38 protein-coding genes are annotated in these 57,671 nt (G+C 39.1%); 31 read left to right on the forward strand and 7 right to left on the reverse strand.

What is annotated here, in order from left to right:
* Both QX565_RS12370 and QX565_RS12375 read right to left on the reverse strand, forming a co-directional pair.
* Positions 1 to 821 (reverse strand): GGGtGRT protein (locus QX565_RS12370; RefSeq protein ID WP_289292898.1); only part of this gene is annotated, 821 nt, incomplete at its 3' end.
* 16 nt (positions 822 to 837) lie between these two features.
* A complete protein-coding gene (locus QX565_RS12375; protein ID WP_289292899.1) occupies positions 838 to 1,530 on the reverse strand; it encodes an iron-sulfur cluster assembly scaffold protein in 693 nt (230 codons plus the stop codon).
* A 223-nt stretch (positions 1,531 to 1,753) separates the two neighbouring features.
* Here QX565_RS12375 and QX565_RS12380 point away from each other — a divergent pair, with 223 nt between their 5' ends.
* Positions 1,754 to 2,158, forward strand: coding sequence for an HsmA family protein (locus tag QX565_RS12380; RefSeq protein ID WP_289292900.1), 405 nt, complete (start codon positions 1,754 to 1,756; stop codon positions 2,156 to 2,158).
* Positions 2,159 to 2,553: 395 nt separating this feature from the next.
* On the opposite strand, the gene QX565_RS12385 is transcribed toward QX565_RS12380, so the two are convergent.
* Positions 2,554 to 4,284, reverse strand: coding sequence for a pectate lyase (locus QX565_RS12385; RefSeq protein ID WP_289292901.1), 1,731 nt, complete (start codon positions 4,282 to 4,284; stop codon positions 2,554 to 2,556).
* A 408-nt stretch (positions 4,285 to 4,692) separates the two neighbouring features.
* Here QX565_RS12385 and QX565_RS12390 point away from each other — a divergent pair, with 408 nt between their 5' ends.
* The 6 genes from QX565_RS12390 (at position 4,693) to QX565_RS12415 (ending at position 10,524) form a co-directional block, all read left to right on the forward strand.
* Entirely contained in the window at positions 4,693 to 5,193 is a 501-nt protein-coding gene (locus QX565_RS12390; protein WP_289292902.1) for a DMP19 family protein, read from the forward strand.
* Positions 5,194 to 5,274: 81 nt separating this feature from the next.
* Positions 5,275 to 6,081, forward strand: a complete 807-nt coding sequence (locus QX565_RS12395; protein WP_289292903.1) for a hypothetical protein — start codon at positions 5,275 to 5,277, stop codon at positions 6,079 to 6,081.
* A 32-nt stretch (positions 6,082 to 6,113) separates the two neighbouring features.
* A complete protein-coding gene (locus QX565_RS12400; protein ID WP_289292904.1) occupies positions 6,114 to 6,659 on the forward strand; it encodes a Yip1 family protein in 546 nt (181 codons plus the stop codon).
* Between the two features lie 7 nt (positions 6,660 to 6,666).
* Positions 6,667 to 7,119, forward strand: coding sequence for an SsrA-binding protein (smpB, locus tag QX565_RS12405; protein WP_002561821.1), 453 nt, complete (start codon positions 6,667 to 6,669; stop codon positions 7,117 to 7,119).
* Between the two features lie 34 nt (positions 7,120 to 7,153).
* On the forward strand, positions 7,154 to 9,913 hold the full coding sequence (gene metH / locus QX565_RS12410; RefSeq protein ID WP_289292905.1) for a methionine synthase: 2,760 nt from the start codon (positions 7,154 to 7,156) through the stop codon (positions 9,911 to 9,913).
* Between the two features lie 38 nt (positions 9,914 to 9,951).
* Positions 9,952 to 10,524, forward strand: a complete 573-nt coding sequence (locus tag QX565_RS12415) for a nitroreductase family protein (protein WP_414429692.1) — start codon at positions 9,952 to 9,954, stop codon at positions 10,522 to 10,524.
* Positions 10,525 to 10,593: 69 nt separating this feature from the next.
* Here QX565_RS12415 and QX565_RS12420 read toward each other — a convergent pair whose 3' ends face one another.
* On the reverse strand, positions 10,594 to 11,991 hold the full coding sequence (locus QX565_RS12420; RefSeq protein WP_289292907.1) for an MltF family protein: 1,398 nt from the start codon (positions 11,989 to 11,991) through the stop codon (positions 10,594 to 10,596).
* Positions 11,992 to 11,993: 2 nt separating this feature from the next.
* Positions 11,994 to 12,602 carry a uridine kinase gene (gene udk, locus QX565_RS12425; RefSeq protein ID WP_289292908.1) on the reverse strand — a complete coding sequence of 203 codons (609 nt, stop codon included), beginning with the start codon at positions 12,600 to 12,602 and terminating at the stop codon, positions 11,994 to 11,996.
* 108 nt (positions 12,603 to 12,710) lie between these two features.
* Between udk and QX565_RS12430 the strand changes: the two genes are divergently transcribed.
* The 24 genes from QX565_RS12430 to QX565_RS12545 all read left to right on the forward strand — a co-directional run bounded on the left by QX565_RS12430 (position 12,711) and on the right by QX565_RS12545 (position 53,963).
* Positions 12,711 to 13,007 (forward strand): Dabb family protein, encoded by a 297-nt coding sequence (locus QX565_RS12430; RefSeq protein ID WP_221648859.1) that lies wholly within the window; start codon positions 12,711 to 12,713, stop codon positions 13,005 to 13,007.
* 55 nt (positions 13,008 to 13,062) lie between these two features.
* Positions 13,063 to 15,075, forward strand: coding sequence for a protein-disulfide reductase DsbD family protein (locus QX565_RS12435; protein ID WP_289292909.1), 2,013 nt, complete (start codon positions 13,063 to 13,065; stop codon positions 15,073 to 15,075).
* 293 nt (positions 15,076 to 15,368) lie between these two features.
* Complete coding sequence (locus QX565_RS12440; protein ID WP_002561814.1) at positions 15,369 to 15,971, forward strand: RNA polymerase sigma factor; 603 nt, start codon at positions 15,369 to 15,371, stop codon at positions 15,969 to 15,971.
* Positions 15,972 to 16,160: 189 nt separating this feature from the next.
* Entirely contained in the window at positions 16,161 to 17,333 is a 1,173-nt protein-coding gene (locus tag QX565_RS12445) for a FecR family protein (RefSeq protein ID WP_289292910.1), read from the forward strand.
* Positions 17,334 to 17,464: 131 nt separating this feature from the next.
* On the forward strand, positions 17,465 to 20,977 hold the full coding sequence (locus tag QX565_RS12450) for a SusC/RagA family TonB-linked outer membrane protein (RefSeq protein WP_289292911.1): 3,513 nt from the start codon (positions 17,465 to 17,467) through the stop codon (positions 20,975 to 20,977).
* Positions 20,978 to 21,005: 28 nt separating this feature from the next.
* The gene (locus QX565_RS12455; protein WP_221648857.1) at positions 21,006 to 23,012 is read left to right on the forward strand and encodes a RagB/SusD family nutrient uptake outer membrane protein; all 2,007 of its coding nucleotides are present in this window, start codon (positions 21,006 to 21,008) and stop codon (positions 23,010 to 23,012) included.
* Between the two features lie 109 nt (positions 23,013 to 23,121).
* On the forward strand, positions 23,122 to 24,384 hold the full coding sequence (locus QX565_RS12460) for a polysaccharide pyruvyl transferase family protein (protein WP_221648856.1): 1,263 nt from the start codon (positions 23,122 to 23,124) through the stop codon (positions 24,382 to 24,384).
* A gap of 61 nt (positions 24,385 to 24,445) precedes the next feature.
* The gene (locus QX565_RS12465) at positions 24,446 to 27,544 is read left to right on the forward strand and encodes an FAD-dependent oxidoreductase (protein ID WP_289292912.1); all 3,099 of its coding nucleotides are present in this window, start codon (positions 24,446 to 24,448) and stop codon (positions 27,542 to 27,544) included.
* Between the two features lie 19 nt (positions 27,545 to 27,563).
* On the forward strand, positions 27,564 to 29,576 hold the full coding sequence (locus QX565_RS12470; protein ID WP_263664067.1) for a retaining alpha-galactosidase: 2,013 nt from the start codon (positions 27,564 to 27,566) through the stop codon (positions 29,574 to 29,576).
* Between the two features lie 8 nt (positions 29,577 to 29,584).
* A complete protein-coding gene (locus QX565_RS12475) occupies positions 29,585 to 30,406 on the forward strand; it encodes a LamG-like jellyroll fold domain-containing protein (protein WP_195449802.1) in 822 nt (273 codons plus the stop codon).
* A gap of 5 nt (positions 30,407 to 30,411) precedes the next feature.
* Positions 30,412 to 32,619: a glycoside hydrolase family 3 C-terminal domain-containing protein gene (locus QX565_RS12480; RefSeq protein ID WP_289292913.1), complete on the forward strand. Its 2,208-nt coding sequence runs from the start codon at positions 30,412 to 30,414 to the stop codon at positions 32,617 to 32,619.
* Positions 32,616 to 33,944: a trehalase family glycosidase gene (locus QX565_RS12485; RefSeq protein WP_289292914.1), complete on the forward strand. Its 1,329-nt coding sequence runs from the start codon at positions 32,616 to 32,618 to the stop codon at positions 33,942 to 33,944. Before QX565_RS12480 ends, QX565_RS12485 begins: the two co-directional genes overlap by 4 nt.
* Positions 33,945 to 34,036: 92 nt before the next feature.
* Complete coding sequence (locus tag QX565_RS12490) at positions 34,037 to 36,331, forward strand: glycoside hydrolase family 3 N-terminal domain-containing protein (RefSeq protein WP_221648851.1); 2,295 nt, start codon at positions 34,037 to 34,039, stop codon at positions 36,329 to 36,331.
* A gap of 22 nt (positions 36,332 to 36,353) precedes the next feature.
* On the forward strand, positions 36,354 to 37,466 hold the full coding sequence (locus QX565_RS12495; protein WP_221648850.1) for a glycoside hydrolase family 88/105 protein: 1,113 nt from the start codon (positions 36,354 to 36,356) through the stop codon (positions 37,464 to 37,466).
* A 79-nt stretch (positions 37,467 to 37,545) separates the two neighbouring features.
* Positions 37,546 to 38,235 carry a polysaccharide lyase family 7 protein gene (locus tag QX565_RS12500; protein ID WP_289292915.1) on the forward strand — a complete coding sequence of 230 codons (690 nt, stop codon included), beginning with the start codon at positions 37,546 to 37,548 and terminating at the stop codon, positions 38,233 to 38,235.
* Between the two features lie 30 nt (positions 38,236 to 38,265).
* Positions 38,266 to 41,073 carry a glycosyl hydrolase 115 family protein gene (locus QX565_RS12505; protein ID WP_289292916.1) on the forward strand — a complete coding sequence of 936 codons (2,808 nt, stop codon included), beginning with the start codon at positions 38,266 to 38,268 and terminating at the stop codon, positions 41,071 to 41,073.
* 31 nt (positions 41,074 to 41,104) lie between these two features.
* Positions 41,105 to 42,280, forward strand: coding sequence for a glycoside hydrolase family 5 protein (locus QX565_RS12510; protein ID WP_289292917.1), 1,176 nt, complete (start codon positions 41,105 to 41,107; stop codon positions 42,278 to 42,280).
* A gap of 449 nt (positions 42,281 to 42,729) precedes the next feature.
* Positions 42,730 to 43,911: a leucine-rich repeat domain-containing protein gene (locus QX565_RS12515; RefSeq protein ID WP_221648846.1), complete on the forward strand. Its 1,182-nt coding sequence runs from the start codon at positions 42,730 to 42,732 to the stop codon at positions 43,909 to 43,911.
* Between the two features lie 109 nt (positions 43,912 to 44,020).
* Positions 44,021 to 46,180: a cellulase family glycosylhydrolase gene (locus QX565_RS12520; RefSeq protein WP_289292918.1), complete on the forward strand. Its 2,160-nt coding sequence runs from the start codon at positions 44,021 to 44,023 to the stop codon at positions 46,178 to 46,180.
* Between the two features lie 7 nt (positions 46,181 to 46,187).
* The gene (locus QX565_RS12525) at positions 46,188 to 47,918 is read left to right on the forward strand and encodes a hypothetical protein (protein WP_289292919.1); all 1,731 of its coding nucleotides are present in this window, start codon (positions 46,188 to 46,190) and stop codon (positions 47,916 to 47,918) included.
* 18 nt (positions 47,919 to 47,936) lie between these two features.
* Positions 47,937 to 49,124, forward strand: a complete 1,188-nt coding sequence (locus tag QX565_RS12530; protein WP_289292920.1) for a glycoside hydrolase family 88 protein — start codon at positions 47,937 to 47,939, stop codon at positions 49,122 to 49,124.
* A 31-nt stretch (positions 49,125 to 49,155) separates the two neighbouring features.
* Positions 49,156 to 50,355, forward strand: coding sequence for an alginate lyase family protein (locus QX565_RS12535; RefSeq protein ID WP_289292921.1), 1,200 nt, complete (start codon positions 49,156 to 49,158; stop codon positions 50,353 to 50,355).
* The gene (locus QX565_RS12540) at positions 50,342 to 52,165 is read left to right on the forward strand and encodes an FAD-dependent oxidoreductase (protein ID WP_221648841.1); all 1,824 of its coding nucleotides are present in this window, start codon (positions 50,342 to 50,344) and stop codon (positions 52,163 to 52,165) included. Before QX565_RS12535 ends, QX565_RS12540 begins: the two co-directional genes overlap by 14 nt.
* Before the next feature lie 43 nt (positions 52,166 to 52,208).
* A complete protein-coding gene (locus QX565_RS12545; RefSeq protein WP_289292922.1) occupies positions 52,209 to 53,963 on the forward strand; it encodes a DUF4886 domain-containing protein in 1,755 nt (584 codons plus the stop codon).
* A gap of 118 nt (positions 53,964 to 54,081) precedes the next feature.
* Here QX565_RS12545 and QX565_RS12550 read toward each other — a convergent pair whose 3' ends face one another.
* Together QX565_RS12550 and QX565_RS12555 are read right to left on the reverse strand one after the other, a co-directional pair.
* Positions 54,082 to 56,208, reverse strand: a complete 2,127-nt coding sequence (locus QX565_RS12550; RefSeq protein ID WP_221648839.1) for a S8 family peptidase — start codon at positions 56,206 to 56,208, stop codon at positions 54,082 to 54,084.
* An 89-nt stretch (positions 56,209 to 56,297) separates the two neighbouring features.
* Positions 56,298 to 57,620, reverse strand: coding sequence for a T9SS type A sorting domain-containing protein (locus tag QX565_RS12555; protein WP_221648838.1), 1,323 nt, complete (start codon positions 57,618 to 57,620; stop codon positions 56,298 to 56,300).
* Between the last annotated feature and the right edge of the window lie 51 nt (positions 57,621 to 57,671).

The raw sequence follows: 57,671 nt of genomic DNA on the forward strand, positions 1-57,671 counted from the left end.
CCTGCTGCCATGTTGTCCGGGTGAAGGGTACGTCCGGTACCGCCGCCGGAAGCCACGGAGAAGTACTTCTTGCCGGCCTCATTGCGCTCCTTCTTGTAGGTACCTGCCACCGGATGCTGGAAACGGGTGGGGTTGGTGGAGTTACCGGTGATGGATACGTCCACGTTCTCCTTCCACATAATGGCAACGCCTTCCGGAACACTGTTAGCGCCGTAGCAGTTAACCTTGGCACGAAGTCCCTCAGAGTAGGACTTACGGGAAACTTCCTTTACCGTATTCGTATAAGGATCATACTCCGTCTCCACAAAAGTAAATCCGTTAATTCTGGATATAACCTGTGCCGCATCTTTTCCAAGACCGTTCAGGATAACCCTCAAAGGTTTCTGGCGTACTTTGTTTGCTTTCTCCGCAATACCGATTGCGCCCTCTGCTGCCGCAAAGGATTCATGTCCTGCCAGAAAACAGAAGCACTCGGTTTCTTCTTCCAAAAGCATCTTACCCAAATTACCATGTCCAAGACCTACCTTACGGGTATCCGCAACGGAACCGGGGATACAGAACGCCTGAAGACCTTCGCCGATTGCAGCAGCCGCATCCGCCGCTTTCCTGCAGCCTTTCTTGATTGCGATTGCAGCGCCTACCGTATATGCCCAACATGCATTCTCAAAGCAGATGGGCTGGATGCCCTTAATCTGGTCGTAAACGTTAAGACCCGCATCCTTCGTGATTTTCTCCGCTTCTTCGATTGAAGATATTCCGTAACTGCCCAACACGGAATTAATTTTATCAATTCTTCTTTCATATGATTCAAATAATGCCATCTTTTAAGTCCTCCTATTATTCTTCTCTCGGATCGATAATCTTAACAGCATCTGCCACGCGGCCGTACTGACCTTTTGCTTTTTCCCATGCCGTGTTCGGATCGTCGCCCTTTTTGATGAAATCCGTCATTTTGCCGAGGCTTACGAACTGGTAACCGATAATCTGGTCATCCGCATCCAATGCGATACCCGTAACATATCCTTCAGCCATTTCAAGATAACGGGGACCCTTCTTCAAAGTACCGTACATGGTACCAACCTGGCTCCTAAGCCCTTTTCCGAGGTCTTCCAAACCTGCGCCGACCGGAAGCCCGTCTTCGGAGAATGCACTTTGGCTTCTTCCGTATACGATCTGTAAAAATAATTCCCTCATGGCAGTATTGATGGCATCGCATACAAGGTCCGTATTCAATGCTTCCATGACCGTCCTTCCCGGTAAAATTTCAGCCGCCATGGCTGCGGAATGGGTCATGCCGGAGCATCCGATGGTTTCCACCAGCGCTTCCTGGATGATGCCTTCCTTCACGTTCAACGTGAGCTTGCAGGCACCCTGCTGGGGAGCACACCAACCTACACCGTGTGTCAGACCTGAAATATCAACAATTTCTTTTGATTTTACCCATTTTCCTTCTTCGGGTATGGGAGCCGGTCCGTGGTTAGGACCCTTCTTTACAACACACATGTGTTCCACTTCGTGTGAATAAGTCATAATTAGCTCTTTTTTAAGTGATATAATTAAAAATACGTAGTCACGATTCTCAAATCGCACGCAAAGGTACTCGTTTTATTGGTTTTTGCAAATCGGCTTTTATTACTTTTTTATGAAAAGAATGAAATAGAAGAGACGGGGTTCGTATATTGTAATGTGGAGATTACATTTTAATATCTGAACTATTCCTCCCAGAGTTTGTTGTTTTTTGAAAAATGTAATTATGGAACTTAATCAGATAGATATACACTATTTAATAGCAGCTATTTCTGTTATAACAGCTGCTTTGGTTTTCTACACGATAGGAGTGTGGGGAGAACATGTGCAGGGGAAACTTAAATTCTGGCACATATTGTTTTTTCTCTTCGGGCTGGTAGCAGATACCGTGGGGACGGGATTGATGAAGAGTATTGCTCATATGACTCATTTACATGATGAGATACATACTGTGACAGGTGTTATTGCCATTCTGTTGATGCTGATACACGCTATGTGGGCTATCTGGACTTATACAAAGGGATCTGCTGCGGCGAAGGCTCATTTCAACAGGTTCAGTATTTTTGTATGGTGTATCTGGTTGATTCCTTATTTTATTGGAATGTACTTAGGTATGTCGCTACATCATTAAGCTAAAGTGTATTCTTTTTCGGATGACGGATAGTTGTCAAAAAAGTAATTATCTGTTGTCGGATGGAATAAAGAAGAACGATGATCTATCGTCTGTTTCTGTGTAACACGTTGATTCTTAGTTTACAAACTATACTATTCTTTGAGTGTAAAAGTACGTATTTAATAGGATGTTAAATGCGTACTTTATGTATATAAACTATCATATTTTTAGGATATAAAAGTACGTATTCTTGTTTGATAAAGATAGGAATGGGGATTCTTGTGTTAATAGTGTTAAGGGATTTACGATTGGACGATTTACTATTTACGATTGAAATTACTTTATTTGTAATTAAGAGTAACTCTTCAATCGTAAATAGTAAATCGTCCAATCGTAAATCCCTTAGTCCCTCATTAAAGGACTTTAAAACTCTTTGTTTGCCTGTTATCAGTTACTCTGATAATAGCAGGCTGAAGGAGAGTGAACTCTTGTAGTGTACTGTTACTTGTCTGTGAACTTTGAAACCGTCCCATCAAGTCATAAATCTCGATGACACTTTTTCCTTCTAATCCTGAAATTACAATCTTATTGCCTTCTTTATGGAGAGACAGGCCGGGAAGGTCTGTCGCTTTTTCTATTCCTGTTGGTGTTCCTGTTAGCCCGAAGTCATCTTTGCTTGGCGACGATTCGGCATTTTCATATCCGGCTTTCATGAGTTCGTCTACCAGGCTGTTGATATATAGTTCCAGATAACAGTATCCGGTTTCAGGATCAATATCTTTGTAGGTCTTTCCTTGTGGAAGATATTTCGCTGCCCAATCATCGGGAATTCCGTCATTATTACTGTCCACAGGCTTAGTTGTCGAATGATATGTGATGTAACCTTCACTATTAGTTTGTGAATCAATGAGTCCGTTACTACTCCCATTAGAACCTTCGAAAGTATAATTTCCATTTCTGACATCAGAGATAACACGAGCGTCTATTACATCACGTTTCAGGCTTGCCCCCACGTAGTCCAGTACTTTTTCATAGGCTGCGATTGCAGTATGGGTAGTGGTAGAAGCTGTTTCAAACTCTACGGGACTTTTGATATTTTCGATGTTTCCTTCGGGCAATGCACCATTATTGGTGTTCGGGTGAATGCCTACCCAATTGTCTGCATTTGTCTTGGCAATATTTGTTTTTGATTTACTGCTTAGCTTAGAACAGCTATCATCGAAATAGTTTCCTGATACATAGAATACTCCCCATACACCGGGCGCATTGGTTTGTGTCCCGTCGTCGGCATTCGGTGAAAAGATGCGGTAAGTAATGTTGTCTTTTGTTGCTGTCGAAGCACCTGGTTTGTAGTAGTTGTTAATGAAATTATAATTTCCTCCTTCTCCGGCATATCCACCATTTGTCGGTCCCCAGTTATAGAACACGTTATTACGCAAATCTACTATTTCATCATCCGGTCTTCCTGTATAGCGGCTACCGCAAAGCCGGGGTGTGCGACTCTTATGGTGCGCCAGCAGGTTGTGATGGAAGGTGGCACCTTCACCACCCCAAATGCCACCGTATCCATGTGAACCCTTACCGTGTACCGAATTAGTGAGGCTCTCGCTTAAAATGCACCATTGCATGGTGAAATTTTTGTTTCCGTAGAAAGAAGAACATTCGTCGGTACTCCAACTCATAGTACAATGGTCTATGATTACATTACTCTGATTGCGTCCCCACATCGCATCATCTTCTGTTTTTTTCTCATCGCCCATTCGGCAACGAATGAAGCGGATGATAACATTGCTGGCTTTTACTACTACGGAATAGTTTTTGATACAAATACCATCTCCGGGAGCTGTTTGTCCGGCAATGGTTATATTATTATTTTTTATTTCGAGCGTACTTTCCAGAGCGATAGTTCCTGATACATCAAAAACAATAATACGGTTACTACTTTTAAGTCCTTCCCGGAGTGATCCTGCTCCGCTATCATTCAGATTGGTAACACGATAAACTGTTCCTCCTCGTCCACCTGTGGTGGTATACCGGGCAAATCCTTCTGCTCCCGGAAAAGCAGGTGTGTTTTGTGCATGGAGTCCACAGCCGGCTACCGTTGCCATAACTAATATGGAAAATAGAGTAATGATTCGTTTCATAACTGATTAATACTTTTGTTTTCTGCAAAAATCGGCATTATTTCTTTTTTGTATGTGGATATATTATTCTTCTATGTGTAAGTTTTGGCTTTTGTAAGCAAAAAGCCAATATATGTAATGCACCGTAACAATATATGTGGCAGAGTATTACATATATTGATGTGCGCCATTACATCTGCATCCTATTACCGATAACTTGAATATTCTTATAATAAAATCCCCGTGTAATTAATAGAGGGTAGGGTACCCTACCCTCTATTAATTACACGGGGATTTTTCTTTTAAAAAAAGAAGAAAATACGCCTGTGCGCGTATATAATAATGTGAATATAAAATTTATGGACAAAAAAAGGTATTTCATTGATAAAGTTCGTAACTTTGCAACATTATATAAACAGGAACACATTTATGATAGAAGTAACAGATGCTGCTCTGCAAAAAGCTGCGGGTGAAGGGATGGATGAGTTTATCCAGGTATTTACTGATAAATATAAAGAAGTGATAGGCGGTGAACTGACTGCCGAAACGATGGCTTTGCTTACAGGTGAACAACATTCGCTGTTGGCCTATCAGATTTTTCGTGATGAGATTATGTCAGGAGGTTTTTGCCAATTGATACAGAATGGTTATGGGGGATATATTTTTGATAATCCTTTTGCCAAAGTGATGCGTCTGTGGGGGGCTGAAGAATTTTCCAAATTGATTTACCGGGCGAAAAAGGTATATGATGCTCATCGTGCTGATCTTGAAAAAGAGCGAACCGAAGATGAATTCATGGCAATGTATGAGCAATATGAAGCTTTTGACGAACTGGAAGAAGAATATTTTGAAATGGAAGAACAGGTAACTGCAACAGTAGCAGGGTATTTGGATGATCATTTGGAGTTATTTGCAAAAATAATAAAGTAGTCGGTGCAGTATTTTTTAAGTATCTGCATTTACTTATTGTGAATTGGAATTTATATCTTTGCAAACTCTAATAATAGATTTATGAAACAAGTGAAATTTTTGATGTTAGCCCTGGTTATATTGATGGGCGTTGGATTTACTTCATGTATGAATGGAGATGATGATACTACAGTGAGACAAGATGCTTTTGTTAAAGTATATACCTCCACTTTTGGAAGTACTTATTTTGTGGACGCTAATGGATTTAAGTATTATCCGTCAGCAACTTCTATGGCTACAATGAAAAGTACCTATGGCTTTGATCCGAGTTCGGGCGACATGGCTTATATTATATATCAGTATGATTCGGCTACACAGACGGTTACAGAAAATACAGAGTCTTTGAAGGATTTGCAGTTGATGTATGCAATGGGATTGGATGCCACTGTAGAATCTGTATCAGAAGAAGGAGCTTCTAACGATTCGATAGCAAAGGCTCCTATCAGAAGTTTAGATGGGACAATTGGTTCTTCTTATAAATATGAACCTTTTATGTTTGACGAAAGCACGCTACTGCTTCAGATAGATTATTTTATGGGAGTGGATGGTCTATTATCTCACTATTTTACACTCGTTCATTATCCTAATGAACAAGTTGAAGAGAATACCATAAAATTGTATTTGCGTCATAACAACGGAAAGGATACTTCTCTGAACTATACAAGTGTAAATTTCTCAGGTCAATATCCATTTGTATTCTATAAGGCATTCAATCTGAGAAAATTCAATATCAATACAGATACAAAAATTATTATTGAGACACAGGTGAATAATACTAATATAGACCTGGAAGATAAAGATAATACGAAAACTAAAACATACACAGTACAAATTAAGGCTAAAGAATAAATTTGGATTACAAAGAGTTATTTAAAATAGCAATGTCATTAATTTCCTCTCCGGCCAAGGCCTGGGAGGAAATTCGTTTGGAAGAGGATAGGCGAAAAGTCTTTGTGGCTTTTGTCTATCCTATGATTGGTTTATGTGGTCTCGCTGTCTTTATTGGTTCTTTATTGGCCAATGGATGGGGAGGTCCGCAAAGTTTTCAGATAGCCATGACGCAATGCTGTGCTGTGGCTGTGGCCTTGTTCGGTGGTTACTTTTTGGCGGCTTATGCCATCAACCAACTGAGGGTACAGATGTTTGGGATGTCAGATGATATCTCTCTGACTCAGCAGTTTGCAGGATACGCACTGGTTGTCACTTTCCTGCTGAAAATAATTACCGGACTGTTGCCTGACTTTAGCATCATCGGCTGGTTGTTGCAGTTCTATATCGTTTATGTGGTGTGGGAAGGTGCGCCGATTGTGATGCAGGTTGAAGAAAAGAACCGGTTACGATTCACCATTTTGTCGTCTTTGTTGTTAATACTATGTCCGGCAGTGATTCAATTTGTGTTCAATAAACTAACAGCAATATTAAATTAAGAAAATAATGAAACTGGCTCCTGTAAATATAAAGAATAAACGTGCTACATTTGACTATGAGTTACTGGATACTTATACTGCGGGTATTGTGCTCACCGGAACGGAGATAAAGTCTATTCGCTTAGGAAAGGCAAGTCTGGTAGATACGTTTTGTTACTTTGCAAAAGGTGAGTTGTGGGTAAAGAATATGCACATTGCCGAATATTTCTATGGCTCGTACAATAATCATGCAGCCCGTAGAGACAGGAAGCTGTTACTCAATAAGAAGGAGTTGAAGAAGCTGGAACGGGGAACGAAGGAAACAGGATTTACCATTGTGCCCGTTCGTATGTTCGTCAACGAAAAAGGATTAGCTAAAGTTGTTGTGGCTTTGGCTAAAGGTAAAAAGCAATATGACAAGCGCGAGTCTTTGAAGGAAAAAGATGATCGTCGTGATATGGACCGGATGTTTAAGAGATAATAATGTGCCGATGTGCTAATATGCCAATGCACCAATGAAAAAGATGACTATTCCACAATTAATATCCCAGCGTATCCTTATATTGGATGGGGCGATGGGAACTATGATTCAGCAATACAACTTAAAGGAAGAAGATTTCCGTGGCGAACGTTTTGCACACATTCCCGGACAACTGAAAGGGAACAATGATTTGTTGTGCCTGACCCGTCCGGATGTAATTCAGGATATTCACCGTAAATATCTGGAGGCAGGTGCCGATATCATCGAAACCAATACTTTTAGTTCGACTACGGTTTCTATGGCCGATTATCACGTAGAAGACTATGTACGTGAGATCAACCTTGCTGCTGTGAAACTGGCACGTGAAGTGGCGGATGAATATACAGCAAAGAATCCGCAAAAACCTCGTTTTGTGGCAGGTTCGGTAGGCCCTACCAATAAGACCTGCTCTATGAGCCCTGATGTGAATAATCCGGCCTTTCGTGCATTAAGCTATGATGGATTGGCTACCGCTTATCAGCAGCAAATGGAAGCTATGCTCGAAGGAGGAGTGGATGCCATTCTGATTGAAACAATCTTTGATACCCTGAATGCCAAGGCGGCCATTTATGCAGCAGAGCAGGCGATGAAAAAGACAGGTATTGAAGTTCCCATTATGCTATCTGTTACTGTTTCTGATACGGGTGGACGTACACTTTCGGGGCAGACATTGGATGCTTTCCTGGCTTCTGTGCAACACGCCAATATACTTTCGGTGGGACTGAATTGCTCGTTTGGTGCCAAGCAATTAAAGCCATTTCTTGAGCAGCTTGCCAACCGTGCACCTTATTACATCAGCGCTTATCCGAATGCCGGGCTTCCTAATAGTCTGGGTAAATATGATCAGACCCCGGCCGATATGGCTCATGAAGTAAAAGAATACATCCATGAAGGATTGATAAATATCATTGGTGGCTGTTGTGGTACTACTGACGCCTATATTGCAGAATATCCGGCCTTAATAGAAGGAGCAAAGCCTCATGTACCTGCTCCTAAGCCTGATTGTCTTTGGCTTTCGGGACTGGAATTGCTGGAGGTGAAACCGGAAATCAATTTCGTAAATATCGGTGAGCGTTGCAATGTAGCCGGTTCGCGTAAGTTCTTGCGGCTTATTAATGAGAAGAAATATGATGAAGCACTTTCCATAGCCCGCCAGCAGGTAGAAGATGGTGCGTTGATCATTGATGTAAATATGGATGATGGGTTGTTGGATGCATGTCAGGAGATGACAACTTTCCTCAATCTGATAGCTTCGGAGCCTGATATAGCTCGTGTGCCTGTAATGATTGACTCTTCTAAGTGGGAGGTCATTGAAGCCGGGCTGAAATGCCTGCAAGGTAAATCGGTAGTGAATTCTATCTCTTTAAAAGAAGGAGAAGAGAAATTCTTAGAGCATGCCCGCATTATTAAACAATATGGTGCTGCTACTGTGGTAATGGCTTTCGACGAAAAAGGACAGGCAGACACTGCTGCCCGTAAAATAGAAGTCTGTGAGCGGGCTTACCGTTTGTTGGTTGATAAGATAGGATTCAATCCGCATGATATTATTTTTGACCCGAATGTTCTTGCTGTAGCTACGGGTATCGAAGAGCACAATAATTACGCTGTCGACTTTATCAATGCAACCGGCTGGATTCGTAAAAATCTTCCCGGTGCACATGTGAGTGGTGGTATTAGTAATCTTTCATTCTCTTTCCGGGGGAACAACTACATCCGTGAAGCAATGCATGCTGTTTTTCTTTATCATGCTATTCAGCAAGGGATGGATATGGGAATTGTCAATCCGGCTACTTCCGTTCTTTATACGGATATTCCGGCCGATGTGCTCGAAAAGATAGAGGATGTTGTTCTGAATCGTCGTCCTGATGCTGCCGAACGTCTGATCGAACTTGCCGAAGCGTTGAAGGCCGAAAAGAATGGTGAACTTTCAACTTCTAACTCTCAGCTTTCAACCCATTTAGCCTGGAGAGAGGGGACTGTGCAGGAACGTTTGCAGTATGCATTAGTGAAAGGTATTGGTGACTTTCTGGAAGAAGACTTGGCGGAAGCACTGCCACTGTATGATAAGGCAGTGGATGTGATTGAGGGGCCATTGATGGAGGGCATGAATCATGTTGGTGAACTGTTTGGTGCCGGAAAGATGTTTTTACCTCAGGTAGTAAAAACGGCTCGTACCATGAAGAAAGCTGTGGCTGTTTTGCAGCCTGTTATAGAATCGGAAAAACAGGAAGGAGCGCCTCCGGCCGGAAAAGTATTATTGGCTACTGTAAAAGGGGACGTACATGATATTGGAAAAAATATTGTTGCCGTAGTGATGGCTTGCAACGGATATGACATTGTAGATTTAGGGGTGATGGTACCTGCTGAAACGATTGTGCAGCGAGCTATTGAGGAGAAAGTAGATATGATTGGCTTGAGTGGGCTGATTACTCCTTCTTTGGAAGAAATGGTTCATGTAGCTATGGAACTTGAGAAAGTGGGTCTGGACATTCCTTTGTTGATAGGTGGTGCAACGACTTCCAAAATGCATACTGCTTTGAAGATTGCTCCTGTTTATCATGCTCCGGTGGTTCATCTGAAAGATGCCTCGTTGAATGCCGGTGTAGCAGCGCGTTTACTTAATCCGAAAGCAAAAGAGGAACTTGTTGGGGAGTTGGCAAAAGAATATCAGGAATTGCGTGAGAAGAGTGGCATGATGCGTCGAGAAACAGTATCGCTTGAAGAAGCACAAAAAAATAAATTAAATCTGTTTTAATTGATATGAGTATGAGAAAGATTTCCGCTTTGTTATTGATGGCAGCTGTTTTACTGACTATCATTGCCTCCTGTTCTTCTGCTCCGCAAGGTCCAGCATCCGCTTCCGGTAATGCGGCTTTGGACAATATTTTTGCCCGCAAAAGTGTACGCACCTATCTGAATAAGGGGGTAGAAGAAGAAAAGATAGACTTGATGCTGCGTGCCGGTATGGCTGCTCCTTCGGGGAAAGATCAGCGTCCGTGGGAGTTTATTGTAGTAACCGAACGGGCTTCTCTCGATTCTATGGCTGCTGCTTTGCCTTATGCTAAAATGCTAACAGAGGCTCGTTATGCCATTGTTGTATGTGGCGATTCCACCCGTTCTTCTTACTGGTATCTGGATTGTTCAGCTGCTACGCAAAACATACTTTTGGCTGCTGAGAGTCTGGGGCTTGGTGCTGTCTGGACTGCTGCTTATCCCTATGAAGACCGTATGCAGGTAGTCCGTAAGTATACTGCTCTGCCCGAAAATATCTTACCACTGTGTGTTATTCCTTTCGGATATCCTGCTACTCAGCAGCAACCGAAACAGAAATATGATGAGAATAAAATACATTATGAGAAGTGGTAAATAGTGATTAGTGATTAGCGATGAGTGATAAGTGATTAGCAAGCTGCGCAGCCCACTAATCACTCATCACTAATCACTACTTTTTATTTTCTTCTTATACGATTCATACCTCGACATGATATCCTTCACAAAGTTATATGTTTCTATTCCACGGAAGTAACCGTTTTTACAAACGGGGTCGGTAAAGTATTCTTCATTACTTTTCAGCAGGATGTAGTTTTCTACATTATTGTCCCATACATTTTTATTTTTTCCATACTTATCAGCCAATGCAATGGCATCATATATATGTCCTAATCCGGCATTGTAGGATGCAAGAATGAACTTAATACGTTCCTGTTTATCGGGAATCATTCTAAGACTCCTGTCGGTGCTTGCTATATATTTCACAGCTGCTTTAATGCTTTCTTCCGGATTTTGTTCTTTGCCGGGAGGCAATCCCATCGCACGTGCTGTTTGAGGCATGAGCTGCATCAAGCCTTTGGCTCCTGCCCATGATACGGCTGTTGTATCAAAGTTAGATTCTGTATAGGCCAGTGATGCCAGTAAACGCCAGTCCCAATCTATCTCTTTGGCATACTTTTTAAATAGTTTATCATAATGAGAAATTTTTCCTTCACGTAATGAGAGGATAGGAGAGTGAGGAACTGCTTTACTGATTTCGAAGTATCGCTTCATACTGGCACTATAAGCCGGTGAAGTCATATTATCTTCGTGCCATTTGTCTGCGGCAGCAGCCAGTTGAGGACAGTCTTTCCGTACAGCCCATGAGGCCCGCTGATCAAAACTGATAGAGAGTTTGATATTCAGATTCGGATAATAAGTTGTGTTTAACTTTGCCAAATCGTTATCTGCCACTGTATAGGGGATTTTTCCTTGTGCTACTTGTGTGATGAGATCTTCGGTTGTGATGCTGTCGCCTGTTACCTTGTGAATCTGTATACCACCTCCCAGTTCACTGTTCAGATTGACGAGCCTGTCGTAGTATTTACCGGGTTTTACATATACATCTTTGCCGACAAGCTCCGTTACATCGGTTATTGGTTTTGTTTTACCATTGTTTCGCTGCACAATTACCTGATGCGTAATCACTTCTTCTCCACAATAAATCAGGCTATCTTTCAATTCTTTGGTTATAGGAAGATTGTATGCAATAAGATCACCCTCACCGGCGAGAAGCTTTTCAATTAATTCAGGTACATTTCGTGCTACTTCAATGCGTAACTTTACACCCAGGCTTTTGGCAAATTGTTCGCTCAACTCATATTGGAACCCCATTTCCTGTCCGCGGTAAATAAAATAGGTTGTTGAGCTGTATAATGTCAGTACAACCAGTTCACCGCTGTCTTTAATCTGTGCCAAATCATATGCTCCCACTTTCTCTGTCGGGTGGTGTCTGTGTCTACAGGCCAATACAGAAAAGAGGATGATGAAGAAGACAGGCAGTATAGAGCGCCGGACTGTCATTCTTATTTCAAATGTTTCTTAATATACATTGTCAGGATATCAATTGCCACATTATTATTACCTCCTTCGGGTACAATAAGATCGGCATATCTTTTGCAAGGTTCGATAAACTGCTGATGCATTGGTTTTAATATGCGCGTATAACGTTCCATAACAGCTTCAGCAGTACGTCCGCGTTCCACTACATCCCGTTGTATTACACGTATCAGACGTTCATCCGGGTCGGCATCTACAAAAATTTTAAGATCCATCATGTTACGTAGTTTTTTATCGCAAAGGGCAAGAATCCCTTCAATAATAACCACTTCACGCGGTTCAATATGTATGGTTTCAGATTGGCGGGTACAAGTAAGATAGGAATAAGTGGGCTGTTCTATGCTTTTACCTTCTTTCAACATAGAAACATGTTTTGAGAGCAGGTTCCATTCAAATGCATCCGGATGGTCAAAGTTGATATTCTGCCGTTCTTCAACAGGTACATGACTACTGTCTTTGTAATATGAATCCTGTGGAAGTAATACAACTTCACCGGCGGGTAGACTCTCAACAATTTTCCTTACGACGGTGGTCTTTCCCGAACCCGTTCCGCCTGCTATTCCTATTATTAACATCTGTTCATAGTGTATATTTAAAACAAATAGAGTAATTTTGCATTGATAAAGATAATGCAGCTTCTTCGGCTGACAAATATATAAACAATAAATTAAAATAGCAACGTTATGGTGAAACACATTGTATTATTTAAGTTAAAGGATGAAGTACCGGAAGCCGAGAAACTCATTGTGATGAATAAATTTAAAGAGGCGATAGAAGCTCTTCCTGCCGTAATTCCTGTTATTCGTAAAATCGAAGTGGGATTAAATACCAATCCGGGTGAGACGTGGCATATTGCGTTGTATAGTGAATTTGATAATCTGGACGACGTGAAGTTCTATGCTACTCATCCTCTTCATGTAGCTGCCGGCAAAATTATAGCTGAGGCAAAAGAGAGCCGTGCCTGTGTGGACTACGAGTAAGTAAGTGAACCAGAGCGTTTACATAACTGTTATAATTTAAAATACTGAATAGAGAATGAGAAAATTATGTTCTTTTTTGTTGCTGATGTTTGTTGTCTTGGCGGCTCATGCACAGATTCAAGATCCTGTAAAGTTTAAGACAGAATTAAAGGCATTGTCGGATACTGAAGGTGAAATAATATTTACTGCCGCCATTGATCCGGGATGGCATGTATATTCTACTAACTTAGGTGATGGCGGGCCTATTTCGGCAACATTCAATGTCGATAAAAAGAATGGTTTGGAATTGGTTGGCAAGCTGAAGCCGGTAGGAAATGAAATCTCAACATTTGATAAACTTTTTCAAATGAAAGTGCGTTATTTTGAGAATACTGCACAGTTTGTTCAGAAGATAAAGTTTATTGCCGGTACATATACTATTGAAGGATATCTGGAATATGGGGCATGTGATGACGAAAGTTGTTTACCACCGACACAGGTTCCGTTTAATCTATCAGGGAAAACTACCTTAAAGGCTACAGAAACGGTAGGAGACTCTAAAGCTGAGCTTCAAAAAGACGCAGAAGTTGAATCAGAAACAGTTACTACATCTGCAGACACTACTGCAATTGTAAAACCTGCTGTTTCTGCTGACATCCTTTGGAAGCCGGTTATTGATGATTTGCATGCTTATGGAGAAGAACATTCTCAGGAAGATATGTCATGGATTTATATTTTTATTACCGGATTCCTGGGAGGACTACTTGCACTGTTTACACCTTGCGTTTGGCCTATTATCCCCATGACTGTAAGTTTCTTCCTGAAACGTAGTAAAGATAGAAAGAAAGGTATCCGTGACGCTTGGACATATGGTGCTTCTATCGTTGTGATTTACGTTACATTGGGACTTGCTATTACGGCTATCTTTGGTGCAAGTGCATTGAATGCTTTGTCTACCAATGCTGTCTTTAATATTCTTTTCTGCTTGATGCTGATTGTATTTGCAGCTTCTTTCTTTGGTGCATTTGAGATTACGCTTCCTTCAAAGTGGAGCAATGCAGTGGATAGTAAGGCAGAAGCTACAGGAGGACTGATTAGTATCTTTTTGATGGCTTTCACTCTGTCACTGGTATCTTTCTCTTGTACAGGCCCTATTATTGGATTCTTATTAGTACAGGTATCTACTACAGGTAGTGTGGTAGCTCCTGCCATCGGTATGCTTGGTTTTGCCATTGCTTTGGCACTTCCGTTTACTTTGTTTGCTCTTTTCCCTTCCTGGTTGAAGTCTATGCCGAAGTCTGGTGGTTGGATGAATGTGATAAAAGTAACACTTGGTTTTCTCGAATTGGCTTTTGCTTTGAAGTTTTTATCTGTTGCCGATCTGGCTTACGGATGGAGAATTCTTGATCGTGAAACATTCCTGGCTTTATGGATTGTGATATTTGCATTGCTTGGTTTCTACTTGTTGGGTAAAATTAAATTTCCTCACGATGATGATGATACTAAAATAGGCGTATCCCGTTTCTTTATGGCGCTCGTATCACTTGCATTTGCAGTTTATATGGTACCCGGTTTATGGGGAGCACCGTTGAAAGCCGTTAGTGCATTTGCTCCACCTATGAAAACGCAGGATTTCAATCTGTATACAAATGAGGTACATGCTAAATTTGATGATTATGATTTGGGGATGGAGTATGCCAGATTGCACAATAAGCCGGTCATGCTTGATTTTACGGGTTATGGTTGTGTTAACTGCCGTAAAATGGAGCTTGCTGTGTGGACTGATCCGACAGTAAGTAAAATCATCAATGATGACTATGTATTGATCACTCTATATGTAGACAACAAGACTCCGCTTTCTGAACCGGTGAAGATTATGGAGAATGGCACTGAACGAACTTTGCGTACTGTAGGTGATAAATGGAGTTATCTGCAACGTGTGAAGTTTGGTGCCAATGCCCAACCCTTCTATGTGTTGATAGATAATGAAGGAAAACCTTTGAATAAGTCTTATGCTTATAATGAAGATATTCCTAAATACATCGAATTCCTGAGAACAGGGCTTGAAAACTATCGGAAGGAAAAATAATATGCTGATTATTCGATATGCCAATTGAATAATTTATTAATAGTGGAATCAGTGATTTCCTCTGATTCCTTATTAGATAAGATCAGATAAATGAATATGATGGTAATTTTTTCCATCTAAATTTTAGCTCTTTTTGAAAGTCATAAATTAGAATAGTGAGTAAATTTACTATTCTAATATATTGACTTTCAATTCACTTAAAAGAGATGAATGAGATAGCTGAATAATAATGTTTTAACTTATTAAATCAGCAGATGATTTACGATTACTGATTAGCATTAACAATATAAAGAATGTCAACCTTTGAATCTTATAATGAATTGGACTTATGGAAATTATTTCTTGAAGGGGATAAGGAAGCCTTTTCTGTCTTCTATCGTCACAATTATAGGAAACTCTATTCTTATGGTATAAGTTTAGGTATGGACAGTGAATTAATAGATGATATTATACAAGAATTATTTGTTAAACTTTATACTCGCCCTCAATTAATAAAAGATTTTTCTACTATTCAGGCATTTCTTTATGCAGCTGTGAGAAATGCCTTTGTTAATCATGAAAAACAAAGGAAAAAGTATTTGTATCTGGATGAATTTGAAAACTTTGAACTACCTTATTTTGTTGAAAACACCCAAATTGAAGATGAGGAAGAATTAAAGGCTTTAAAGGAAAAGATACATAGAATAATTAATAGTTTAACTCCTCGACAAAAAGAAATCATTTATTTACGATTTTTACATCAAAAAGAATATGAAGAAATAGCCCGGATTATGGATATGTCTGAACAGGCCGCGCGTAATCTGACATATAGAGCTATGGAAAAGATCAGGAAAGAAAATAATGATTTCTTCGTATTACTATTCATGATCGCTTTGTTCTCGGACTATCATTTCTAATGAGAAAATAATCTTTTCTAAAAAACAATATTATTTTTTATGTATTAAGTTTATTTGCTGATAATAAGGTGATTAAATGATATATTTGTGCCTGTAGAAGATATTTTTGTAGTATAGCTATAAAAAATGTCTTGTGTAGTGATTACAAAATAAAGATAGAATTGTACTACTAATAGAAATAAAGATAGAATGGAAAATAGAAACAACATAGAGTTTTGGATTTTTGATGAGAAACTTATCAATATTGCTAAGGAAAATGATCAAGAAGCCCTGAAGTGGATGATGGACCTTCATCCTGAGCAATGTGAAGTCATTGAAAATGCATTTCTTTTATTGCAGAATATAAAGGTTGAAGAAACTGTTGTTTCTGATTTGCAAGTTGAACGTAGCCTTAAAGGTTTTTGGGATCGGATTGATCGTAGAAAAAACAGAAGAAGGTTATATTGGATTTCAACGGCATGTGCAGCCTGTATATCTGTTATATTGGTAGTATCGTCATTATTATTAATGGGAAAAGATTATGTTGATAATAAAGAAGAGGTATTGGCTTTACTTGACTCAATACAAAGTACATCCAGTGAAATTCTTATTATTTCGGGTGGTTTAAGAACTGCTATTCCCAATAATGAAGTCATAAATCAGACGGCACAAGGGGATTTTGTTGTGGGAACTGAGAAGAAAATGAAATTCTCTGATTTGCAGGGAGAGATGATTCAGTTGGTTGTGCCGGTGGGCAAACGTACTGCTATCAGATTTAATGATGGTACGGTTGTCTGGCTTAATGCCGGTAGTAAGTTGTTGTATCCGAAGACCTTTTTAGAAGACAGACGTGATATATATATAGAAGGAGAGACATATCTGGAAGTAGAAAAAGATCAATCCCGCCCATTTTTTGTACATACGAAAGATTTTGATGTTTCTGTTTTAGGAACGAAGTTTAATGTGAGTGCATATAAAGAGGATATTCAAAAGTCTGTGGTATTAGTAGAAGGTAGTGTTGAAGTGGGATCGGATAATAACAAGTATAAATTGATTCCCAAGGAGGGCTTCTTTTATGCAAGGAATTCTTCGGTTGTCAAAAAGGTTGATACCTACGCTTATACCTGCTGGAAAGATGGTATTATGCAAATTCAGAATGAACCGTTGGAGCATATCTTTACCCGTTTAGAGAAATACTATGGAGTGAAAATTATATTTGATAGTTCCGTATCGAAAAAGAAATATATTGGAAATCTTAATCTTTACGATTCTATTAGTGAAGTATTACATAATTTGTCACATTCAACGCCCTTTACATTTGAATATAGTAAAGAAACAAATGTTGTGAAGGTTTATCAGAAAAAGAAACGCTATAGCAAATAAATAACATCTAATTAATTTTTTATTATTATGAGAAACTATCGTCTACCACCTTAGTATAGGGGATCGTATGCTTCTTTGGAAGCTTTTTTAGAGCTGTGATTTGAATTTATAAAATAAAAGCATAGATAACTATGAGGACACAAGTAAGTATTTATAAATGTAATTCCATTAAAAAATATATTGGATTTCAATTGCTCTGTTTCGTAATTAGTATTATAGGAAACACATTGAATGCGCAAAACACTCTTTCTCAAACTAATATTTCGCTGCAAGTACGTGATATTACTATTAAAGAATTATTTTCTACCATAGAAAAACATACAAATTATGTAATTCTGTACGAGGAAGATGTTCCTGTGAAAGAAAGAATATCTGTATTTGCTGAGAATAAAAGTGTAGAAAGTATTTTGAATGAAGTTTTAACTCCCCGTGGTATTAAATATTATTTGAACGGGAAGCAGATTATCGTTACGGTAGATAAGACTAAACAACAATTCAGGCAAAGTAATGCTAAGAAATCCTGGGTTAGTGGTACGGTTGTTGATATTGCCGGTGAAGCTATGATTGGGGTGACCATTGCTGTACAGGGTACTCAAACCGGTACAGTAACTGATGCAGATGGTAAATATAGAATTGAAGCCCAGCCGGGTGATATACTTGTATTTTCATTTGTCGGCATGAAAAAACAGGAAGTAACTTTTAACGGTAAAAAACAGGTTATTGATATAGTAATGGATGAGGAAACCAATTTGATGGATGAGGTTGTAGTTGTTGGTTTCGGAACTCAGAAAAAGGTGAATCTAACAGGTGCCGTAGGAGTAATAGAATCTAAATCATTGGAGGCTCGTCCGGTTGGAAATGCAGTACAGGCTTTGCAGGGGTTACTTCCGGGACTTAATATTACGACCTCTAATAATGGTGCCGAATTAAATGCTACTCCTTCTATTAATATACGTGGAACGGCAACTATTGGTTCGACATCGAGTGGTAGTCCATTGGTGCTTATTGATGGTATGGAAGGTAGTCTTTCGAATATCAATCCGCAGGATATTGATAATATTTCAGTGTTGAAGGATGCGGCTGCTTCATCAATTTATGGTTCCAGAGCGCCATTTGGTGTAATTCTGGTAACTACTAAATCCGGAAAGAAAGGTAAGTCTACTGTGAATTATAGCAATAACTTTCGTTTTAAAACTCCTGTAATGTTACCAAAGATGGCTAATTCATGGGATTATATTAATTATTTCAATGATGCCAATTTTAATAATGCCGGTGCTTATCTTTATGATGATACTCAGGTACAAAATGTTTGGGATTATATGCACGGTACATTGAATGATGGAGGCATTCAACCGAATAGTAATGGAAAGTGGGATACCGGTACAGCTTATGCCAATGTGGATTGGTTGAGAGAGTATTATAAGGATTGGTCACCATCTCAGGAGCATAATCTGAGTGTAAGTGGTGGAACAGATAAGCTGACATATTATGTGTCGGCTAATTATCAGACTCAAGATGGATTTTTGCGTTATGGCACTGATAATCAGAAACGATTTGCAACAACGGGTAAGATTTCATCTCAGGTAACAGATTTTATTAAGATGGATTATACGACCCGTTTTTCACGTACTGATTATGGGCGTCCGAGTCAGATGTCCAGTAATTTCTATAATGAAGTACTCCGACGTTCGGTTCCGTTGATTCCGGTAACTGATCCGAATGGATATCGATTGGCAGATGTGACATATACAGAGCATTTAGAGAATGGAGGTAGAAGACAGGAGCAGAATGATGATTTATATCAGCAATTGAAACTGACGATTACTCCGGTTAAGAATTGGAATATAATGGCGGAAATGAATGCACGTATTACTAATGACTGGCAACATGAAGTTTGGAATCTGGTGTACGGGCATTATGCGACAGAGCCTTTGAAGACTTATGTATCCAATCTGAGCCAGAAGAAGAGTCGTGTATATGAGTATGCATATCGTGCTACTCACTTGACCCCTAATTTTTATTCTAATTATAATATTGCGTTAGGAGAGCATAATCTGGCGGCAATGGTAGGATTTCAGTTAGAGTCTTATAAAAATCGCATGCTTAGCGGACAACGCAATGATTTAATATCCGATGATATTCCGGTTTTAGATCAAACTACTGATGTTGAGAATGCTACATTGAAGGGTAACTATAATGAATGGTGCACAGTAGGCTTCTTTGGTCGTATTAATTATGATTATAAAGAGCGTTATCTACTGGAAGTAAACGTGCGTAGAGATGGTAGTTCGCGTTATCGTCGTGACAAACGCTGGATAACTTCTCCATCTGCTTCTTTAGGTTGGAATATAGCGCGAGAAGAGTTTATGAAGGGTACGGCTGATTATATTCAACTGTTGAAGTTGAGAGCTTCTTATGGTGTTTTGGCCAATCAGAATGCTAAAAGTTATTACCCTACTTACCTCACAATGACAACTGCCGCAGGAAAGGGAGATTGGTTAATTGACGGTTTACGTCCTAATACAGCGGCTGCTCCAGGATTAATATCTACTTCTTTAACTTGGGAAAAGATTAAAACGTTGAATTTTGGTCTTGACTGGGGAGTACTAAATAACCGTTTGACGGGTTCTTTTGATATCTACAGCCGTACAACAAAAGATATGATGGGACCTGGAGTAGACTTACCCGGAACATTGGGAACAAGTGCCCCTGCAACCAATAACACAGATTTAGTAACTAAAGGTTGGGAATTGCAGATTGGCTGGAAAGATCGCATTAATGAGTTTCAGTATGGAGTGTCATTCAATTTATCAGACAGTAGAACGAAAATATTGAAATATCCGAATCTGACAGGTTCATTGAGTACTTATTATGAAGGACAAATTCTGGGAGATATTTTTGGATATGAAACGATTGGAATAGCAAAAACTGATGAGGAGATGGAAGCACATTTAGCTTCATTACCCAATGGTGGACAAAATGCCTTAGGCAGTAAGTGGGCTGCCGGTGATATTATGTATGCCGATACTAACGGTGACGGAAAGGTAAGTAATGGCTCAAATACAATTTATGATATGGGTGATTTGAGGAAAATAGGGAATAGTACTCCGCGTTTCCGTACAGGCATTAGTTTGGATGCCTCCTGGAGAGGTTTTGCAATTTCAATGTTTTGGCAAGGAGTATTAAAACGGGATTACTATCCGGACGCAAAGGTAGGTTCTGCATCTACTGATCTGAATTTTGTATTTTGGGGAGCAACGTCAGGTGGAAAATCCTGGTCTGTCGTTTTTGATGAGCATATGAATTATTTCCGTGATGAAGATAGTCGTTTGGGAGCTAATTATGACGCGTATTATCCACGGCCTTTGTGGGCTAATAAGAATAAATCCACTCAGACACGTTATTTGCAGAATGCTTCGTATATGCGTTTGAAAAACTTGCAACTATCCTATACTTTTCCTGCAAAATGGATGAGACGGGCATATATACAAAATCTGCGTTTATTTGTCTCTGGTGAGAATCTGCTTACATTTACTAAACTGTCTAAGACTATGGATCCTGAAACTGCCGGCATTGGTCTTAAGGGTGGTATGGTATATCCGTTGTCAAAGACCTATTCATTTGGCTTAAGTGTGACCTTTTAATAGAATATAAACCAGAAAATTTACAAATATGAAAAATATATATAGTTCTATTGCAAAGATAATAGCAGTCAATACTTTATTGTTTGCTATGGTTGGATGTGATGATTTCCTGGATGTAACTCCTCCATCTACTATATCTCCCGAGAAATATTTATGGGAAGAATCGCATCTTGCTGCATATACGATTAAATACTATACAAATCTGGATAGCTATACAGGTAATCCTGCTGATTCTCCTTATTGGAGTGATATATGTACGGACAATGCCGTAGGACGTAATGGGGATAACAAATTTATGCCGGGACAGATTAAAGTCGGTTCAACAGGAGGTTCATGGAGTTTCACAGATATCAGACCTTTGAATTTTTATTTGGAGACGGTTGTTCCTCGTTATGAGAAAGGAGAGTTGAAAGGAGATCCGACCAATGTTAAGCATTATATAGGTGAGGGATATTTTTTAAGAGCTTATGAATATTTTAAAAAGTTGAAAGCTTTAGGAGATTTTCCTATAATAACGACTACTTTGCCGGATGATTTGGAAACATTGACAGAAGCTTCCAAACGTAGACCACGTAATGAAGTAGCCAGGTTTATTCTGAGCGATTTGGATAAGGCGATTGATATGATGAAGAATACAGCTCCGCAAGGAGGTCGTACACGTTTGAATAAAAATGCGGCTCTGATAATGAAATCCAGAGTAGCACTATTTGAAGGTACTTGGCTGAAACATCATAAAGGAACGGCACATGTGCCTCTGGGACCTAATTGGCCCGGTAGCCAAAAAGAGTATTTGAAAGATTATCAATACCCAAGTGGCAGTATTGATGCGGAAATAGATTTTTTTCTGGAAGCAGCGATGGATGCAGCTCAACAAGTAGCTGATAAAGTAACATTGACTGTCAACAATAAGACAATCAGAGAGTCTGCTTCTCAAGCTGTTAATCCTTACTATGATTTATTTGCAAGTAAAAATCCTGCAGCATATCCGGAAGCTGTAATGTACCGGACTTATTCCATTGATTTGGCAACTCCGGTGAAACATGGATACAATGGTGGAGTTTATTATGGTTATTCTGTAGGATATACCCAGCAGTTTGCCGATGTCTTTTTAATGGAGAATGGTCTTCCGTACTATGCTACTGGCAGTAATTATAAAGGCGACGACTACATAGCCGATACTAAAGTAAATCGTGACTGGCGTTGGCGTTTGTTTATGAAGGCTCCGGGAGAGGTACGTGTATTGGAGAATATGTTGGTTGAACATGATGAGTTTCCAAGTCCTGCCGAGATTTATAGTAAAGATTATACGAAATCTACAACGACCGGTTATCTGTTGGGAAAAGGACAATCTCACGATTTCAATATGGTGTCCAGTGATATAACAGCTTTCGTTGTATTCCGTGCTGTTGAGGCTTATTTGAACTATATGGAAGCCTGTTACGAGAAGACTGGAAGGATTGATGCTAAAGCGGAGAAATATTGGAAAGATATTCGTAGACGTGCGGGAGTTGATGTGAATTATCAGAATACCATTGACCATACTAATATGGATATTGAAGCTCAGAATGATTGGGGAGCTTATTCCCATGGAGTTCTTGTGGATAAGACATTGTATAATATTCGTCGGGAGAGGCGTTGTGAATTTATAGGAGAAGGACGTCGTTATGAAGATTTAATCCGTTGGAGAGCATTAGACCAATTAAATCAGAACCCTTGTCTTCTGAAAGGTTGTAAAGTATGGGGACCGATGCAATCGCTATATACATCAAAACAATTATTGCATGATCAGGCTGCTGATAGTAAGAATATTATGTCGTCTCCAAGTTTGAGTGATTACTTAATACCATTGTCTGTTACTAAAACCAATAATTTATTCTTTGACGGTTTACGTTATTGTAGTGCTCATTATCTGGATCCGATTGCAAGAAAGCACTTCTTGTTGACATCACCGGATTCTCAAACGGCAGCAAACTCGGTTATTTATCAAAACCCGGGATGGTCTTTAGAGGCCGGAGAAGGGCCGTTAGACCTGTAATCTCTTTTTTTAAATTAAGATAGGGCATCAGGCCCTATCTTATCTGATTTTATTTGCCAAACGGGAGGATACCTGTTATTGGTATCCCCCAATATATCCATATTTGAAGATGAATTACTTAAAACGAATATTAATATTTCTATTTGTTGGATTGAGTTGTATCACCCTGAATGCAAAAAAAAGTGATCCTAAGACGATATTGGTTGTCTCGGGATGGCAGGATGTGAATATAGGTGATATTGCTCATACTCCGGGACTACTACATATATTGGAAACCTATCTCCCGGACGCAAATATCATTGTTTGGGAAAAGAATGTTGGTAAAGAGGTGGAAGAATTCTTATATAAAAACTTTCCTAAAATAAGGATTGTACATGGGACTGTTGATAAGAATGCACAAGTGGATGCTCAGGAAGTTCTTAAAGCATTTCAAATGGCAGATTTAATGATACATAGTTCGGGACCTTATGTTGTGGGGCAGTATCATTTGGAAGCCTGGGTGAAATATACGAATGGAAAACCTTTTGGCATTTTCGGAACAACTATTCCCAAGGTAGATAACCGTTTAAAGAATCTTTTGGAACAGGCTGATTTTATTTATACCCGTGAGACGGCTTCCATAGATGTATTAAAGCAGGCGGGTATCACAGGTACTCATATCGGGTTTGTACCGGATGCTACATTTTTCTTTAATCTGCATGATAAGAAAAAAGGAAATGCTTTTTTGAAAGCAAATGGTCTGGAAAAGGGCAAATTTATCTGTGCCGTACCACGTTTACGCCGTACACCTTATTACCGGATAAAAAACAGGCATCTGTGGAGTGAAGCCAAAATATGCGAAGTGGAAGCATATAATAATAAATATAAAGAAGAAGATCATTCAAAATTGAGAGAAGCCATTATCAGTTGGGTACGTGAGACGAAAAATAAAGTGTTGGTTTGCCCTGAAATGACTTATCAGGTTGATTTTATGGATGAATTGCTGATTGATTCTCTACCTGCTGATGTAAAACCATATGTTGTGAAAAGAGGATATTGGTTACCGGATGAGGCTGCTTCTGTCTATGCTGCATCTTTTGCGGTATTAAGTTTTGAATGTCATTCTCCTATAATAGCGGCTGCCAACGGGATACCCTTCTTTTATTTAAGGCAACCGGATGATACCATTAAAGGACAAATGTATTATGATTTAGGATATTCGGATTGGATATTTGAAATAGAAGAGACAACCGGAACTCAAATAGCCAATCGATTGACTGAAATGGAAACCCATTATCCCGATGCAAAAAGAAAAGTTATAACCAGCCAGCAAGAGATCTCGGATATATATAAGAAAGCATGTGTACCGATTAGCAATCTATTGTATCAGTGAATAATAACACAAAACACATCTATATATAAATTGGTAATTTGAAGAATAAAAAATAAGGGGAATGAAAAGACGGGAATTTTTAAATATTGGTTTGTTGACTTTGGGCGGTGTATTGGTAGGGCGGAATTTTGCTTTTGCCGATGCACTTACTGAAACTCAGGAGGTATTTCGGAGAGCCGATCCTGTGTCATCATATGATATGATAATAAATGGAGCAGGTTTATGTGGCTTTTTTATTGCTTTGGAAGCTGTAAAAAAAGGGTTGAAAGTATTAATTGTAGATAAACGTACTTCTCCGGGATTTGATATTGCAGCCAAAAGAAAACTTTGGTTATCAGCTGAAGGGCTTGAAGAGTGGGATAAGAGTCTGCTTGATCTTTTTTTTCCGACAGATGAACAGGAAGAGAGTTTGAATAATACTTTGGAATCTCCGCGCAAGAGTCGTTCCGGAAACGAACTTCTTTTGTTTGCCGGTAGTATAAAGAAAGGCATGCTTCGTTCTTTACTGGTTAACCAGGTGGATGTATTACTAATGAATGATGTATGTGGTATATTAACGAATGACAGGAGTGAGACTTCCGGAGTGGTGGTTGCTTCCAAACATGGAGTTTTTTCTATTCCATGCAGGAGTTTTGTTGATGCTACTGATGGGGTTTTGTTTACCCGGGAATTATTTGCTCAGAAATACCAGATACGTGAGGCCGGATTTGTTCTCGAAATGGATTCTGTTCACAAAAACTCACTTGGCAAACTACATTTATCAGGGCTTAATCTGCTAAATGATACTGTAAGTGTACATGCAGGTAAAAAGGACAAAGATCAATATTTCGTAGAATATCGGTTTGCTACAGAAGATAATGATTTAAGTCATATTGAACAACGGGCCCGCCTACTCTCGGCAATGGTAAGTAAGCAAATCCGGGAAGCGGACCCGGCTTTTTCTAAAGCACGGACGCGATATGCCGCATTAGAATGTTCTTTAAATATTGAAGGGGAAATAGATTCTCGAAAGATAGGGATAAAGAACTACTACTATATGGAAAATTCATCGGAATTTTATACCTGTAAGACAGTTTGTGATATAAAGGAACAGGCAAAATCTTTGGTAGGAAAAATAGAGCAATCACCTGACATGAATTCTGTCTCTCAGGTTTATTATATTGGAGGGAAAGCCGACTGCAATGTAGTATCCGAATGCTATAAAGAAAATGGATTTATGACTCCGTTATCTCCCTTTCCGATAGATATTCTGAAGTTGGATAAACACAAAACAGCATTATTGGTGGCAGGAGCCGGAACGGCAGGTGCAATGGCTGCTCTTTCAGCCTCTCAAAAACAGATTCAGACAGTTGTAGTTGAATATTTTAATGAACTTGGGGGAACCAAAACAGTAGCAGGGGTAAATGGTTATTACAGGGGATATCAGGAACATAAGTTTATAAAAGAGTTAGAGCAAAAAATTAAGACTGTAGCTGCTGATACAAATTTAGTGACAACTTTACCGCGGAGTTATTACTATTTGCAATCGCTTTTGGAACATAAATGTAAAGTCATCAATGGTGCCATATTATGTGCGGCAGAAGTTGATAAGACTAAACTTAAAAGCGTTACAGTTTGCCAGAATGGCAGGCTATATAAGATTTTGGCCGAGTTGACTATTGATGCAACAGGTGATGGAGACGTTGCTTATTTTGCAGGAGAAAATTATAGTGTAGGAGATTCGCGGATGGGAATTACTCAGAATTATAGTCATTGGGACATTCCTTTTAAACCTAAAATAAAGGATTATAACCGTGATTATGATATTATTAATAACTGTGAGATACTGGAGACTCAACGTGGTTTGTATTTATCTCATTATGAATCTCATTTTTATGATTTTTATCCTATGTTGGCTATCCGTGAGTCACGTAGAATAAATGCCGTGTACAATCTTAGTACCAGAGATATTATTTCCGATGCATGTTATGAAGATACGATTGCACAGGCAAGGAGTGATTATGATCCTCATTATTTTTCAAATTCAGAGTCATCACGTTGTGGTTTTATGTTGCCTCATTTTGATAATATGTCCATGGTGAATATTCCTTATAGATCGATTGTACCACGGAAAATAGATGGATTGTTACTTTCCGGAAAATCAATCGGACAGTCATATAAGGCTTTACAATTTACGCGTATGTCTGCTGATATAACTGTATTGGGATATGTGACTGGCATGCTTGCTGCTCAGATTTTAAAAAAGAAATGTAATGCGCGTGAACTTGATATAACTCCTGTACAAAAAGAATTAATAGCAAGCTCTTATTTACCAGCCGATGCAACAGTTGCTAGAAAAGTCGATTTACAGGATATAGTGGATAAACTGAGTACGGGAGACGAAACGGTTTTATTTAAATGTTGCATGCAGGAAAAAAAACTGATTCTTCCTCTTTTGCAAGCCACTTTCGAAAAGAGACCGGGAGTATTTCTGGCAAAGGCATTGGCATGGTTTGGTGACACGTCGGGAAGTTACTATATTATTGATGAATTGAAGACACTCTATAAACAGGAACAGCAAGAAGGACATGCTTCGAGTTATTTTGAAAAATATGATGATAAGTTACTTTATTGGCAAATTAATAAAGACATAGCTTTGTTGGGAATGATGCCTGCCACAGAGGATGGCAGTAAGACGATAAACTATATACTGGAAGAAACTAAGTCAGGAGGAGAAATGGTTGTATCCGATGATGCTTATACCAAGGGGCGTATCGATTTGCAATTAATCCCATATTATAACCGGATTGTGAATCTGTGTTTCTATCTGGAACGTAACCCGGATGTTAAGTTTATCGAGAATCTCGAGAAGCTGATGGATGATCCTAATATTAGAGGATATAAAACAAGCGAATACAATCAGACACGCTGGCGAATATACGGAGCCAATTTGGAACTTTTATTAGCTGCTGCTGCTATCCGTTGCGGTTCAACGAAAGGAACCGAATGTCTAATTAGCTATTTGGAAGATATCCATTCAAACTTCCGGTACTTTTCAAGAAATGAACTGTGTAATGTTTACGGAAAAGATGGTGGGTATGATAGGGCTGTATGGCGTAAGTTAGTCAAGGATAAAAAGTCGTTCAAGGTATCACCCTTAAAGAAATCAATTGAAGTATAATAGACAAACTAATAAAAACATGAAACGAATTATATGGGTGTTTTTTTTCACCTTGGTGGCTTTTCAGCTTTCGGCAAAGAAATTCTATCATATAGAATCATCGGATAAGATGATCTCTCTGAAAGTGTATATTACTGATAAGGTAGAATATACAGTTTCTCATGGCGAAGATACCGTTTTAGAGAAATCACCTGTGTCTATGTCATTGACAGATGGAACCGTTTTTGGGGTGAATCCTGTTCTTAGGAAAGCCGAGATTAAGACGGTCAAAGAATACATAGACGCTCCGATTTATAAAAAGAAGGTCGTTGCGGATATTTACAATGGATTGCTCCTTAAATTCAAAGGAGATTATGCTCTGGAATTCCGGGTATATGATGATGGAGTAGCTTATCGGTTCATTTCTGAAAAGAAAGTGTCTTTTTGTGTACAAAATGAACAGGCTGTTTTTAATTTTCCGAAACAATCCAGGGCGTATGTGGCTTATGTCAGAGAGAATGGATACCATGCTGATAACAGAGGGAATAAAGGAACTTTTGAGGAGCAGTTTTTTAAGTCATTTGTGAATACGTACTCTTATATGAATTTATCAGACTGGAATCCGAAACGTCTTGCTTTTATGCCTTTATTGGTAGAACTGGGGCATGGAAAGAAGGTTTGCCTGACTGAAGCTGACTTATTGAACTATCCGGGCATGTATCTTAATAATTCAGGAGATTCTGATACTTTGGAAGGCGTTTTTGCTCCTTATCCCCGTACTGTGAAACAAGGGGGAGTTGAGAATATGCAGGAAGTTGTATTGACACGTGAAAACTATATAGCAAAGTGTGAAGGACACACGAATTTTCCGTGGCGTACTCTGATTGTTTCTGCAGAAGATGCTGAATTGGCAAATAGTGATATGGTATATCGTCTTTCAACGCCTAATCAGTTGGGAGATCTTTCTTGGATAAAGCCTGGTAAGGCTGCATGGGAGTGGTGGAATAGTTGTAGTCTTTATGGAGTAGATTTTATTGCTGGTATCAATAATGAAACTTATAAGTATTATATTCAGTTTGCAGCCGATAACAATTTAGAGTATATTGTAATAGATGCCGGATGGTATAAAGGTACTGATATCCTGGATGTGGTAGATGAACTGGACTTGAAAGAACTGGTCGAGTATGGAAGAGAGCGTAATGTCGGTATCGTCCTTTGGACGGGTTCTTACCCGTTTATGCAGGATATTGAAAAAGTCTGTAAGCACTATTCTGAGATTGGAATAAAGGGTTTTAAAATTGATTTTATGGATCGGGATGATCAGTCTATGGTTAATTTTCATTATGGTGCAGCAAAGACTGCCGCAAAATATAACCTTATCATTGATTTTCATGGGACTTATAAACCAACCGGATTGAACCGGACCTGTCCGAATGTATTGACTTTTGAAGCAGTTCAGGGGCTTGAACACATGAAATGGGCGGCTCCCAATGTCGATCAGGTCACTTATGATGTGACTATGCCGTATATACGTATGGTTGCAGGTCCTTTGGATTATACTCAGGGCACAATGCGTAATGCGAGCAAGCAAAATTATCGTCCGGTGAACAGTGAACCTATGAGTCAGGGAACAAGATGTCGGCAGTTAGCTGAGTATGTTATTTTTGAATCTCCTTTCAGTATGCTTTGTGATTCACCTTCTGCTTATATGAAGGAAACGGAATGTACCGATTTTATTGCCGGAATTCCTGTTGTATGGGATACTACTCTCGCTTTGAATGGAGAAATAACGAAGTTTTTGACTCTGGCCCGTAAAAAAGAGAATGTTTGGTATGTCGCATCGATTAATAACTGGGATACACGTAGCATAGAACTGGATTTGAGCTTTTTAGGTGAAGGCAACTTTAAGGCTGAGATATTTCGGGACGGATTAAATGCCGATAAAGTAGCGCGAGACTATAAACGGGAAGTAGTAGATATACCTTCTGAACGAAAGTTGTCGTTTACAATGGCTCCGGGTGGCGGATATATAATGAAAATATTTAAAGATTAGAAAGCCGGATGAGAGGAATTAATATTATTTCTATGTTAATTGGTTTTTGGGGATTTAATATATTTCCCATGTTGGCACAAACACAAGTAAAACCGGAAAGCGTCGATAATCTGATATGCTTCTGGAGTTTTATGGAAGAGAGTGGGACCGAAAGAATTTCTTCCGGACGTTGTCAATATGCCTTACAAGAAGGAACTCCTTTTATAGAAAGAGTAAAAGAGGGTGTTTTTGGTGAATATTCTGCACGGATAAAAGAGGGAGAATGGTTTTATATACCTCGTGCTCAATGTCCTGCATTGAACATTCATGGAAAGGAAGGAGAGGTGACTGTTGTTGCATGGATTAAGCGTGATGTGAAACAATACAGCCAATGTGAAGCGGTTGCCGGAATGTGGGATGAAACCCGGAAAAAGAGACAATATTGTTTGTTTCTGGATTTACGGATATGGGGCAGTAGTCAGCAAGTAGGAGGACATGTGTCCGGAACCGGAGGTGCTACCGAAGGATATAAATATTGTATGGACGCTGCGATTGGTAAAAGTAAGATTCCGTATTCCGAATGGGAGTGTATCGGATTTACTTATGATACGGAACAAGTTAGCGTTTATGTAAACGGATATCTGGATGTACGAAATGAACGTAATCCTTATAAGTATGATTTGGGGTTATTTGACGGAGGTTATCAGGGAAGTGATTTTACGGTTGGTGCAGTCAATCGTTCCGGGGAAATGGGAAACTTTTTTGTGGGACAAATCGGTGGACTGGCTGTATATGACCGTGCTTTGACGAAGGAAGAAATGCGCTATTTATCTTCAAATATAAATAAATAATTATTATGATACGGAAAATTCAATTATTGTTGGTTATCTCTTTTTTTTATGGGTTTAATGTATGGAGTCAAGAGAAGCTTCCGGTTTATCTGGATGATTCAAAGAGTATAGAACAACGGGTAGAAGATGCTTTGTCCCGGATGACTCTGGAAGAAAAAGTGGCTATGATTCATGCGCAGTCTAAATTCAGTACACCCGGTTGTCCGCGTTTAGGTATCCCGGAACTTTGGATGAGTGATGGTCCTCACGGAATAAGAGCAGAAATTAGTTGGGACAGTTGGGGGCATGCCGGTTGGACAAATGATTCTTGTACGGCATTTCCGGCGTTAACTTGTCTGGCGGCAACCTTTAATCCTGCATTATCATTAGAATATGGAAAAGCTATAGGAGAAGAAGCACGATTTCGGAAAAAAGAAGTATTACTGGGACCAGGTGTGAATATTTACCGAACCCCATTGAATGGACGAAATTTTGAATATATGGGTGAAGATCCATATCTGGCTTCTCAAATGGTGGTTCCTTATATTCATGGAGTGCAACAGAATGGGGTATCAGCTTGTCTGAAACATTTTGCAGCTAATAATCAGGAACTTTGGCGTAAACGTATCAATGTTATAGTCAGTGAAAGAGCTTTGCGTGAAATTTATTTTCCCGCTTTTAAAGCGGGAGTTGAAAAGGGGCATGTATGGTCTGTAATGGGGTCTTATAATAAATATGAGAATCAATATTGTACACACAACGACTGGCTGGTTAATAAGGTATTGAAAGGAGAGTGGGGGTTCGATGGAGTGTTTGTATCCGATTGGGGAAGTACTCATGATACGGATGAGGCAGCATCCAATGGATTGGATATTGAGATGGGAACCCGTACCGATGGGTTGAATTATACGGAGAAAATGGCATATGATAATTATTATCTGGCAAAACCATATCTGGTAAAGTTACGGAATGGAGAGCTACCCATGAAGGACCTTAATGATAAAGTACGGCGTGTCTTAAGATTAAATTTCCGTACCAATATGAATCGTAATCGTGGTTATGGTAGTTTTAGTACTCCTGAACATCGTAATGTAGCACGCCGTATTGCTGAGGAAGGGATTGTTTTATTAAAGAATCAAGCGGATTTCTTTCCGATACCGGTCGGGAAGTATCAAAAGATAGCAGTGATTGGAGATAATGCAGTGCGTTCTTTGACTTTAGGAGGCGGTTCTTCCGAATTAAAAGTAAAAAAAGAAATATCTCCTTTAGAAGGACTTAAGGCACTTTATGGAGATGATAAAATTATTTATTCTGTCGGGTATACTTCCGGACCCAGTAAGTTCCATCCGCATCTGTTACCTCAACAGAAGGCTGATTCGTTAATTCAGGCAGCAGTCAATGTAGCGAAAGATGCAGATATTGTGTTGTTTTTCGGTGGGTTAAACAAGAATCAATATCAAGACTGCGAAGAGGTAGATCGTTTGGATTATAATCTTCCTTATAGACAAGATGATTTGCTAACAGCACTTTTGAATGTCAATAAGAATGTCGGTGTAATAATAATCAGTGGCAATGCGGTAGCCATGCCTTGGGTTAATAAAGTTCCGGCATTGATTCAATCGTGGTATCTTGGTTCGGAAGCCGGTCATGCTATTGCTGATGTGATAGCAGGAAACGTAATTCCAACAGGTAAGTTACCTTTCAGTATACCCGAAAAGTTGGCAGATAACGGCGCTCATTATTATGGGAAAAAGTCTTATCCTGGTGATACACTGAATGTGGTTTATCAGGAAGATATCTTGGTTGGGTATCGCTGGCATGATACTAAAAGAATTCCGGCATTATTCCCATTCGGTTATGGCTTGTCTTATACCACTTTTGAATATGGAAAAGTAACAACCGATAAGAAGGAATATTTTTCAGGTGATACGGTTAGAATTTGTTTTACTTTGACTAATACGGGTAAATCGGAAGGATCAGAAGTTGTTCAGTTGTATGTAGGACAGAATAAGCCTTCTGTTTTACGTCCGGTGAAAGAACTGAAAGCGTTTGATAAAATAAGGCTTCTTCCCGGAGAAAGTAAGGAAGTATCTCTTGCAATACCAGTGAAAGAATTTGCCTATTTCGATGATGTTAAAAAGGTTTGGATTGTGGAACCAGATTACTATACTTTATATTGTGGGGCTTCTTCAAGGGATATCAAGAGTACAGTAAAGATAAAAGTGAGGCAATGAAATTTCTTGTATGTTTTATCGGGCTGTTGCTTGGATTAGGAAATAAAGCCGATGCGCAGCAATGTGCTTCTATGGCAGATATAAAAAAAGTGCATGATTTCATTGCGGCTTCATGGAATAAAACGGTCCGTTTCAGCCCTGAAGATACGGGAACCTTGATTGGGTTACCGTATCGTTATACCGTTCCGAGTATGAATGACTCTTTTCAGGAAATGTACTATTGGGATACTTTTTTTACGGGGGAAGGATTGATAGCGGATGGTTATATCGATTTGGCTCAGTCGAATGTAGAGAATATGCTCTATATGGTTGAGCGCTATGGGAAGATGCTGAACGGAAACCGGACTTTTTTTGAAAACCGTTCTCAACCGCCATATCTGAGTAAGATGGTAGAACATATTTATCTGAAGACCCATGATAAAGAATGGCTGAAAAAAGTACTTCCCGGTTTGAAAAAAGAATATTTCTTTTGGATGACGCGACGTCTCACTCCTATTGGATTGAACCGATATTCAAATGAAGCAACCACTTCTGATAAAAAGAGAATCCTTTCTGTTTTGCAAAGGCGTTTGGGTGATGGCTTTCGTGATAAAATAGAACGGATGAGTGATGGAGAACGTCTGGAAGTGGCCTCTCACTATATTGCTGAGTGTGAATCCGGATGGGATTTTAGTCCCCGCTTTCAGACACGTTGTGAACATTTTTGTCCGATAGACTTGAATGCCAACCTTTATGGATATGAAAAGAACTTTGAGTTTTTTGCAAAAGAATTAGGCCTTAAAGAGGAGGCACAGCAATGGTATCAGAAAGCGGAACAACGTAAGGCATTGATACGAAAATATTGTAGGGATGATAATGACGGACTCTATTATGATTATGATTTTCTCAATGAGAAGCGTTCCGATGTTCTTTCGGCTGCCGTATTCAGCCTTTTATTTAATGGAGTTTTGTCCGATGAAGAAGCTCGCCGGATGATTCCTGCGGTATTGTGTCTATTGGAGTTTCGGTATGGTATATCTGCATGTGAGAATAAAGAGTATGGGATTGTTTATCAATGGTCGTATCCTAATGGGTGGGCACCACTGAATTATCTGGCAGTAAATGGGCTCGATCGGTATGGTTACAAAGAAGAAGCACTCCGTATTGCCCGAAAATATCAAATGGCCGTTGTGAATATTTATAAGACAACGGGTAATCTGTGGGAGAAATATAATGTGAATGAAGGTAATGTGAATGTTACAAACGAATATAAGCTACCTGCTATGCTTGGTTGGACCGCCGGAACATTTGTCTGGGTTTCTCAATATTTGGCTTCAGACAAATGATAATCGGGATGATTTGCCCGGATTGATTACAAAAGCCTTTATTGTTTGTAATACATATATAAAGGGAAAAACACTTTAAAGATTTATCCAAAATGAAACACGCTTTATTATTTTTGGTTGGGCTGCTATTTTCTTCTTTTTGTCAGGAGACGATTGATGAACGGTATTTTGACCCGTCACTTCCGATAGATAAACGAATATGTATCCTGATGCGGCAAATGACGTTGGAAGAGAAGGTTGCTCAATTGTGTCAATACGTAGGATTACAATACGGACGCAAAGACAAATCGATTGTATTTGAAAACGCTGATCCCGATATCCTTATTTCGAAACTGCTGGAATCCAATGAAATAGCCCGGAATATATCTTTGGGTAAAGTAGGGGCATGTTTACATGTATATAGTGTTGAAGAAGCAAATATCCTGCAAATGATAGCCCGAAAGAGCCGTCTGAAAATTCCTTTATTGATAGCTATCGATGCCGTTCATGGAAATTGTATGCATAGAGGTTGTACGGTTTATCCTACTTCCATTGGAATGGCTTCTTCTTTTAACCCGGTTTTGCTGAAAGAAATAGGTCGGCAAACTGCTGTTGAAATGCGATCTTCAGGAGTACACTGGACTTTTAACCCTAATATTGAATTGGCTCGTGATGCCCGTTGGGGGCGTGTAGGAGAGACCTTTGGAGAGGATACTTATCTGGTGACACAGATGGGGACGGCACTGATTCTCGGATTACAGGGAGAGAATGGTTTTGATGGTTCCGGAGTATTAGCTTGTGCCAAGCATTTTGTAGGTGGAGGAGAACCTGCCGGTGGAATCAATGCTGCACCTATGGATATGTCTGAACAGAAATTACGCGATTTGTATTTGTCCCCTTTTGCTGAGGCTATCGATAAAGCTCATGTGGCTACGGTTATGCCGGCTCATAATGAATTGAATGGCATTCCTTGTCATGCCAATCATTATCTGTTACAAGAAATTCTGCGAAATGAATTAGGCTTTCAAGGATTTGTGATAAGTGACTGGATGGATATCGAACGTTTGCATGAGATGCATCATTATGCTCCTTCCCAAGAAGAAGCGTTTCGTATGGCCGTGAAAGCAGGGGTTGATATGCACATGCAGGGAGATGGCTTCTTGGAAGCGATTGTAGAGGCAGTCAGGAATAAATATATTCCGGAAACAAGAATAGATTTAGCGGTTTATAAAATCTTAGAGACTAAATTCCGGTTGGGATTGTTTGAGAATCCTTTGGTTGATATTCCGGCTTCCCGTTCTCTTATCTATACAGAGGCTCATCAAGCTACTGCATTAGAAGCAGCAAGACAATCAATTGTTTTGTTGAAAAATGATAATTGTTTACTTCCGTTGAAACAAGAGCGGTATAAAAAGATTCTTGTTACAGGACCCAATGCCGATAGTCCGACGATAATGGGAGATTGGACTACGCGGCAGCCGGAAGAAAATGTGATAACTGTGTTGGAAGGAATACAACAACAGGCACCGGATGCTGTAATTGATACGGTTTGTTTTTCCAATAAAATAAGGAAAATGGATCGCGCATTGATTAAGGTTGCTGCACAGAAAGCAGTTGAAGCAGATATTAATATTGTCGTGGTAGGAGAGAATTCTGAACGGTATAACAGTGATCGTACTTGTGGAGAAAATTGTGACCGTGATAATCTGGAATTACCTACTCATCAACAGGAATTATTGGAAGCTGTATATGCTTCGGGTAAACCTGTTATTTTGGTTCTTCTTAACGGGCGGCCGTTGAGTGTTACATGGGCACAGCAACATATACCGGCCATTGTCGAGGCTTGGGAACCCGGAGGAATGGGTGGACGGGCTATAGCCGAAATATTGTTCGGAAAGGTTAATCCAAGTGGAAAGTTACCAATCACTTTTCCCCGCAGCGTCGGGCAGATTCAGACTGTATACAACCATAAAGCATCTCAATATTCCCGTAAATTCGCATTGACTACTACCGGGCCATTATATCATTTCGGATATGGGCTTAGTTACACAACATTTGAATATGGAAATCCGATTTTGTCAAAAGATACCATACATACCAATGAAGCAGTTACCGTATCTTTTGAATTAGCCAATACAGGTCTTTGTCAGGGTACAGAGATTGCTCAACTGTATATACAGGATGAGTATGGAACGGTTACCCGTCCGGTGAAGGAGTTGAAAGGGTTTCAGCGAATAACTTTAAATCCGGGAGAAAAGAAACGGGTGAGTTTCTTAATCACTCCTGATAAGTTAGCTTTTTTTACGTCAAGAAAGAAATATGAGGTTGAACCCGGTAGTTTTAAAATAATGGTGGGAGCTTCTTCGCAAGAACAGGATTTAAAAACTGTTTCATTAATAGTCAAATGATAATAACTTAAACAATTATTATATGAAGAAATACGCAAAACTTATATGGGTATGGAGTGTTTTGGGAATATTCCTTCCAGTGTGTCATGCTCAGGAGTGTCTTACAAAGTTTCCCGAAGAATGTAATCCGGAACGGATTGGTTTAAAACTTGCCGAACGTTTTTTGGCGAGTGGGCATATGAGTCCGAGGTTAATATCCTATCCGGAAGTCTGTACCTGGTATGGAGCTTTGAGATTTGCTGATGTGACGAATAATAAGGAATTACAAGATCGTTTGGAAGCACGTTTTCAACCACTTTATACGACAGAAAAACATTTATTTCCAAAGAAGAATCATGTTGATTTTAATATGTTCGGTAGTCTCCCTCTTGAATTGTATAATTTGACGAAAAATGTGAAATACTACGATTTAGGTATATCTTACGCCGATGCACAATGGGAACTTCCGGAGGATGCTACTCCTGAACAAAGAGCTTATGCCGCGAGGGGGCTTTCCTGGCAGACACGTATGTGGATTGATGATATGTATATGATTACCATTTTACAGTCAAAAGCTTATCAGGTGACGGGTGATTCTAAATACATGGATCGTGCTGCCAAAGAGATGGTAGCTTATTTAGATAGCATTCAGCAGCCTAATGGTCTGTTTTATCATGCTCCGGATGTTCCGTTTTATTGGGCACGTGGTAATGGTTGGTTTGCTGTAGGTCTGGCTGAGATGTTGTCTTATTTACCTGAAAAACATCCTGATAGGCCCCGGATTCTGAAAGGATATCTGAAGATGATGGAAACGTTAAAGAACTATCAGAATCCTCAAGGTACATGGTATCAGCTGATTGATAAGCCGGATACCTGGGTTGAAACATCGGGTTCAGCCATGTTCGTATATGCTATGATCCAAGGTGTAAGAAATGGTTGGTTGGATGTAAACGTGTATGGGAGTGTGGCTCGTAAAGGTTGGATCGGACTGATTCCTTATATCAATACTGACGGGGATATAACTGAAGTATGTAAAGGTACAGGTAAGAAGAACGATGAACAGTATTATTACGATCGTCCTCGTATCGTTGGTGATTTTCATGGTCAGGCACCTATGTTATGGTGTGCATACTCTTTGACTGAGGTAAACAGATAAGAGTTTACTTTACTTTTTTATCTGCTATTCTAAATAATGACAGATAAAGCCTTTTTAATTGTAATTTAATTCTATGATTATGAAATTATTAAAAGCTGAGTGCTTATTGATACTTTTTTGTTTTACTACGGGATTGTCTGCTTGCGGAGGAGGTGAAGACGAGCCAGTTGTAGATGACATTCCTGTTTCGGAACTGTATGGACCCAAACATGGTACGGGATGGGTAGAACAGGCATATGATTATTATATTCAAAAACCCTGGAATTTGAATCTGGAGGAGAGATACACGTATGATAAAGAGAATGACGAACATACATTTAAAATAATCAAGGGAGATGAACCCTTTAAGCAAGGTGATCATACTTCTCCCCGTTGTGAACTCCGTATGCGAAATGATTATACTGAAGGCAATCATCAATTTGAAGCCGATTATTATGTAGTGGAAGGAACACATCGTACCGCAGTGATGCAAATATTTGGTTATCCTGTTGCTATTAATATTAAAGCTTATGAAGAGAATGGAGGTACATTGAAGTGGCATGATTCTCATGATATTGTTTCTCCTGTCTACAATAAGTGGGTACATCTGAATGTGGTACATATGTTTACAGAACGTCAGATTTATGTTTATGTGGATGGTAAATTAATCCGTTCTTTTAGAGTGAAAGAAGATGCTCCTTCTTATTATTTTAAATGTGGGGTTTATTCAACAGTAAGTGAAGTAAGCGAGGTAAAAATAAAGAATATCAAATATTATTTCAAACCATAATAGAGGTAATTAAACTGCATAAATAAGAAGATGATGAAAATGATTGTTGTGAGATATTTGTTGCTTGTGCTGGGATGTGTAATCGTACCGAATAATATGTGGGGATTTGAGTTAGTGAGTACATCTACTCCGCTGACGGTATATCATTCACAGAATGAGGCCGATGTAGTTCATACTGCTGTAAACTTATTTATTGCTGATATGGAGGCAGTGTCCGGACAACTACCGGTAAAGACTGATTTGTTGAAGAATGCCCGGCTTCTGATTGGGACTTTGGGGCAAGAATATTCTTTTGACCGCTATTTATCCGACTGGAATATTCCCACAGATGATATTGCAGGTAAATGGGAAGCTTTTAAAATAAAAGTAGTGGAACGAAAAGATGTACAATATTTACTGGTATTAGGAAGTGATGCTCGTGGGACAGCCTATGGCATTTTAGAGCTATCACGTATTATGGGTGTTTCTCCCTGGTATTGGTGGGCTGATGTATCTATTGAGAAGCGTAAATCGTGTGTACTTCCTGCCGGATATGAAAATGTGCAGTCTCCTTCGGTTCAGTTTCGAGGTTTCTTTATTAATGACGAAGATTGGGGATTAGTTCCCTGGAGTACGAAAAATTTTGATCCTCAACCTCATACTACACTTGGGATAAAAACGTATGAAAAAGTTTTTGAATTATTGCTTCGTTTGCGGGCAAACACTTTATGGCCGGCAATGCATGGTTGTTCCACTCCTTTTTACTTTATCGACGGTGCCAGAGAGATGGCTGATAAATATGGTATCGTAATGGGAACTTCCCATTGTGAGCCATTGATGCGAAACACAAATGGTGAATGGGATAAAACCCGGAGAGAAGCATATAATTATGTGACTAACAAGGAAGAAGTACAAACCTTTTGGATGGAACGTCTGAATGAGTTGAAGCATTCGGAAAATATATATACTATCGGGATGCGTGGAGTTCATGATGGTAAAATGCAGGGTACCGGGAGCTTGGACGAACAGACACAGGTATTGTCTCAGGTGATAGCTGACCAGAGAACTTTGCTTACTCAATCTTTGGAAACCGATGTTACCCGGATTCCTCAGGCTTTCATGCCCTATAAGGAGGTGCTCGATATATATAATAACGGTCTTAAAGTACCGGAAGATGTAACGATTGTGTGGTGTGATGATAATTATGGTTATATAACCCGGCTGAATGATAAAGAAGAACAAAAAAGAAAGGGAGGAGCCGGCATCTATTATCACATTTCTTATTTTGGAAAACCTCATGATTATTTGTGGCTATATAGTACGCAACCAGCATTAATATATAAAGAAATGCGACAAGCTTGGGATTATGGAGTACGTAAGTTGTGGATATTAAATGTCGGTGATATAAAACCAGCCGAATATGGTATCGAATTTTTTCTTGATATGGCATGGAATATTAATAGTATCTGTCCAAATACAATTTCGGAACATATGACTCAATGGTTGAATCGTGAGTTCGGAAAGTCACTGGCCGGGCCATTGACAAAAGTCTTTGAAGAGTATTTTCATTTGGCAGGTGTTCGCAAACCGGAATTTATGGGCTGGAGTAAAGTACAGGAGTATCAAAAAGCTAAACGTAAAGGGGGAATGACCGAAGTGCAGGATAGCGAATTTAATCCTTTTATGTTTGGAGACGAGCTTCAAAGCAGAGTGAACTGTTATGAAGCTATGGTGCAATCTGTACTTGCATGTGCCGGACAGGTGCCTTTATCCCGTAAAGATGCTTACTTTGAACTGGTACAATATCCGGTTCTTGCTGCATCGGCAATGAATCGTAAACATTTGTATGCTCAAAAAGCCCGTTTATTTGCGACATATTACTATCCAGTGGCCAATGAATATGCCCGTAAAAGCCGTGAAGCATACAATGAGATAGCAGCTTTGACAAGGACATATAATAAGGATATTCAGAATGGGAAATGGGATGGAATGATGGACATGGCTCCTCGTAAACTACCTGTTTTTGAAGCGCCGGTCTTACCGGATGAAGTAAAGAGGAATCATTTGCTTCCGGCGGAAATCTGGATGGATGGGCACATAGGACCTTTAATGCCGAATCAGCTAACAGAACTTCCTCTATGGAGTTTAGGGCAGGATGTTGAGTTACTTTTTTCCTTATTCAGCCGGGGAAACCGGAAGATTGACTGGAAAGTCATTGAACAACCGGTATGGCTGGATATTATAGAGAAAGAACGGGAACTACTATATGAAAAGACACTGGTATTGAAGGTGAAAGAGGAGAAAGTACAACTATTGAAAAACACAAAACAGAAATTCCGTTTGCAGGTAGACGGGCAAACTTATGATTTTAACATATCGTTTGCTCGGTTACCTGACGGAGTAAAAGCTGAGACACGGGGAATGATTGCATGGAATGCGTCGGATTACAATGGAGAACCGGATGCTCAAATAATAAAAGGACTTGGACACAGCCAGTCGGCCGTACTGCTTCCAAAAGGTAAAACATTGACTTACGAAGTGTATACTGCATCTTCTGGTAACGCAGTATTGCGTACTGCTTTATTACCCGGACATGCTGTGAATGGAGGTCATCTGCGATATTCGGTTTCTGTGGATGAATTGCCTTCCCGGATTGTAGCCTATGATGCTGTAGTAGGGACCGAAGAATGGAAAACAAATGTTCTGAGAGGGCAAACCTTGAAAGAAACTTTTTTTCAGCTTGATACTCCCGGAAAACACATTATTCGTATTAAGGCATTGGATAATGATGTAGTTATTGATCAATTAATGTTGGATTTTGATGTGGAACGAAAATTTTATCAGTTTCCTGTCAGATAGAGTACTAAATACAAATTTAAAATAGTGAACGATGAAAAGAAGAACTTACCGTACCCTTCTGATTTGTAGTGTTTTGATGGGATGTATGCTTTTGTTGGGGATTATTTCTTGTGGGAATGATGATAATACTCCGGACGAAACAGGTCCGGAGAACTCTGTATTGCCCGAAGTTGATTGGGAACACGATTCTTTTAAAATACTTAAAGGAGTAAATATTAGTGGCTGGTTGTCACAAACTTCTACGCGGAAAGTGGGAGTAGATGCTTTCTTTACTAAAAAAGATGCGCAGAAGTTGGCAGGCTGGGGATTCGACCATATCCGTTTACCGGTAGACGAGGTTGAGATCTTTACGGAAAAGGGTGAGTGGAAAGAAAAAGAACGTAGGCTGATTCATAAAGCTATTGAGTGGTGTAAAGATTTGAATATGCGTGTTATTCTCGACTTTCATATTCTTCGTTCTCATTATTTTAATGATACGGAAAATATGACTTTGTGGAGTAGTAAAGCTGAGCAGGATAAACTATCTGATATGTGGAAAAAACTGTCTGCTGAGTTTAATCAATACCCCAACAGCCTTTTGGCATATGAACTTCTGAATGAACCGGTTCCGGATACTCCCGGACAATGGAATAAGCTGTCTTCCAGGCTGATAAATGAATTGCGCGTATTGGAACCGGATCGGATGATTGTGCTTGATGCAAGTAGCCATAGTTCGATTGGGGCATTGAGCACACTTGAAATTCCCCAGAATGATCCGAATATTATGCTTTCAGTACATTTTTATACTCCCCATTTATTAACGCATTATCAGGCAGGATGGTGGCCGGCATTAAAACGACTGACTATCAAATTACATTATCCGGGACAATTGGTATCCCGTCAGGATGTGGATACCATCCGGGACTCTGAAAATCTGCGGGTCGTAAATTATTATAATGGATATTATGACAAGGCTATTTTGACAGAAAAGATACAAATCGCATTAGATAAATCGAAAGAAACCGGATTACAGATACATATTGGCGAAGTGGGCTGTATAGAGAATACAGATCCTACGGTAAGACTGAACTGGATGGGTGATGTGGCAGCAATTTGTAAAGAACATGATGTTGCGTTTTCCGTATGGGGATATAAGGCCGGATTTGGTATAATGAATGATAATGGTACGGCTAAAGACCAGCGTGTGATAGATGCATTAACCCAATAAATAAGGAAGACTAAACGGCGATAGCAGATTTATATACTTTCTTACAGTGATTGAATAATACTCTGCTGATGTTCGTCTCTATGTATTAGCCAGACAACACCCGGATGTTTTATATAACAACACCCGGATGTTGTTGTACAAAACATCCGGATGTTGTGAGGGTAAAGAAGTATACTTTTGTATAGTAAGATTATGTATAATCGATTACTACATATATAGGATTATAATCGATTAAAGTATATACTTGTTAGATTCGAACTATTAAGCTATTTTTTCGAATATCTGAAAAATAACTGTTAGATAGTGATTACATTTATATCCTTTGTTTGTAATATAGATATAAAAGGCCTGTCTACTATTAGAACACGCACCTTCTTAAAATAACGATATAGTGTTGCAACCTCTATTATATTTAAAAATTGTTCTTTTATTTAATCATTAAATTTATTATGAAAAAAGAAATTACACTTTTGGCTATTTCAATGTTTGTAGCGACGGGGATTAACGCACAGCAGGAATTAACAGTAACTCATACCACGGCAGGGGCCATGGAAGCTGAAATAAATGCGGCTTTAGGAACTACCGGAGCAGAAGAGATTCAGACTTTGATCATTAATGGAGATGCCAATGTGACTTATGAAGATTGTTCGGCAATCGCAGCAAAGTTTCCTACTATTTCTCTTAAAAAGCTGGATTTAGGTACTGCTAAATTTGAAAATGACAGTACTCCCGGTAATAAAGAAGGAGCAAGTACAGGAGCATTTGATATAAAAGGTAACGGAATGCAGGTAGAAGAAGTGGTACTACCGGCCGGTTTAAAGGTTATTGGTCCGCGTACTTTCCGGAAATTCAGCAAGATGAAGAAAATTAATTTGCCTAATACTTTGGTTAAGTTGGGGGAAGGATGTTTTACAGGTTGTGGCAGCCTCGATCTGGAAAAATTACCCGAAGGTCTGAAGACGATTGAAGGATATGCTTTTTATCAGGCTTATGCTATGAAATCATTGGAGGAACTGCCGGCTGGATTGGAGGGAGTACTTGGAGCTCTGTCTTTTGCTCAGACCTCTGTGGCAATCTCTTATATTCCGGAGGGTATTACAGAGATTGGAAGTTCTGCTTTTAATGCCAATACCCGGCCTGTTTCATTAACTTCATTAACGATGTATGAGAAGTTAGCAAAAATAGGTTCCAATGCATTTAAAAATCAGAAGATGCTGAATGATATTGAGTTAAATCGTATGACTCCTCCGGAAACAACAGAAGATGCCTTTACTGGTATAGAATTGGGAAAAGTGATTTTATATATTCCTAAAGGTTCCAGAGCTGCTTATGAAGCTGTGGCACCGTGGAATCAAATGGATATTTATGATGTTTTGGAACCACCTACGGGAATTGAGAATACAGAAATTACTGCTATTGGTATATACCCGAATCCTGTGGTGAACACAATTTCTATTTCTGTTCAGGATGCTGCTATGATAAAAAGTATAAAAATAATAGACTTGGCAGGAACTGTGGTGAAAAAACTGCTTCCTGAGGGAACACTCACTTTTGATGTTTCCGATTTGGTAAATGGTATGTATTTTCTGCAATTAAACGATGATACTGCAGTTAAGTTTATAAAGAAATAAATTAGTTTTTTGGGGTAAACAGATTCATACTAACGGCTTCATAGTAAAAGTGAAGCCGTTAGCTACTATCTTTTTGCTTTTAATTTTATCTCTTTTTATTATTTAAAGTATGAAAATAAAAAAAATAATCTCTCTGTTTTTTATCTTTTCTGTTTCGGCCACTTTACTTGCACAAAATTATCCGGTTACGCTTAGGGTAGTTGATAAGACATTCGGAGTACGGACAAGTAATGATATCAGTCAGGATGAGAAGAATATAGTTGCCGGTTTGAGTGAAGAACTGAAGTTTCAGGGACAAGGAGGAGGAAAATGGTATTATCCTCTGTTCAAGATGCCTGGAACTACAGGAGAAGTAGTGAAGAATGATACTGCCTGGATTTGGCAGGCAACGATTCAGGCCCCTATAGGTGAACATTCCTGGCGGCCATGTATGAAGTCGGCAGGTTATAATAGTTTGAACAAAGTGGTTGCTTACTACGGAGAGAAAGATGAGCTGACTTTTAATGTAGATGCTTCGGGGAAAGTGACCGGGACTACTGAAATAACGATTCAGGATGAAAAATATCCTGTAGTATTGAAAGTTATTGATAAGAGCAAAGGGGAAAAAAAGAATGCAGGTGCTTTCAGTGAAGAGAATATTTATTTAGTAGGAGGAAAGCCTAATGAGCCGGCTAATGCACGTACAAACCTGCAAAATGAATTTGTGCTTCATAATGCAATACCCAATTTTTCGGATGATAAATTTGACTTTGGCTCTGGAGTGAATATCGGAGTGTGGCTCTCGCAGACGAGTAACCGGGGAGGAAGTGCTATCAATTACTTCAAGAAAACAGATTTAAAAAAATTGGCAGACATGGGATATGATCATATACGATTGCCTGTTGATGAAAAAGAAGTTTTTGATACAGATTTGAATTTTAATCCGGAAACCCAGCAACTTATTCACGATGCTATTGCATGGTGCAAGGAATATAATATGCGTATTATATTGGACATGCATATTACCCGCTCGCACTATTTCAATGATGATAAGAACTCTATTATATTATGGAAAGAACAGGCCGAACAGGACAAACTCGTTAATATTTGGGATAAACTGTCACAGGAATTCGGACATTATCCGATTGGTTTGTTAGCGTACGAACTTCTGAATGAAGCCAACGCACCGAATGCTGATGTGTGGAATAATTTGTTGGCGCGAATTATTGCCAAGATACGTGAACGCGAACCGGATCGTTATTTAATAGTAGGAGGCATCAGTCACAATTCGGCCAGTGCATTGTCTACATTAACCCTTCCTGAAAACGATAAGAAATTAATCCTTGCTTTTCATTTTTATTCACCACACCTGCTTACTCATTATCAGGCCAGTTGGATGGATGGTTTGAAAGATTTGGTTATTCCTTTGCATTATCCGGGGCAACTTGTTGCTAAAAAGGATGTGGATGCTATTAAAAATGAGAAACATAAGAGTGTTGTGAATTATTATAATGGCTTTTATAATAAATCTATTTTGAAGCAACAGATGCAAGTTGCTATAAATCGCGCAACTGAGTTAGGGTTGAAGCTGTATTGTTCTGAATATGGTTGTATCAGTAATACAAATAAAGAAGTTAAACAAAAGTGGATACGCGATGTGGCAGAGATTTTTCGGGAGAATGATATTGCATTTTCTATTTGGGGGTGGAAAGCTAATTTTGGTATATTGGATAATAGTGGGAATATCCGGGATCAACGGGTGATTGATGAAACGACCCGTGGACGAGGTACTAAATTCAATTTATTCCCTTCTACAGGGCATGTCGTTGAAAAAAATGATACAGCGTGGATTTGGTCCGCAGAAATAGAAGTACGTACCGGATGTTATTCATGGACTCCTTGTGCTTATTCTACCGGGAAGTCTATTAACGAAAGTATTTATCAATATGATACGAGTGAGGCTAATGGGGCATTACAGTTTGCTGTAGGTTTGAATGGTACAGTGTCAGGTAACACGACTTTGATCATTCCGGAAGGTGGTAGTGCGAGTTCACTTTCTAACGTAGAATATCCGGAGGAAATTAGAGTTTTCCCCGTCATATTTTCCGAGTCTGTTTCGATAAAAGGGGGGCAGAATAATATTAAGATGTATACTTTATCTGGTATAAAAATGCTGGAAAAAGAAACTTGTTCTGATATTGATATTAACACCTCTCATTTAGCCAAAGGATTTTATATTCTGGTTGTTGACGATAAATACAGTTATAAGTTAAGTAAAGTTGCAGAATAAGATAGGTATGAAAATTAACGCTGCTTCTATCTCATTTTTATTCCTGGCGAATGCGATAACTGCTAATAGTCCGGCCAAAAGCGTGAGTGGACAAATATCAGAGAATACCACATATCAACATTTTATTATGTATGGGCAGAGCTTATCAGTAGGAGCACAATCTTATCCGCTGTTATCGGTTGAGAACGTTCCGGGGAATTATATGCTTGGTGAACATATATGGATTAATTACTGGAATTCTGATAAAAGCAGAATAAATCCTTTATTGGGAAAGCTGGCAAAACAGAATAGTGTGGGAGATACTGATTTATATCCATTTACAAGAGCGGGTACGATTACTGCCGAATGCCCTTTGTATGGCGTAGTGAACCATTTACAGAAAAAGATAGGAGGACGTTTTATAGCAACGTCTTGTGGTACGGGTGGTCGTTCTATAGAAGAACTTTCGAAAGAATCGGAAGTTCCTGGCCGTTGTCATTATGTGTCGGATTTTCAAAATGCATTAACCAATGCAGCATTGGCTGTACAATATGATAAAAGCACAATCTCCTGTCCGGCAATTTTCTTTATGCAAGGGGAAAATAATTATGAGAATAAAGGTTCCGGATTGATAAGCGGATCAAAATCAACTTCTGATAAAGTTGAATATAAGATGTTGCTGATAACACTGAAAAACAACATGCAAAAAGATATCATAGCAACTTATGGACAAACGGAAAAACCGGTTTTTATTACTTATCAGACGGGTTGCCAATATGGAAAAATAAAAGAGCTTCCTATTGGTATGGCACAATTGGAAGCGTCTAATGAAGAAGATGATATAATTTGTGCAGGTCCTGTTTATCCGATGCCTGATCGTGGTGGACATTTAGATCCGAATGGATATCGCTGGTATGGAGAAATGATGGCAAAGGTTTATTACAGAACACAAATCCTTGGGGAAGAATTCAAACCTTTACAGCCGGAAAAGATCATGCGGACTACCAATCCGAAACAGATTAAAATCCGGTTTCATGTTCCGGTTCCTCCCTTGGTATTGGACACATGGACAACCGGGGCTAAATTTAAGAACTATGGCTTTGAAGTCTATAAAGATGGGATAAAACAATCGTTGAGCAAGGTAGAAACAGAAGGGGATTGGGTTGTTTTAACAGCACAGAGAGATTTATCCGGGGGAAGACTTGAGATCATTTATGCAGGTATTGGAGAAAATACGGCCTTGACCAGAGGTCATGGTAATTTACGGGATAGTGATGATTATCCGGCTTACTTCACATACGTTGATCTGGATGCTAAAAACTCAACCGGAGAGTATATTTATTATCGTGAACCCGGTAACTCTTTAAGACCTGTAAATGAAGTTTGCTCCAGAGAAGGTAGCACTATTTATGGTCAACCTTATCCTCTGTATAACTGGAGTGTGGCTTTTTATTACACATTGAGTGCGGACGAACAGATTCATATTATTCCCGGAGTTTCTTCGGAGATAACTCGTTTGGAACAGATACCTCAGGAAACTAAGTTTATATTTACCCGGGACTCTTCCGGATTGGTTTTTCAAACAGAACATGCCGAAGATGTACGGATTGATATAGTTGATACTGTAGGACGTATAATAGAAAGCACAGAATTTAATGGTAGGCATCTGACATACCCTGTTCAGGATCTTCGGTCGGGAGCATATATTGCTATTGCTACTGTGAACGGACAATCGAAATGCTTAAAAATATTGAGATAAATCAAACAAAAATAAGATATGAGAAAAGAAATTTTGGCACTGTTGTTCATTGCGATTTTTATGGGTTGTGCTGGGAAAGATGAAATGGATGCAGTTATTGAGAAAGGACTGTCTGTTTCTGTAGAACAATCTAAATTAATGGCAAAATCCATATGGGAACAAAAGACTTTATTGCCGAGAACACTTGATAAAGAAGGAAAACTCATCACATCGGACTCGAAGTGGTGGACCAGTGGCTTTTTTCCGGGAGTACTCTGGTATCTGTATGAAGCAACGGGTGATACTCTTTTGAAAGAGTATGCTTGTGATTATACTTCCCGGGTGGAAAAGGAGAAATATAATAAGGGAAATCATGATGTAGGGTTTATGCTGTATTGTAGTTTTGGTAATGGATATCGTCTGACTGGTAATGAAAAATACAAACAGGTGTTATTAAAAGGTGCGGAATCTTTGTCTACCCGTTATAAAGATCATATCGGAGTCATTCGTTCGTGGGATTTTAATAGGGCGGTATGGCAGTATCCGGTCATTATCGATAATATGATGAATCTGGAATTACTTGAGTGGGCTTCAAAAAATTCAGATAATTCGCGTTTTGCATCTATAGCCCGTTCTCATGCGGATGTGACTTTGAAAAATCATTTTCGGCCGGATTATAGTTGCTGGCATGTGGTATCTTATGATACTATCACCGGGCAACCGGAAAAGAAACATACCCGACAAGGTTATTCTCACGAATCTTCCTGGTCGAGGGGAGAAGCCTGGGCTTTATATGGTTATGTTATGATGTATAGAGAAACGCAACAACAACATTATTTGGCGCATGCGAAGAAAGTTGCAAATTACATTTTAACTCATCCGCGTATGCCCGAAGATGGTATTCCATATTGGGATTATGATGCTCCTGATATACCGGATACTTATCGTGATGCTTCTGCCGGAGCTATAATGGCTTCTGCTTTCATTGAGTTAAGTACGATGATTCAGGGTGAACTGTCCCGGAAATGTCTTATGATGGCTGAGACACAATTGAAAACACTTACCTCTCCCGAATACCTGGCGGAGCCGGGTACGAACGGAAACTTTATCTTAAAACACTCGGTTGGGAGTTTGATGGAACACTCTGAAGTCGATGTTCCTCTCACTTATGCTGATTATTATTATGTTGAGGCCTTATTGCGCTACCAGAAAGTAAAGTCCGAATAGATTTATAAAACCGAGATAAATGAATTTACGTATGAAATATATATTTTATTCTTTTTTATTTGCTTGTTTTTTCGGAGTTAAGTGTGTATTTGCCCAACAGCCTTCGCCTATGATAGGTTTTGACCTCTCAGAACTTATAGAGACGAGGGATGGTATAAAAAATGGAGAAAGTTCACTTATTAAGTCCTACAATGATTTGATAAAAGAAGCGGATGCCTGTCTTGCATTGAAACCGGAGACAGTGACGGATGGTATGCTTCCCCCTTCGGGAGATAAACACGATTTTTATGCGATTGGAAAATATGCATGGCCTAATCCGAAAAGTGCCGACGGTATGCCCTATATTCGAAAGGACTGTAGTATTAATCCGGAAGCGAACGGTCCGAAATTTGATCTTGCCAGGTATAATAATACGGTTGATAGAATTAAGTTACTGAGTCTTGCCTGGTTTTACTCTCAGGATGAAAGATATGCGAAGAAGGCAACTCAGCTGCTGCGGGTGTGGTTTATTGATGAAGATACCCGGATGAATCCACATTTTGAATGTGCGTCTGCCCTTCCCGGAGTTTATAAAGGAATGGCGATCGGTATTATTTTTGGAGTGACATTGGTTGAAATGACAGATTGTGTGAAGTTACTTTCATTGTCTGAAAGTTGGACCGGTAAAGATGATACAGCTTTGAAACAATGGTTCTCTGACTATGTACAGTGGTTGCGTACTAGTAAATTTGGGATACAGGAAAAGAAAGCGCAAAATAACCATGGTACCTGGTACTCTGCACAAATAGCCGCTTATTCTCTGTATACGGGTGAGCTGGAATATGTAAAAGAAATGGTTGAATTTGGAAAGCAGCAGATACGGGAACAGATTGCACTAAATGGTAGTCTGCCACATGAAATGAAACGTGATTGGGCTTTTTCTTATTCGGTATACGGCTTGAGAGCTTTTACTGTATTGGCAGAATGCGGAGAACGTATTGGTGAAGATCTTTGGAATTATAAAACGCCTGATGGATACAATCTGCAATCTGCTTATTTGTTTTTGGCTCCTTATCTTTCCGGACAGAAAGAGTGGGAGTGGGGGAGTGTGCGTGAGAATGAGCAAACGGAACGGATCGCTTTGCCAATGATGAAAAGGGCGGCAAAGAAATATGACTCAACTATTCTGATGCAAGCCGTCAGGCATTTGCAGACTTTGTATGGAAAAAGTTTGAAGTATGATTGGATATAAAAAATATCTTGAAACGGGTATCCGCATTAAAAGGTTTATGTTTGTATGCATATGCCTTTTGTGGGGGATGATAATAACAGCCTATTGCCAGTCTGTTTTGGTAGAGGCCGAACTTTTTAAGAATAAAGGGGGCTGGTCGGTAGATACTCAGTTTATCGATCAGATGGGCTCACCTTATTTGTTGGCTCATGGTTTGGGGGAGGCGGTAGAGGATGCTGTAACCGAGGTGTTTTTTCAACAAACAGGCATTTACTATGTTTGGGTACGGACAAAAGATTGGGCACCCTATCCGAACGGACCTGGTAAATTCAGGATAGCAATTGATGGAGAAGAGTTGGAACAAACACTTGGAGCGTCAGGAGACGCTGAATGGAAATGGTATCAATGTGGAACTGTGTGTATAAATAAACAATTAACGGAAATTCGTTTGAAAGATTTGACAGGTTTTGACGGAAGGTGTGATGCTCTGTTTTTCTCAAAATCCAAAGATACTAAATTGCCCGATGATCCGGAAAGTTTACGACTTTTCAGACAGGAAATGCTTCGGTTACCGGCTCCGTATAATGAGGGTGAATATGATTTTATTGTCGTTGGAGGGGGAGTTGCCGGGATATGTGCTGCTATACAGGCTGCGAGATTAGGACTAAAGGTAGCATTAATTAATAACCGTCCCGTATTAGGTGGCAACAGCAGCTCGGAGATAAGAGTTCCTACAGATGGAGATCTCTTTAAAAACCGATATTCAAAGATTGGTGCTATTATGAGAGAGATTGATAATGGCTTTGCCGGGGTAGGCAATAAAGATGCTTCTACGTATAGAGATGACTGGAGGTGGAAGATTGTTAAAAATGAAAAGAATATTTCCTTGTTTGAAAATATGCATGTATATGCGGCCGATATGGATGGTTCTGTAATAAGCGGGGTAAAGGCTATAAATACAAATACATTGGAGATACATCATTTTGGAGGTCAATTGTTTGCAGATTGTACAGGAGATGCCTCTTTAGGTTTATTAGCCGGTGCTGATCATCTTTACGGCCGTGAAAGCAGAGCGCAGACAGGTGAACCGGAGGCTCCGGAACAGCCGGATGGACTGACTATGGGAACCTCTAATCAGTGGTATGCTACGTTAACAGATAAGGTTTCTGAATTTCCGATAGAAGAATGGATGTTGAAATTTACTTCGGATTATCATTTTGAACTGACAAAGTCGGTCTGGAACTGGGAAACCGGATTCGGGAATTTTCATACGGTAGAAGATGCCGAACGGATAAGGGATCATAATTTCAGAGCTATTTATGGTAATTGGGCATACCTCAAAACTTATATGAAAGATAAATATGGGAAGTACAAACTGGCGTATTTATCTTATAATGCAGGTAAACGCGAATCATACCGTTTAATTGGGGATGTTTTATTGACAGGTATAGATGTTAAGAATAAAGTGGATTATCCGGATGCGATTGTTACTGCTACCTGGGGAATTGATTTACATTATCCGGACAAACGAAATTCGAAGTATTTTCCCGGAGAAGAATTTATAGCATATGCAGTCCATCCGGATAAGCGGAAGGATGTGTATACTTTCCCTTATCGTTGTTTGTATTCACGTAATATAGAAAACTTGTTTATGGCGGGACGTAACATTAGTGTCACTCATATTGCATTGGGTACAGTACGTGTACAACGTACTACCGGAATGATGGGAGAAGTAATAGGATTGGCAGCCTTTTTGTGTTCAAAGAATCATTGTTCTCCCCGTCAGTTATATATAAATCATCTGAAAGAATTGCTTGATAGTGTATTATGATCAAGCCTTGCAGATAAGGTGTTTAATTTCAAAAGGTGTTAGAATGAAAAATAAAATTATACTACTGAACTTATATTTATTATTTTCTGCAGTTAGCTTTTCACTTTTTGCCCAACAGTCGGTGAAAGTTCTTGCTATCGGAAATAGTTTTTCAGCGGATGCTGTTGAAGAATTCCTGGATGGTTTGAGTACGGAAGGAGGTACGGAAATAACAGTTGCAAATGCTTTTATCGGTGGTTGTTCTTTAGAAAAGCATTGGGAAAATATAGAAAAAGATCTGCCGGTGTATTCTTATCGAAAAATAGCAGGAAGTAAAAAGACTATTTCTAAGAGAACATTGTTACAATGTATTCAGGATGAAAAGTGGGATTATATTACTTTTCAACAGGTAAGCACTCTATCGGGAGTGTTGTCCAGCTATTTCCCATATCTGACATATCTTGTAGATTACGTTAAACAACATGCTACTAATCCGCAGGTCAGATTTGTCATGCATCAAACCTGGGCATATCCTCAAAGTTCGTCAAAACCGGCTTTTGATACCTATAATAGAAAACAGATAGATATGTATGAGGCTATTGTCAAATCTGTATGGTCAGCTGCGGATTCTGTTGGGATTGACATGATAATTCCTTCGGGAACGGCTATTCAGAATGCACGTACAAGTGTTTTGGGAGATACTTTTAATAGGGATGGTTCTCATTTGAATAAGATTGGAAAATATACAGCGGCTTGTACCTGGTATGAAGCTCTTACTGGTGCCTCTCCGGTTGGAAATCGTTTTATACCGGGTTATTTTAATACCTGTCAGGTAACTATTGCTCAAAATGCAGCACATCTGGCATTACAAAATCCTAAACAAATATCTCCTATGTTAGCTTTTAAATGTCCGGATGCACCTAATAAACATTTAAAGCGAAGTGAACTTCTGTTATTTCAGTCCGGTTTTGAAGATACTGTTACCATAATACCTGCCGGACAATATAACCATCATATCGTAGGGAAGGAAAATACGTTGATAAAAAGCGATTGGGGAAGAGATATTGAATCAATCATGGATCGGGTTTCTGTCACTTATACGAAAGGTGATTCCACTCAACGTCTGGCGAGTATAGTATCTGATCCGGTTAACTCACATAACAGGGTTTTGCAATTTCTTATAAAAGAACCTTGGATGACTGATACGACAGAGAAAGCAAGAATACAATGTGATTTTTATGGAATTAAAAAAGGATTGAGGGAGTTTACGCAATCAATGAGAATTTATTTGCATGAGGATATGAGAGAGCTTTACAATTATCCGGATGTTATCAATTGGTTTACAATTGTTGAATTATGGAATAACGTTGCCTGGAGGCCAACGGTTTCTTATGGCGGGCGTGTTACTTTGGGAATAACTAAACCTGTTGTGGGTAAAGGGGAACTTTATTTTAAAGTGGATGCACAGGATATTGATCGTAGATTACCTGCTGATAAACGATTTAAAACGCTTTGGATGGAGAAGAATACTGAAGTAAAAGTGCCCATTGGCGAATGGTTTACTTTGGAGTATTATTGTAAAGAAGGAGATAGAGAGAATGGGCGTTTTTACATGACTATTGAGACAAAAGGGGTAGATAAACAAACTGTTTTTGATATAACAAATTATACACATAATAGTCAGGATCCATCACCTGACGGAATTACGGATTTTAATCCATTAAAACTTTATACTTCAAAAGAGATAGCCAATTATATGAAATCGAAGAATAAATATTTACGAATGTATTGGGATGACTTGAAGCTATGGGGAAGATAATTGGTCAGATAGTACTGAAAGAAGATGAACATCGCCTTGGACTTGATTAAAAAAATGTGCCAATTAGTCAACGAATTTATAGTGTGGCTAATTGGCATAGCTCTTTTAATGTACAGTTTTAATGAAACACCAGTTTGATTGTTTTTGAAAACTTCGAACTTTGTACTCGCATAAAATAAACTCCTTTTGTATTTAATTCTATATGGAATTTATTATTAATGGGGTGATTGATTACTGATAGGATATTTCCTGATATAGAATATATGTGTACTTTTTCTACAGGATCAGGAGAGGTGATTTCTATTTCTCCACTATTTCTATCATAAATATAGTTGAATGCCAGATGTGTTTCTTGTTGGAGTGAGGTCATTTGTAATATATCATAAAGTCCGGCAATGGCATCAAGTTTTCCCATACCATACTTTGCATTAATAGTATTGCTTGTATTTGAATCATGATATGCAGTTTTTTCGATAATCTTTTTTACTTCTTTTAAAGTCAGTTCCGGACATGCTTCCAGCCATAGAGCGAGTGTACCTGTAACTACGGGAGTAGCCATAGAAGTTCCGTTTGCTATCCCCCATGAGTATTTTCTATTAGAAAAAGAATCTGTTACTTCTAAAGTTTTATCGGAAGGCCCTACGCTGTAAGATGCAGCGTATGAGTTGAAGGAGGATATCACGGTTGCGCCGGGAGCTACGATATCCGGTTTGATGCGTTCGTCATAAGTCGGACCTTTTCCTGAAAGAGGATAGAGGATTTCTCTTTCCCAATCCGATTGGTGAAGTGTGCCTGAGATGTCTTTATAAGTCTTTTTAGAAACATATGCTCCTACAGATATAGCTTCATGTCCTGTAGCTGTACATGCTATTGTATAATCTGTGGAACCATTGGTATAGTCATTTTTACCGGCAGATGTAAAACTTCCGTAATCACTGCTAATCATATATTTACCTCCGTCTGATGAGAATGATATTTCCCAAACTTCACTTTCCGGTTTGGTGTATATAAGGTTGATGTTAAAGTAAGGATTTTGATTAATGGGATTTAAAGAAGCAGAAATATTTAATTTGGAATTGTCGGACTTATTTAAACCGAAATTTTGAAAACTTTTACTCCATTGTTCGCCAGATGTGAAAGTTTCAGAAAATCGGTATGTATTTGTTAGTGTATCTTTTAAAGATATGGTTAGATGGCAAATGTGATCTGCCGTACCTTGTATGAAAAGGTTGTCTCTGCCATAAGAGGGGGGGATAAGTAGGCTTTTTACATTGCGCATTGTCGAATTGAATTTACCTGTAAGGGTAGATTTGCGATGTCCTTCATTTCCGGCAGCAATAGCTAATATTTTTCCTTTTCTATCTTTCATAAGGTGATCTGCCAATATAGAGAAGTTATCAGTGCCGTCTTTAAATCCCAAGATTGTTCCCATACTTAAATTGATGGCAAGGGGGCGATTGGCTTTGTCGGAATACTGCAATAGAAAATCGATTCCATCCAATATCCCTTGTTCTGTTTTGTTGACAGAGACAAGAACTATTTCTGCTTTAGGTGCTATACCTCTATATATATTGTTATAACTTCCGGCTGCTATTCCTGCTACATGTGTACCATGTGTATCGCCAGACATATCGTGTTTTACAGTTGCAATCTGTTCTGAAGTAGAATAAATAACTCCATAGCCATACGGAGAGTTAGAGGTGGTAAACAGATTGTTTTGATCCCATACACAAGTAATACGATTTTTTCCGTCAGCATCTTTAAAATTAGGATGTGTGAAATCAAATCCGCTATCTATTATTCCTATAATAGTTCCTTCCCCTTGATAAGAGTGGGAAAGTCCGTTTCCGGCAAATACCGGATCTATATTTGTATATATTCTCACAGAATCCATCATCATTCTGACTTCTGTGCTCGCATCGATATTCATTACTGTACTGTCCCGAGCGAAAGTTCTGAGCTGTTCCATTGGGATAATAGCCGTATAGATTCCACCAGCTCCGGTATTAAGTCGCACTCCGTATTTTTCATTTAGGACATTCGTGTCTGTTTGGGGGATAAGGCGGACATACGCAAATAGAAATTCATTATTGTTAACTCCACGTGTCGTTTTCGATTCATATTGTTGAAGTTGACTAACTGTTATAGCCGATAGTTTAGGTGAATAGTCAGTACATATTGTTTGGGAAAAGCAATGTACTGAAAATAAAAAAGAGAAAATAATTCCGGTGATTATAAATTTCATGAAGGTAGAAGATTTTAATAGAATACAGGATGAGGCTGAAATCAAAAAAAATATTTTGAGACAGCCTCATCCTCATTCTGTAAAGTTAATTATTTAATAACCACTTTGGACGTATATTGTTGACCGTTAATATTAACGGTTACAATATAAATACCACTGTCAGTTATATTGAGAGAGTTATTTTGTAGAAATGTTTGGCTATTGATTATTTTCCCGTTTAAATTGATTACATTCATTTGACAAGGTACGTTTTCGGAACATTCCACAACGATAGATTTGTCTACTACATATATATTACAATCAGTTTTTTCATTTGCATTCTGAATTCCAGTAACCGGACTTGATTGCCATACAAGAATGGGAAATCCTCCGTTTATATTTCTTGTGTCGGCAGTCCATGCTATTGGATTTTGTCCTCCATTAAGTAAGGTAATAAAAGAAGCTGCTTTCATCTCTTCAACACTTTTTTCAGATATACCATTTGTTATCTCTTCTCCAATATTTGTCAGCTCTTTTGAATAATAGCAATTTTTGATAACGAAAGGATCCATGTCTGTTGCTCCGACAATGGCATTGACGAAAAGTGGTCCGTTAGATATCATTCCAATGTTGTAGCTATTCGTTATTGTTCCGGCATACATAAGTCCGACAAGGCCTCCCACAAAAAGACCTGAAGCATTGATCATACCGCAGTTATAGCAGTTGTCTATAGTAAAGTTCTTATCAACATATCCTACGATACCTCCAACGTCACTTACTCCTTTCACCATCCCGGTATTATAACAATTAGCTATTTTACCATATTCTCCGACTCCTATTAGTCCACCGGTACCAAAACTACCCCCGATTCCTGTCACTAATCCTTCATTGTAACAATTTTCAATGATACCTCCTTTCATGTTTCCTACCAGTGATCCAGTGCCATCACCTCCTTCGATAATAGAGTTTTCTCCGATTCCTAAATTTTTTATTGCAGCTCCTGCAGAGATACAGGCAAACAATCCGGTACCACCAACTGATTGTTCATCAATGAAAAAGACATGAATATTATCTATCTTTTTATTGTTACCGTCAAATACTCCTAAAAAGTATTTCGAATCATCGACGATTCCCAGTTCTGGTTTTGATGAGTCGGTATACTCATCAAATACACCAATAGGAGTGAATTTATGATCAGCAGTTGCTCCCATATCCAAATCGTTGTTTAACTTGAAGAACTTATTTTTGTAAGTTTCTCCATTGCGTACTTGTTCGGACAGGTAAGCTAAATGTTGTCCATTCTCAATTAAATAAGGATTTGTACTTGTTCCATCACCTTTGGTCCATGTCATTGCAGTTCCATCCCATACGGATTGTGCATTGATGGTAAATCCCAACATTGTAAATAATAATAATACGTAACACTTTTTCATAAGTTGTAATTGTTTTTGTTAAACATTAATCTATAGTTCTCTGATAATTGT

The organism is Bacteroides sp. 41_26 (assembly GCF_949740115.1).
GTDB classification, from domain to species: domain Bacteria; phylum Bacteroidota; class Bacteroidia; order Bacteroidales; family Bacteroidaceae; genus Bacteroides; species Bacteroides nordii.

Excerpts from the sequence above, each read along its gene's own strand:
- QX565_RS12455 (WP_221648857.1), top strand. The coding sequence starts at position 21,006 with ATGAAAAATATATATAGTTCTATTGCAAAGATAATAGCAGTCAATACT.
- QX565_RS12460 (WP_221648856.1), top strand. The coding sequence starts at position 23,122 with ATGAATTACTTAAAACGAATATTAATATTTCTATTTGTTGGATTGAGT.
- QX565_RS12510 (WP_289292917.1), top strand. The coding sequence starts at position 41,105 with ATGAAAAGAAGAACTTACCGTACCCTTCTGATTTGTAGTGTTTTGATG.
- smpB (WP_002561821.1), top strand. The coding sequence starts at position 6,667 with ATGAAACTGGCTCCTGTAAATATAAAGAATAAACGTGCTACATTTGAC.
- QX565_RS12430 (WP_221648859.1), top strand. The coding sequence starts at position 12,711 with ATGGTGAAACACATTGTATTATTTAAGTTAAAGGATGAAGTACCGGAA.
- QX565_RS12505 (WP_289292916.1), top strand. The coding sequence starts at position 38,266 with ATGATGAAAATGATTGTTGTGAGATATTTGTTGCTTGTGCTGGGATGT.
- QX565_RS12475 (WP_195449802.1), top strand. The coding sequence starts at position 29,585 with ATGAGAGGAATTAATATTATTTCTATGTTAATTGGTTTTTGGGGATTT.
- QX565_RS12525 (WP_289292919.1), top strand. The coding sequence starts at position 46,188 with ATGAAAATTAACGCTGCTTCTATCTCATTTTTATTCCTGGCGAATGCG.
- QX565_RS12395 (WP_289292903.1), top strand. The coding sequence starts at position 5,275 with ATGAAACAAGTGAAATTTTTGATGTTAGCCCTGGTTATATTGATGGGC.
- QX565_RS12400 (WP_289292904.1), top strand. The coding sequence starts at position 6,114 with ATGTCATTAATTTCCTCTCCGGCCAAGGCCTGGGAGGAAATTCGTTTG.
- QX565_RS12555 (WP_221648838.1), bottom strand. The coding sequence starts at position 57,620 with ATGAAAAAGTGTTACGTATTATTATTATTTACAATGTTGGGATTTACC.
- QX565_RS12530 (WP_289292920.1), top strand. The coding sequence starts at position 47,937 with ATGAGAAAAGAAATTTTGGCACTGTTGTTCATTGCGATTTTTATGGGT.
- QX565_RS12375 (WP_289292899.1), bottom strand. The coding sequence starts at position 1,530 with ATGACTTATTCACACGAAGTGGAACACATGTGTGTTGTAAAGAAGGGT.
- QX565_RS12385 (WP_289292901.1), bottom strand. The coding sequence starts at position 4,284 with ATGAAACGAATCATTACTCTATTTTCCATATTAGTTATGGCAACGGTA.
- QX565_RS12545 (WP_289292922.1), top strand. The coding sequence starts at position 52,209 with ATGAAAAATAAAATTATACTACTGAACTTATATTTATTATTTTCTGCA.
- QX565_RS12465 (WP_289292912.1), top strand. The coding sequence starts at position 24,446 with ATGAAAAGACGGGAATTTTTAAATATTGGTTTGTTGACTTTGGGCGGT.
- QX565_RS12490 (WP_221648851.1), top strand. The coding sequence starts at position 34,037 with ATGAAACACGCTTTATTATTTTTGGTTGGGCTGCTATTTTCTTCTTTT.
- QX565_RS12500 (WP_289292915.1), top strand. The coding sequence starts at position 37,546 with ATGAAATTATTAAAAGCTGAGTGCTTATTGATACTTTTTTGTTTTACT.
- QX565_RS12520 (WP_289292918.1), top strand. The coding sequence starts at position 44,021 with ATGAAAATAAAAAAAATAATCTCTCTGTTTTTTATCTTTTCTGTTTCG.
- QX565_RS12495 (WP_221648850.1), top strand. The coding sequence starts at position 36,354 with ATGAAGAAATACGCAAAACTTATATGGGTATGGAGTGTTTTGGGAATA.
- QX565_RS12380 (WP_289292900.1), top strand. The coding sequence starts at position 1,754 with ATGGAACTTAATCAGATAGATATACACTATTTAATAGCAGCTATTTCT.
- QX565_RS12390 (WP_289292902.1), top strand. The coding sequence starts at position 4,693 with ATGATAGAAGTAACAGATGCTGCTCTGCAAAAAGCTGCGGGTGAAGGG.
- QX565_RS12445 (WP_289292910.1), top strand. The coding sequence starts at position 16,161 with ATGGAAAATAGAAACAACATAGAGTTTTGGATTTTTGATGAGAAACTT.
- metH (WP_289292905.1), top strand. The coding sequence starts at position 7,154 with ATGAAAAAGATGACTATTCCACAATTAATATCCCAGCGTATCCTTATA.
- QX565_RS12515 (WP_221648846.1), top strand. The coding sequence starts at position 42,730 with ATGAAAAAAGAAATTACACTTTTGGCTATTTCAATGTTTGTAGCGACG.
- QX565_RS12540 (WP_221648841.1), top strand. The coding sequence starts at position 50,342 with ATGATTGGATATAAAAAATATCTTGAAACGGGTATCCGCATTAAAAGG.
- QX565_RS12480 (WP_289292913.1), top strand. The coding sequence starts at position 30,412 with ATGATACGGAAAATTCAATTATTGTTGGTTATCTCTTTTTTTTATGGG.
- QX565_RS12485 (WP_289292914.1), top strand. The coding sequence starts at position 32,616 with ATGAAATTTCTTGTATGTTTTATCGGGCTGTTGCTTGGATTAGGAAAT.
- udk (WP_289292908.1), bottom strand. The coding sequence starts at position 12,602 with ATGTTAATAATAGGAATAGCAGGCGGAACGGGTTCGGGAAAGACCACC.
- QX565_RS12415 (WP_414429692.1), top strand. The coding sequence starts at position 9,952 with ATGGCAGCTGTTTTACTGACTATCATTGCCTCCTGTTCTTCTGCTCCG.
- QX565_RS12550 (WP_221648839.1), bottom strand. The coding sequence starts at position 56,208 with ATGAAATTTATAATCACCGGAATTATTTTCTCTTTTTTATTTTCAGTA.
- QX565_RS12535 (WP_289292921.1), top strand. The coding sequence starts at position 49,156 with ATGAAATATATATTTTATTCTTTTTTATTTGCTTGTTTTTTCGGAGTT.
- QX565_RS12440 (WP_002561814.1), top strand. The coding sequence starts at position 15,369 with ATGTCAACCTTTGAATCTTATAATGAATTGGACTTATGGAAATTATTT.
- QX565_RS12450 (WP_289292911.1), top strand. The coding sequence starts at position 17,465 with ATGAGGACACAAGTAAGTATTTATAAATGTAATTCCATTAAAAAATAT.
- QX565_RS12420 (WP_289292907.1), bottom strand. The coding sequence starts at position 11,991 with ATGACAGTCCGGCGCTCTATACTGCCTGTCTTCTTCATCATCCTCTTT.
- QX565_RS12470 (WP_263664067.1), top strand. The coding sequence starts at position 27,564 with ATGAAACGAATTATATGGGTGTTTTTTTTCACCTTGGTGGCTTTTCAG.
- QX565_RS12435 (WP_289292909.1), top strand. The coding sequence starts at position 13,063 with ATGAGAAAATTATGTTCTTTTTTGTTGCTGATGTTTGTTGTCTTGGCG.